This window comes from Algoriphagus sp. (assembly GCF_013373065.1).
Classification (GTDB): Bacteria; Bacteroidota; Bacteroidia; order Cytophagales; family Cyclobacteriaceae; genus Algoriphagus.
Genome location: NZ_JABXIN010000012.1, coordinates 1 through 57,671 on the forward strand (window position 1 = coordinate 1; position 57,671 = coordinate 57,671).

Genomic DNA, 57,671 nt, shown 5'->3' on the forward strand with positions numbered 1-57,671 from the left:
CTTTCCAGGCGTGCTCCTTCAACCACTCGGACACCTCTCTGTGTTGATTTTTGACTCACTTGCTGAATCGGAGTGCAAAGAAAAAAATTATTCTTTCCCTTTCCAAATTTCCAGCGAAAATCCCTCCCCTTTCTTAGGTAGTCATTTCCCCTGCAAGTGGGATCATCAGTCTTTTTCGGATTACATCCCTGTCAGGCGATTGCCCCAATAAAAACATCAACTTTGTAATGGCTGCCTCTGTGGTCATATCTGCACCACTCACGACTCCCACATTCAGCAATTCACGAGAAGTCTCATACCTTCCCTGAATGACCCGACCACCATTGCACTGGGAAACATTGAGGATGATCAATCCTTTTTTAATGGCACGCTCCAAAGACCGCATAAACCAGGCTTCACTGGGGCTATTTCCAGAACCATAGGTTTCCAAAACTACTCCACGCAATCCTGGAGTCGCAAAACAAGAGTCCATAATCTGGTCTGTGATTCCCGGAAAAAGCTTCAAAATCATGACCCTGTTATCCAGTTCATTCATCAACTGCAATTTTCGATTGGGTTCGTAGGGACGAATAGCCGCTGTATTGTAATCAATCACAATCCCCGACTCTGCCAAAGGTGGATAATTTTCCGACTCGAAAGCATCGAAATGAACACTTTGGACTTTCTTCGAACGATTCCCCCGAAGCAACAGGTGATTAAAGAAAATACCAACCTCTGGTACAAGGGGCTTCCCATCAATCTTTGCCGTGGCAATTTCCAAGCTTGTCATCAAATTTTCACGCGCATCTGACCGCAAGGCTGAGATGGGCAATTGGGCACCTGTAAAAATCACAGGCTTATTCAATCCATGCAACATAAAGCTCAACATGGACGCAGAATAAGCCATCGTATCGGTACCATGAAGCACCACAAAGCCATCGTAGCTATCGTAATTTTCATGGATGATGTAGGCCATATCCTTCCAATGCAACATGGACACATTGGAAGAATCAATAGGCGATGGAAATGATATTACCGTTATGGCTACATCCAAATTGGAAAGAATAGGTATTTTGTCCAGAATCTGCCCAAAATTAAAGGGGACCAAGGAACCGCTCTCATCGTAGGCCATCCCAAGCGTACCTCCTGTATAAATAATCAAAACCGAGGAGGTCTTACTCGTTTTTGCCTGTGTATTGAGTCGGACTATTTTATAATTCATAGTCAAATTTCTTTAAATAAAGCGAGTGCATTTTCCCGGGTTACTCGCGCAACCTCGGCAATGTTCATCTGCATTAAACCTCCTACTCGCTCTGCAATATAAGGCAAGTAGGCTGGAGTGTTTCGCTTACCTCGAAAGGGAACAGGAGCCAAGTATGGAGCATCTGTTTCCAATACTAGATTTTCAATTTTCAGAAAGGGCAACACCTGATCCAATCCCCCATTTTTATAGGTTACCACTCCTCCAATACCCAAAAGGAAGCCCAATTCGATAATCTGTTTTGCTTGGTCGAGATTCCCAGTAAAGCAATGAAAAATCCCCTTCAGATTTCCGTCCTGCATTTCTCGCACAATCTCGATAGTTTCATCCATGGAATCCCGACAATGTAGCACAATGGGTAAATCCAATGTTTTTGCCCAAGTAATTTGCTCCCGAAGTGCCTGTTTCTGCTCTTCGAAAAAGGTTTTATCCCAATACAAATCCAACCCAATTTCACCCACTGCTGCAAAAGGACGTTTCCAAAGCCAACCCTTCATCACCGCTAATTGTGCCTCAAAATCTTCCTTCACGTCACAAGGATGAAGCCCCATCATGGGAATGCAAATCCCGGGATAGTTTTTCTCCATCTCAAGCATTGGCTCAATAGAAGCCACATCAATATTTGGCATATAGACGCGTTCCACTCCGGCCTCTTGAATCCCTTGCATGACCATTTGTCGGTCGGATTCAAATTTGTGAGAATAAATATGTGCGTGTGTATCAATAAAATTCATGAGTAGCTTCTTGATTTCCACTTGGTAGCGGAAGGCCAAAAGTAATAAAGAATCGTCAGCAGGGTAATAGGCAATAAGTAAAAATCAAAGAGTAGGGTGGTAAAAAACGAAAGGGACCTCCCCGCTTTTCGAGCAAATTGAATTAAAAATATGGTCTGCAAAACCGATTTGGAAAACCAAACCCCTATGCCAATGGGGAAGTTTAAAAACAACAAAAGGATCAGAGCAGGGTAATAAAAAAACTGCAAAGCCAATAAAGCTTTCATGTAAATAGGTAAAGTCATCACTCCGCACATCCAACGTTTTCGCTGAATAAGTAAATCCTTCCAAGAAGCTTCTCCTTTGGTATAAATCAAAGCCTCTGGACTTACTTGATTTTGAATCAAAAACCCTTTTCGAAGAATAGATTTTGAAATCTCGAGGTCTTCGGTTAAGCTAAATCGTATATTTTCAAAGCCTCCACTCCTCTCATAAGCCTTTCTGGAAATGCACATATTATTCCCCAAACCTGTCGTCGGAACCCCCCAATCTGTAGCCACTTTAACCAGACTGAGCGTAAACCACCAATCCAACTCTTGGAATTTGTCCAGAATACGCCCTCCTTTCACTTGAGTGACACCGATAACCATACCGGTTTTTTCAGAAAAGCCAGCTAATAGGGACTCAATCCAAGTTGTTGGAACTTGACAATCTGCATCTGTAAAAAACAAGAATTCTCCTTGGCTTTTCCTTTCGACCAAGGAAAGAGCTTGGGCTTTTGGATTTTTGTTGCAATCAAACTGCTCTACTTTGACTACCTGTGCATTCTCCCGATTTTGACACCACTCACTCAAAATCGAGAAAGTAGCATCCTCGCTTTGATCATCCGCAAAAAGAAACTCGATTTTATCTGAGGGATAATTCAATTTTTCAAAGGAATCCAATAGCATAGGCAGGAAAAACTCCTCGTTTCGGGCTGCAACGAGAACTGAAACGAAGGGAAGTTTACCTGAATTTTTACTAGGAAAGGATTTCCAAAAGAAAGTATGGTGAAGAATCCCAAGAATAAATTGAACCAGGATAAAGGAAAGAATAAAATAGAATATCCACCCCATTACAAAACCCCAGTTTTCATTTCTTTTTGTTTTATGGCATCTAAAAATTCCGGTAAGAACTGAGGAAGAACATCCCTCGTTTTTTCCTGATCATGAAAAACTACAATGGACCCGATCTCAAGTTTTTCCAAACAAGTATTCAAAATCTTTTGGGGTTTAAGTTTGGGATCATAATCACCTGATAAGACATCCCACATGACAACCCTTTTTTCTTTTGCTACTTCCTTTGCCTGAGAAGGTGTCATCCAACCGTAAGGAGGACGAAAAAGAGAAGTTTGAATCCCCAAGACCTCTTCAAAAATCAAGTCGCATTTTCGGATATTCTCTAAATACTTTTCCTTACTTGAGCGTAATCCATGCAGATGATGAAAGGTATGATTACCGATAGAATGACCCGCTTGAATTACTTTCAGCGCAAGTTCCGGATGCTTGCGCACATTGTCGCCCACCATGAAAAAAGTAGCTTTCTGATCTCTTTGATTTAATTGATCGAGTACATAGTCCGTAACACCTGGAACAGGTCCATCATCAAAGGTCAGATATATGGATTGATCGTCCGCCCTTTTCTGCCAGATTCGCTGAGGGAATATTCGCTGAATCCAGCCTGGGGTTTTATGAACGGGGACCATAAAAGAAACGGAGGCTAAATAAAGTCAAATCGTCTCGAAGAGGTTCTTCCCCTCTGAAATCTTTTAATTTCTTCAAAAACTCATCGTGAAAAACCCGAGGCTCTACGCAAATATGACCGGAAACGAAATCCTGAAAACGAACTTCCCCAAATTCTTCATCTACTTCGTCCATGACCTCCGTCAAGCCATCTGTGTAAAGGTGGATCGTAAAATCTCCCGTAAGTTGCCGGCTCCCTAATTCCAAAAAAGGCAATTCATCGAAGGCTCCCAAAATAGTGGTGCCCGCTTCCAATAATTCGGTAGTAACTTGGTCTTCACGACAAAGGATGGGAGGATTATGCCCGGCATTCACAAAGTCTAACTTCCCTGTTCGGAAATCAAATTTCCCTAGAAAAAAGGTTATAAAGCGTTCCCCTTTTGTATTTTCAAAGAGGGTATAATTCAGCTGGCGAACCACCGTTTCAAGGGAGGCATTACTACGCAAAAGGGTCCGAAGGGCAGCTTGAAAATTCGACATCAGCATGGCAGCAGCCATCCCCTTCCCAGAAACATCAGCGACGCAGAAATAGGCTAAATCATCCGAATGCTGAATCAAATCATAATAATCTCCACCCACCATACTGTGAGGGATATAGGTGACTTTTGCATGAAGCCGGCCTTCTGTAGGTAGCTTATTGGGAAGCAACATCTGCTGAACCTGAGATGCAATTTCAATTTCCCGATTGAGTACTTCTTGTTGCAACTGTCGGCGGGCAAAGCGTTTATTTTCTAAGGCTACCACTAAAATATTTGCTAATGCCTGCGTAAAATCTAGATCAATTTCAGACTCAGTGTTTTTTCGCTTAAAAAATAAAATAGCCAGCATTTTATCCTTATGATAAACCGGCAAATAGGTTTCTAATTCTTCAAACGAAAAGCCCTCGGACAAATGCAGTTCCAAGCGCTGTTTGTCTTTGTATTCCTTGATTTGATCAAATGAAATGAGGGAAGGGACAGCTCCTTTAATTCCATGCGAGATTTTCTTTTCGAAGCCCTTATCGGATCGCACATAAAGAAGTAAGGAGCGGATATTCAAATGGACCAAACAGGTAAACTTGAAAATGTCAGCTAAGACCTGTTCAGGTTGATTTTCATTGATCGCCTGCGTGATCTCAAGAAGCGATTTCAATTCTAATTCCTTTCGCTGATATTTTTGATTTTCAGGTAACACGATCAAATAGCATTATGCGCCATCAGGCCTTTTTTTGTAGCAAGAAAAAATAGATTCTTCCCTTCTTCCAAAATATTTATTACTCCAAACAATTCATCATCCGGAGCGGTCAGACACTTGATAAATGATTTTTGATGAAGCCCCTGTAAGGTCACTAATAGCCGATCATCAGGCCAACCCAAGGTCTCTTTAAGGTAGGTATAGGGCTGGACAAAATAGAGCTCGTCCAAAAGGTCAAATTCGTCTTCGGTCATTTCCATTTACCCCAAAATTAACATTTCCTTGAATCCTACGTCCCTTCCAGGAATAATTTCCCAAAATAGCCCCAATCCCTACCCGGATAGAATAAAATGGATGCAACAAACTAGTCGAAATAAAGGCCCATCCAGGAACAGCATACCCATAAAAGGAAGCAATGGCACCCAAGGCAACCTTTTCGGAAATAGCCTTGATGCCCCAAACCAAAACAGCCCAAGCCCATCCCAAAGGAGTCAAAAAAATTAGTCCCAAAGAACCTATCCAAACCAATTGAACTCCAAAAACGGCAAAAGCGGAAAGGCCATGTCTAATCGATTGATGCGCTTTCCATTTTCCCGCCCATCGAATCCGTTGATTCAGTAAAGCCTTCAAAGTCTCCTCTCCTTTTGTATGGACAAGTACATCCTTTGAAGGGCAATAAAAAACGCTTTCTGGACCGAAACGCTCTACAATTTTTTTCAACAGAAACTCATCATCTCCCGAAAGCCAGTTTTCATTTCCACGATAGCCTTCTACTGTTTCAAATGCAGATCTTCGAAACGCTAAACTTGCTCCGCTACACATCAATGGGGATTTTTTTGCAAATGAAACCCCTGTCAGTAATTGAATACTTGCCCAATCCAACTGTTGAAAATAGGAAAGAAGAGAATTCATTTCTTGTATCATCACCGGGCCTGCTACCAATTGGACCATAGAATTAGAAAAAGGGCTTAGCAAAACTGAAAGCCAATTGGAATTGAAATCGCAGTCCGCATCTGTAGTTACAATGATGGACCCTTTGGCTTGAGAGATCCCTTTCTGCAGCGCAGCTTTTTTTCCTATCCCATCACTGGATAGCACTTTCCAAAAAGGCTTTTCTAGAATCAAATTTTCCAATAGGCTCTTGGATCCGTCACTACTTTGGTCATCAATAAAAATCACTTCCAAAAGCGAATATTCGATTTTCTCTAAATGCCGGACTAATTCAGGCAGATTTTCTGATTCATTTCTAATCGGAACCAAAAGACTGACTTTTTCCTCAAGGACTTTGATTGAATGAACTTGAAGAGCCTGCGTAAGCCAAACTCTTTTCAAATAGCCTAATAAAAGCAAATAGACTAGGGACCAGAGCAAATAAAAACTTAGCATCTTTTCGGCTATCTTGCAGGAGTGAGTAAAGAAGCTAAAAAACCCGCAAAGGAAAAAATCATTTTAGGCATTGATCCTGGTACCAATGTGATGGGGTATGGATTGATTCAAACAGAGGGCAAGCAGTATAAACTGCTCCAATATGGAGTCATTCATCTTAAAAAATACGGAAGCCATGAATTGAAACTCAAAAAAATTTTTGAGCGAATTACTGGAATACTTGAAGAGTTTATGCCGGATTCGGTGGCTTTGGAAGCGCCTTTTTATGGCGCCAATGTGCAGTCCATGTTGAAATTGGGGAGAGCTCAGGGAGTGGCAATGGCAGCTGCGTTGGCACGGGAAATCCCCATTACCGAATATTCTCCTAAAAAAGTGAAACAATCTGTCACTGGAAATGGAAACGCCTCCAAAGAGCAGGTCGCAGCTATGCTTCAGACACTTTTCAAATTGGAGGAATTACCTAAACTCTTGGATGCTACTGATGCCTTGGCAGTGGCCTTATGTCATCATTTTCATGAAGGACGTGTCCAAACACGAGGTCGCTCTGCAGGCTGGAAGGCATTTATTGAAGAAAACCCAAACCGAATAAAAAAATAAAGCCCGTTTCCGGGCTTCTTTTAGTATTTGCGATAAATATCGTATCCGATAGAAAGTTTCAGGACTCGATTTTTCACATCGGTATCAAAGTAATTGAGGCTTGTCAATCCGATATCATAACTCAATTGTAAATTGAGTTTATCGGATAAATATCCACTGATCCCCACTACTCCTCCAAAGTCATATCCCTTAACTGGATCGGTAGAAGTTTGGATATTCCCCGGTTCCTCACGCTTTCTTGAAACCAAAACTCCCACCTGAGGTCCAGCAAAAACATTCAATGCTGGAAGAAAATTTAAACGGACTAAAACCGGAAAATCCACATAATTCAGGGATTCCACGATGACATCGCCGTTTGTTGGGTTATTAGTCTCAAAGCCTTTCTGCGCAAATTGAATTCCGGGCTCTACCTCGATCATGGGCGTACCCAAGCGGTAATAGATTCCACCATGAATCCCTACATTTGCTTTGTAGTTTGTATCAGAAAAGTTGGCAGAAGACAAGCCTGCCCGAATTCCGAATTGGGCTTGGGCAGAAAAAACAACCGCAAAAAGGAAGAAAAGAGCTAAAATCTTTCGCATGTGTTCTAGAAGTTTTAAATTTCCAATAAAACTAGTGGATCACGAGAATTAAATAGAGATTACCCGGGATTTTTTATTCTTTGCCATGATAAAAACAGGTCTTTTTGAAAATATTGCAGAAGTCAGTGATGAAGCAAGAAATGCTTTTATCGGGTATTTAGAGGAAATAGAAGCTGAAAAAGGCTATAAACTGGAGAATGCCGGAGAAGTCAGCAATTATCTTTTTTATATAGCGCAAGGTTCTGCCAGAAGTTTTTACATCCGCGATAACCGGGACATTACGGTTTCCTTCTCACTTGAGGGAGAATTTGTCACAGCCATGCACTCCTTTATTACGAGAAGTCCGAGTTATGAAACAATAGAAACCCTTGAAAAATCATTGCTTTACAGAATCTCCTATGAAAATCTACAGCGATGTTTTCAGGAATTTCAGGATTTGGAGCGTGTCTATCGGATTATCTTAGAGAAATATTACATCGCTTTGGAGGAGCAGATGATTTTTTCAAAATTCAAATCTGCAAAAGAACGGTACTTGGAATTGATGGAAAAAAAGCCAAAAATCATTCAGCGGGCTTCCGTTGGACATATTGCCTCCTTTTTAGACATGACCATCGAGACACTCAGCAGGGTCCGTTCCAAGATCTGAGAATTTGATTTTTATCAAGGTAGGGTTCTGGGGAAAAACTTAGATTTGAATACTTATTTTCCCAAAATACCCGCTTACTATGAAAAAAATCCAAATCCTTTTCAAATCCTTACTTTTTATTCTGCTGCTTCAAGCATGTGGAGAAACCAGCCACGAGCAACTTTTTGATTCTAGCACCCTTGATAAACGAAGCCTTGAAGAAGTAGAGCAGGTAGTGGAAGATTTTATTTTAGCCGAAAACAATCAAACCATCGAAATAGGTGAAGGTTTCTTCGATTTGAAAACCCAATTAATACTTGACTCAAAGGAAAACATTATCATCAAAGGTGCAGGAATGACCAAGACGGTCCTTTCATTCCGAAACTTAAAAACAGGAGGAGAGGGAATGAAAATCGTCGGTAAAAACATCACAGTTCAAGACCTAACCATCGAAGATGCACCCGGTGATGGGATCAAAGTCCAACATACTGATGGACTAACCTTACGAAAGGTACATGTTACCTGGACCCATGGAAATAAATCAAAAAATGGAACCTACGCCCTTTATCCAGTCCAGTGCAAAAATGTCCTAATTGATGAATGCATTGCAGCTCATTCTCGCGACGCAGGCATTTATGTAGGTCAGTCTGAAAACATCATCGTTAAAAATTCTTTGGCCTATGGAAATGTCGCAGGGATAGAAATTGAAAATTGTGACAACGCAGAGGTTTTTGGCAATACTGCCCGGAATAATTCAGGTGGAATTTTAGTATTTAATCTTCCAGGACTTCCCAAATCCGATGGTCGAGGCACCAAAATCTACAACAATCAAATCATTGAAAACAACCATAAAAACTTTGCTACTCCTATGGGAGAAGGCCCGAATGGCAATACAGTTACCATGATCCCTCCAGGGTCAGGCGTAGTTCTATTGGCAGCAAAAGAAGTGGAAATCTTCGACAATGAAATCCTACGGAATAAAACTGTGGGGGTAGCTGTTGCAAGCTATCAGATCACAGGTTTCCCAACAGATGCTCCTAATTGGTCTCCCTATACAAGTGAGGTATACATTCATGATAATACCTATGATCGGAGTAAAGGAATGCCAGATTTGACACGTGAATTGGGTCAGCTGATCAGTTTATATAATGCGCATGGAAAGGCCAAAACCCAAGATATTGTCTATGATGGAATCGTGGATAAAAGTCGAGGAACCAATATTATAGACAACCCTATGAATATTTGTATTTCAGAACCTAAGATTCAGGATTTATTGTTTACGCGCTTTGATTTAAGCCAAGGGGAAGACAATATTCAGAGCTATCCGGAGGTAGCTCCATTCACAAATTGTAATGTACGTATTGAGACAGATGTCACTGGAATTGCAAGCAGATGATAAACAAGAAATTAGAAAGGGTATTCCTGATCTTCCTTAGCTCACTACTGGCTTTTTCATGTAAAACTGATTCTGAAAAAAGCACAAATCCCATTTTCGATCCCCAGAAGGTAGAGGAGATAGCCGATGGTGAATTTCCTTACCAATGGCTTTCGACCTATGGATTCTTTGAAGGGGATATCAAAGATCTTTCCCCAATCGACGGGCTGATTCCCTACGAGCCTGCCTCACCCCTCTTTACAGACTATGCACACAAGTCACGCTTTGTTTGGATTCCAGAAGGAGAAAAAGCTAAAATTTCAGGGGATGAACTGGACTTACCTATCGGGTCTGTTTTGATCAAAAACTTCTATTACCCAGCTGATTTCTCGAAACCAGCCGGAGAACGAAGAATCATTGAAACCCGACTTATGATTCATCAATCTAGTGGCTGGGAGGCATTTCCCTATATCTGGAATGACAGCCAAACCGACGCAATTCTAAAGGTTGTAGGCGGGGAAACAGAAGTAACCTACCGAGATGAAAATGGAAAAAACCAAATCATCAATTACCTGATTCCTAACAAAAACCAGTGCAAGACCTGTCATAACAAAAATGAAAAACTCGATCCTCTTGGGGTTGAGGTCAAGCATCTGAATTATCAAAAGGAAATCAATGGAAAATCAGTGAATCAATTGGCTTTTTGGACAGAACAAGGAAAGCTGGAGAGATTTTTAGGAGAGGATCAACATCCCAAAATGATCGATTATTCCAATGAAAGCCTTCCTTTGGCCGATAGAGCGAAAGCCTATTTGGATATCAATTGTGCCCATTGCCATCGAGAAGAAGGACCAGCTTCCACTTCCGGACTTTTCCTAGGCTATGAACAAACCGATCCGCTTAAATTAGGGATCAACAAAACCCCAGTAGCTGCAGGAAATGGTGCTGGAAATTTTCAGTTTGATATTGTTCCTGGAAAAGCAGAGGAATCCATTTTAATCCATCGCATGAATAGTACGGAAGTGGGAGTAGCTATGCCTGAAATTGGACGATCTACGATTCATCGAGAAGGCGTAGAGCTGATCAAAGCTTGGATAAACTCCATGGAATCCAACTAATCGATCACTTTTTTATCGACGTAATCGGAATTCAGGATTCCCAAGGCTCCCATATATTTTAAATCGAAGGTCAAAATATCCCCTACTTGATACTTATTTGGATTCTCTCCTAAATTCAAAATGATCATATCCGAACTTGCTCCCAACAGTTCTATCGAATCATCGGTGGGTTGTAAATATTTAGGATCTACATCCAGAAGCCCAATATCCACAATTGCACGGAAGGAAGTTTGTCCGTACAAACTTTCATCAATCTCCGCCACTTCCCCTTGAGGATTGGCCGCCAAATTTCCTACCGGAAGCATGGGCTTTTCCTGCATTTCGATGATTTCTGCATGCAATTCAAAAACATCCCCGTGCATCCCTTCAATCACCTTTTCTTCAAATAAATCAACCCCGAAAAACAAAGTTTCACCAACACGGAAATGATTAATGCCTTTTGGCAACTGATGCGTAAGCATGAGTGGAATGGTAACGGAAGTTCCTGCAGAAACCCAAGGGATTTTTTTATTGAATTTTAATTCAATGATCTGCTTGTACAGGGATAACTGAATGAGTTTATCCGTAGAAGGCATGACCCCATTCAGACAGTTCAAATTGGTACCTAAACCAATCACCTCTAAGTTAGGCAGATTGAAAACCTGTGAATAAAAATCAATCAATTGCTCTCCCATCACGCCTTCACGAAGATCCCCCGTCTCTACCATGATGATGATCTTATGATTTTTATTTTGCCTTACAGCCTCCTCACTGATCCAATGAATAGTCTCTAATTCACTGTTCAAGCTTACATCTGCAAACTCTACCATTTTCCCTACATTTCGCTTGGAAACTGGCTTTATATAGACTGTTTGAACATCCGGGTTTAGACGCTTTACCATGGCCAGGTTACTGATTCTACTATCATGGATTTCATCTACGCCCAGATTAATCAGTTCCTGAAGATAAAGTCGATTCCCACACAATAACTTTGATACTACACCCCACGCGACCCCATTTTCCTCAAAAATATTCTTCAGGAATTCATAGTTCTCTTTCAGTTTGGTTTTGTTGAGTGTTAGGTAAGCCATCTTATTTTTTCAGTCTCATTTCAAGATACTTATTCGTAAAGCCCAGCCGCTCATAAAGTCTTTTTGCAGGATTATCTGGCTCCACATGAAGTGCAATATCACCTTTTGCAAGATTCATGGCACGTTCCATAATTTTAGCTCCGATTCCTTTTCCTCTTTGAGCAGCATCCACAGCGATATATACCAAAATATTTTCGGGAATATACCCTGACATACCGGTATGATTCATAACTAGTGCACCTACAATTTTTCCGTTTTCACGGGCCAAAATCACAAAACCTCCAGCATGTAAACTATGATCCAGCGCATAATCCAAACACTTCATTACATGATCTTTGGGATCTCCATATTTCCCTAAATGCTTGACCAGAAAATCAGCTATTTCGTTTTTCTGTAGGTAAGTGGCGTTATCTATTGCAGAAAGAGTTTCAAATTTTAGCATATATCTGAGGTTTTGGTTGCGTATTAGAATCAATTTTTTCAATAATCAAAAATGATAGTAGGGATAGGATAAGCCCAAAAATATTGGGATCCAACCCGAGTGGCATTTCCCAGTTGAGAAAAGTCAAACTGGCTGTTAAGCCTCCTCCTAGTACCATGGAACTAATTGCGGCTTTGGCATTACTCTTTCCAAAAAAGAGTCCAAAAACCACAGGTACGAGGAGCCCTGAAACCATAAAGGCATATGAATACAACATCAGACTGAGCACTTCGTTCATTTGCCAAGCTAAAAGCAGTGCAAAAAGACCAATTAGAAGGGTAATAAACTGAGAAATCCGCATTTCAGCTTTATAGGACCATTTACTAGTGAACTTACCGAGCAAATCTGTTGTGAAGTTTCCAGAGGCTGCCATCAGGCAAGAATCAGCTGTAGAAAGCACAGCTGAAAAGTAAGCTGACATCATCAAGCCTAAAATTCCTGCGGGAAGAATTTGGCTCAACAAAATAGGTAAGCCCATTTCCGGATCCATACCTGTAGAGGCTCCTTCCAAAATTCCCTGTTCTACCGCCACACGAGCGAGCAAGCCCAGAGAAACTCCCATAAATGCCATAATGGGCCATTCAAAAAGCCCTGCGATAAACCAAGCTTTTTGAGCTGACTTCTTATCCTTGGCAGCAAAAATCCGCTGATAAAGGGTCATTCCCACAAACCAAATGGGAATAATGGTAATCCCCCAATTCACAAAATCCTGCCATTCTAAATTGGAAAATGAAAAGAACTCCGGTGGGAGGACAGCTTCTATTTCCTCCCAACCTCCTACATAGGTATAGGCCATGGGAATTCCTATGAGCATCAACCCAAGCATAAGAATGATCCATTGTACAGTATCCGTGTAAATAACTGCTTTTAGGCCTCCCATGACCGTGTATACAACAGCAATCACACCCATAATGAGTAAGGCAGTTGAAATATCCAAAGCTTCAAATGTACCGGAAGCCAATTTAGCTCCTGCCAATAGCTGAGAAGCTGTAAAACCAAGGTAACCCAAAAAACAAATGATAGCAGCTACCTTGGCTGTTTTCTCATTGTATAAATGACCGATGATTTGGGGAAAAGTAAAAAATTTCGAAAACGCAGGATCTGATTTTACTCGAGGGATTAATAAAACAGCGGCAATCCAAGCGCCCAACAACCCCGTAAATAACATCCAGGACCCTGACAGGCCTAAGGCAAACCCAAGCCCTCCTAATCCAATTGAAAATCCTCCTCCTACATCTGTTGCCACCACTGACAATCCAATATGCCAGGAGCCTATCCGTCTACCTCCTACATAATAATCTTCCTGACCGGTGTTTTTTCTCATAAAATGAAAGCCCACACCGAGCATGACCAGCATATAAACAACGAAGATCACCAGATCTATCCAATGCATTATGTAAAGGGATTTGTATCAATTTGATTTAGAATATAATTTTTTAAAGTTAATTAATTCATGTCAAAAATGAAATAAAATTGGGTTTTTTGAGAAAATTTGATACAATAATCCAATTTTAGATTAGAATAGTGAAAAATAAAAAAGCCGGATTTCTCCGGCTTTTCTACTGGTTTTTGAAAATATTACAAATTCTCGCTGCTCACTACCGCAGAGAAATATTCTCTATTCATTCGTGCAATATTGGACAAGGAAATACCCTTTGGACATTCAGCCGCACAAGCACCAGTATTAGTACAAGCGCCAAAACCCTCCGCGTCCATTTGTGCAATCATTTTTTCCGCACGCTCCTTACGTTCTACCTGACCTTGTGGCAACATTGCCAACTGAGAAATTTTTGCCGAGGTAAATAACATTGCGGAAGCATTTTTACAAGCAGCTACACAAGCTCCACAGCCGATACAAGTCGCTGCATCAAATGCCTCATCAGCAATCTTTTTAGGAATCGGGATTTCATTGGCATCAGGAACACCACCGGTATTCACGGATACATATCCACCCGCTTGAATGATTCTGTCAAAGGCAGAACGGTCAACCACCAAATCTTTTACCACTGGAAATGCTTTTGCTCTCCATGGCTCGATCGTGATGGTATCTCCGTCTTTGAAAGAGCGCATATGTAACTGGCAAGTAGTGGTCTGCTGTGGACCGTGCGGATTTCCATTGATGTAAAGCGAACACATGCCGCAGATCCCTTCTCGACAGTCGTGATCGAAGTGGATTGGATCCTCTCCTTTTTCGGTTAATTCTTCATTGAGCACATCCATCATTTCCAAGAAGGACATGTCAGTAGAAATTCCATCTATGGGATAGGTGACAAAACCGCCTTGATCAGTACTATTTTTTTGTCTCCAAACTTTTAATGTCAATTTCATATAGCTATGAATTTTTGTCTTAATTATTTGTATGAACGCTGGGTCAACTTCACGTTTTCGAACTCAAGAGGCTCTTTATGAAGTTCTTCCTCCGCTCCATCACCCATGTATTTCCAAGCGGCTACATAGGCAAAGTTTTCGTCATCTCGAAGCGCCTCACCTTCTGGAGTTTGATATTCCTCACGGAAATGGCCTCCACAAGATTCATTTCTGTTGTAAGCGTCATCAATCATCAATTCACCAAGCTCAAGGAAATCAGCCACTCGATGTGCTTTTTCAAGAGTTTGGTTAAGTTCTTCATTCTCACCCAACACTTTTACATCTTTCCAGAATTCAGCTCTTAATTCACGGATCTCTGCTTTAGCTTTTTGCAGGCCTTCAGCAGTACGAGCCATACCGCATTCATTCCACATGATCTTTCCTAGCTTTTTGTGGAAATAATCCACGGACTTGGTACCGTTGATGCTCAATAATTTTTGAATTCGGTCTTTAACCTCCTTCGCAGTTTTCTCAAATTCAGGATGATTGGCATCCACAGGCTTGGTACCAATTTGAGCCAAATAATCTCCAACAGTGTAAGGAATCACGAAATAACCATCTGCAAGTCCTTGCATCAAAGCGGAGGCACCCAATCGGTTTGCGCCATGATCAGAGAAGTTTGCCTCTCCCAAAGCATACAATCCTGGAATGGTAGTCATCAAGTTGTAATCTACCCAAAGTCCACCCATGGTGTAGTGAACTGCAGGATAAATCTTCATTGGAACTTGGTATGGGTTTTCTCCAGTGATCTGCTGATACATATCGAAGAGGTTTCCATACTTCGCACGGATAACATCTTCACCATCTCGCTTAATCGCATCTCGGAAATCCAGGAATACAGCTTCACCTGTTTCATTTACTCCTCGGCCCTCATCACAAACGTATTTGGCATTTCTGGATGCTACGTCTCGAGGTACAAGGTTACCGAATGAAGGGTATTTTCTTTCCAAATAATAATCCCGTTCATTTTCAGGGATATCGTTGGCTTTGATTTGTCCTTTTCGGAGCTTCTCTGCTATTTCAACTGTAGCAGGAACCCAAACGCGTCCATCGTTTCGAAGTGATTCAGACATCAAGGTCAACTTAGACTGATGATCACCAGAAACAGGAATACAAGTTGGGTGAATTTGTGTATAACAAGGGTTTGCAAAATATGCTCCGCGCTTGTGCGCTCTCCAAGCGGCAGTCACATTGGAACCCATCGCATTGGTAGAAAGGAAGAATACGTTGCCATAACCACCTGTACAAAGTAGCACAGCATGAGCTGCGTGAGTTTCAATAGCACCTGTAATCAAATTCCGTGTAACAATCCCTCTCGCATGTCCATCAATGATGACAACGTCCATCATTTCTGTACGAGGGTAAAGCTTCACTTTTCCATTTGCAACCTGACGGCTCAATGCGGAATAAGCACCCAAAAGCAATTGCTGTCCGGTTTGACCCCGAGCGTAGAATGTTCTGGATACCTGCGCTCCACCGAAGGATCGGTTAGCCAACAAACCTCCGTACTCTCGGGCAAAAGGCACACCTTGTGCCACACATTGGTCTATGATATTTACGGAGACTTCTGCAAGACGATAAACGTTTCCTTCTCTTGCGCGGTAATCACCCCCTTTGATAGTATCATAGAAAAGACGGAAAATGGAGTCTCCGTCATTTTGATAGTTTTTCGCAGCGTTGATACCTCCCTGAGCAGCGATAGAGTGTGCTCTGCGAGGGCTATCCTGAAAACAGAAGGCTTTGACATTGTACCCCAACTCAGCCAATGAAGCTGCAGCGGAAGCACCTGCCAGGCCAGTACCAACCACGATTACCTCGTACTTTCTTTTATTCGCCGGATTGACCAGCTTCATGTTGAACTTATGCTTGGTCCATTTTTCCGCCAAAGGACCGGCTGGTATTTTGGAATCTAGTATCATAAAAGATTATGGATTAGCTCGTGAAATAAATATAAAGTGGCATACTGGCGAATAATACCGGCACCAGGATGCAGTATATCTTTCCTATCAATTCAATTGCTGGGGAATACTTCACATGGTTCAAACCTAAGGTTTGAAATGCACTGGCAAAACCATGAGACAAGTGAAAGCTCAAGAAGCCCATGGCAATAACATAACCCGCTACCAAAATTTCATTCTGGAATGCAAACTGGACAATTTGATAGAGATCCTTATAAGTTTCTCCTTCATAGGTCACCATTGGCATGTCTCCCCAATGCATTTTGGCCCAAAAGCCCTGCATGTGAACCACCAAGAAAATAAGGATAATGGTGCCTAAAACTCCCATATTTCTGGAAGACCAGGCAGAATTTGTAGAAGCTTTTGACTCAGCATAGCCTACCGGTCTGGCAGTTTTGTTTTTGCGAGTAAGGAGAATGGAATAGATCACGTGGGCGATTACAGAAATATACGTCAAATAAGACAAGATCTTCACCGCCGGATTAGTGGTCATAAATTGGGCATATTTATTAAATGCCTCTCCACCGTCTCCTTTAAACAACAACATGTTACCAGATACATGGCCTGTCAAAAACAGGATAAGGAAGAGCCCTGTCAATGCCATGATCAGCTTTCTTCCTAAAGTGCTACTTAAGGTTTTTGTAACCCAGCTCATAGAATTTTTCTTTTGTTAAAACGAATGTCTTATTTCTATACCGGGACCAAATTTACGCCTCCGACAGCTAGTAAACAATCCATTCATAAAGCCCAACCTTATTTTAAAAGGTTCTAAATAATTTCCTGAAATTCTACCTGAATTCCCTTAAATTGACGAAAAATCAACCGCCTGTTTAATTTTATTGTTTGAATTTGCGCAGATTTTCTACTTACTTCTATTTATTTCGTATAGAGCTAAGAAAAGCTGTCTATTAGCACCTTCAACTTTCTGGAATGAAAGGTGTTTGATATAAAGGTGAAACTGAAAAACTATGAAGTTGAAATATTCCGTAGCATTTTTTTTCTTTCTGCTAGGGGCTCTTACAGAGGCCTTGGCCACACACATCCGAGCAGGTGAGATTATCGCAGAACGGATCTCCGTACAAACCTTAACTTACCGAATCACGGTAGTTGGCTACACTGATACACGTTCCAATGTAGTTTTTGGCCCGGGAGTGATCAATTTTGGAGATGGTCGGGAAGAGCAATTGAATACGGAAAGTGATTTTTCCTTGGTTGAACTTGTAGCTCCTCAGGTAGAAAAAAACACTTTTGTCATTACACATACATTCCAAGGACCTGGTACTTACACCATCCGTTTTCAGGAGTTCAACCGAAATGATTTGACCTTGAACATGGATAATTCCGTGGACACCCCTTTTTATGTAGAGACTCAAATCACAATTGATCCTTTTATTGGGGTCAATAATTCCCCCGTTCTTACGATTCCACCTGTGGATAATGGCGCAGTAAACGTTCGATTTATTCACAATCCAGGAGCTTATGACCCTGATGGAGATAGCTTAGCTTATGAATTGGATATTCCAAAACAAGCTTTCCAGAGACCAGTAAATAATTACAGAGACCCAAATGTCACTGAATTTTCTACAAATCAAGAATCAGGTGCCACTCCTGCTTTATTTTCAATTGATGAAATTTTCGGTGATTTAATTTGGGATGCCCCAGGTACAGCGGGACAGTTTAACGTTGCTTTCCGAATCAAAGAATTTAGAAAACTTGATGGTGTCTGGACTCAGATCGGATATGTAGTTCGGGACATGCAGATCATAATCGAAAACTCCAATAACCGCCGACCGGAATTAATTCTTCCACCCGATCTCTGTGTGGAAGCAGGAACCTTGATCGAAGAAATAATTCAAGGACAGGATCCGGACGGTGACCCCATCAAAATCGAGGTTTTTGGAGAACCAATGGAAATTACCACTTCCCCTGCTTCTTATAGTCCGGAACCAACTTTCCAAGATTCACCGGGAATCGTTGATTTCACCTGGCAAACAGTCTGCAACCATGTCCGGGCTCGGGAATACGATGTGCGCGTGCGAATCACGGACCAACCTCAATCAGGACCTTCCTTAGTGGACATTCGTACTTGGCGAATTAAGGTAATTGGACCGCCTCCTGTTTGGGATGATTTAGAGCAACAAACAGGAAGAACCGTAGAACTCAATTGGGATCCGTATGTCTGTGGAAATTCTGCAAGTGAAATGCAGGTTTGGAGACGAATAAATTCAGATCCATACGTACCAGATAGCTGTGAAACAGGAATCCGGGCAGGATATGAATTAATTGGAATCACAGATATGGAGACTTTCAGCTTCACCGATTTGAATGGAGGGGAAGGATTAGCTCCAGGAAACACCTACTGTTACCGCTTAGTAGCAGCATTCCCTGAGCCAAGATTGGGAGAAAGTATCGTTTCCGAAGAAATCTGTATTACCATCGATGTAGATGTTCCAATCATCACCAATGTAAGCATTGAGGCAACTAATGAACAGGATGGGGAAATATTTGTGAAATGGACTCCACCCTATGACATAGATTCCATTCAGTTTCCAGGCCCCTATTCCTATGAGCTCATCCGCCAAGAAGGTTTCACGGGATCTACAAATCGAATTAGTTTGGGTGTAACGAGCGATACGCTTTTTACAGATACAGGCTTGAATACAGAAGACCTTGTCTACAATTACAAAGTTATCCTTCTGGATAATGGAACGAAAATAGACACTTCCTCAACGGCCTCTTCTGTTAGGCTTGAACCAACGATTATCAACCAAGCCATTGAGTTGAATTGGAGGTTTGAAGTTCCTTGGAACAATTCTATTGGAGAATATAAGCATGAGGTCTACCGAAATAGAACTGATGCCAATGCCCAAGATGCCGACACTTTTGAGTTGATCGCAGAAGTGGATGTCACCCAGAATGGGTTCACCTTCTTAGATGATGGAAGTTTCAATGGAATTCCTCTTGAAAGAGAAATTGAATACTGTTACTATGTAATCACAAAAGGAGCTTACAATGTGGCAGGACTTGAATATCCATTGGAAAACAAGTCACAAATTGTTTGTGCAAAACCAGATGACAATCGACTTCCTTGTCCTCCGGTTCTGACTTTTGATGGGCCTGTTTGTTCTGAATATTTAGCAGAACAGCCTTGTAATACCAATACATATTTCCACGATTTAAGCTGGCAACCTAACTTCTCCGGGGATTGTGATGATGAACTTTCTGGTTATCGTTTGTATTACACCCCTGATGGAGAGGAAGGTCAGTTTGAGCTTATTGCCGAACTCAGTTCTTTGGAACTGTCTACACGGATTTCAAATCTAACCACCTTCCGAGGCTGCTATTACATTACTGCAATTGATCGATCTGGAAATGAAAGTGAACCAAGCAATATCGTATGCGTGGACAACTGTCCATTCTACGAACTTCCGAATGCCTTTACGCCAAATGGAGATGGCTTAAATGATACCTTTATTGCGTTTGACAATCCATTCTCCCAATGCCCACGCTTTGTTTTAGGCGTGGAAATATTCATTGTCAACCGTTGGGGTGCAGAAGTATTCAGCTACAATAGCTTGGAATCCTCAGAAAATGACGTGTTCATCCGTTGGGATGGAAGAGACAAAAACGGAAATGATCTTCCAGCAGGAACCTACTTCTACTCGGGTAAGGTAACCTTTGATGTGCTGGACCCGAGCCAAAAAGAGCAAGAGCTAAAAGGGACCATTCAAATTCTTCGATGAATGAATCCAAATCAGTAATATTCTTCGATGGAGTCTGTAATCTTTGCAACCGCTCCATCGATTTCATTCTGCAACGGGATAAAAAAAACCAGTTTCTTGTGGGTGCTTTGCAAGATGAGTTTTCCAAGAAAGTCCTTTCAAATTATTCGGTCAAACCGGATTATCTAGACTCATTGGTTTTGCTTGAAAAAGGCAAGATTTTTTACCGGAGTACTGCAGCCTTAAAAATAGCCAAACAACTGAGCGGACTTTGGCCACTATTTTATGGGTTCGTTGTTTTACCAAGCTGGCTAAGAGATCCTATTTATGATTGGATTGGACGAAATCGATATCGCTGGTTTGGAAAAAAATCTACCTGTAGAATCCCCACTCCAGAGGAAAGAGCTAAGTTCTTATCTCCTCAGACTTTTTCTCAAAAAGCCTGAATAATCATCCAATAAATCGGCATCCCCAAGGTAATATTGAATGGGAAGGTGATGGCTAAGGCCATTGGAATATAGAGCCCCTCATCTGCTTTAGGATTAGCGAGTTTCATCGCAGCAGGTACGGCAATGTAGGACGCACTCGCCGCCAAAATGGCAAAAATAAAGCGATCTCCTACTGCTGGGACTATCCAATAACTCAACACTGATACAATACTACCATTAATCAACGGGACCAAAATAGCAAAGACCGTTGAGAAGTACCCGTTTTTGAAAAATGCCTTTAACTTCCTCCCACTTCTTATCCCCATATCTAAAAGGAAAACAGCAAGAAAGCCTTTGAAAATATCCGTAACAAAAGGCTTGATACCTTCTGCCTGTTTCTCATCTGCTATCAATCCGATCACCAAACTACCCAAAATCAATAACACAGAACCGTTGGTAAAGGCATGTTTGACAATTCCTTTAACCCCACCTGGCGTTTTGTTATCAGAATATTTCCGAAGTAATATCACTCCGGAAATAATTGCCGGAGCTTCCATCAATGCCATTACGGCAACCATGTGTCCTCCAAATGTTTCTCCCTGGGTATCTAAAAATGAAGCAGCTGCAACAAAAGTCACCGCTGAAATCGAACCATAGGCAGCAGAAATAGCAGCAGCATTGGCTGTTCCCAAACGTGGGCGCAAAATAAAGAAGGTATAAAAGGGAACAGCAGCCGACAGAACCAATCCAAACACTAGGGCCCAGATGATATACATTTCAAATTGGCTATGGGAAAGCTCTTGACCACCTTTGAAGCCAATGGAAAGCATCAAGTAAAGAGCAATAAACTTGGCTGAGGTTGGAGGAATCTCCAAGTCACTTTTGAACTTAACCGCCAAGATTCCTAATACGAAGAAAAGAAGACTGGGATTGGTTAAGTTATTGATTAGAATTTCAAAATTCATGGCACAAAGATTTGTCAGAAAAAATTGTAATAAAATAAAAACATAATTTTTTTTTATCGTATTATATTTTTGTATCAGATTTAATTATGAATATTTCTTTTAATCAACTCCGTGCTTTACACGCTGTATCCAAATACCAAAGTATAACGAAAGCAGCAAAGTCCCTAGACATGACCCAGCCAGCTGTATCCATGCAGCTAAAAAATCTTCAGGATCAATTTGATGTTCCTTTGACTGAAGTGATAGGTAAAAAGGTTCATATCACTGAATTTGGGCAAGAATTAGTAGAGATTACTGAAAAGATTTTTGAGGAATTGGGGCAAATCGAGCAACGAATGCTTGAATTAAAAGGCTTATTAGCTGGAAAAATTCGCATTTCTTCAGTCTCCACCGGAAAATACATCATCCCTTATTTGATGGCGGAATTCATGAAACTTCACCCCCACGTAGAAATAAGTTTGGAAGTTTCTAACCGTTACAAAGTTCTAGCCCACTTGGAGGAAAATAGTACTGATTTAGCCTTGGTAACCCTTTCACCGGAGGACATGGATCTGGAGACATTGACCCTAGCCGAAAACAAATGGTTCCTCGTGTCTTCTCCTGAGCATGCTGAACATTATCAGAAATTAATCCAGGAAAATGAATGGCAAAAAATCCCTTTTATACTGCGGGAGAAAGGTTCTGGAACTCGGGTAATGATGGAGAAATTCTTTGAAGAACGGGATATCACTATTCAAAGTAAAATGGAACTTTCGACTAATGAAGCGGTCAAACAGGCTGTAATGGCTGGATTGGGAGCGACAATTTTATCTCAATACTCCATGCGAAAAGAGATCCCGGAAAAAAGAATCAAAATTCTGGAAGTAGAAGGCCTTCCATTAGAAGCTGATTGGAAGCTGGTATGGCTTCGTCAAAAAAAACATTCACCCGCTGTCATTGCCTTCATCCGCTGGATTTCTGAAAATCATCAGGAGGTCTTTGGTCGCCTTTTAGCCTAATCTCTTCTCCTCTGCCTTTGGGAAAAGCCCTATATTTGTGCCAATCAAACAACAGCGCATAATACGAGAACGGATCGCTGCATTCAGGAATGGTAGCATCTTTCTTTTTTAACCTCTTTATCATTAAAAGAAAATTATAAACATATGAAAGCATTTGTTTTTCCAGGGCAGGGAGCCCAATTCCCAGGGATGGGCAAGGAACTGTACGAAACCAATTCGGCAGCAAAGGAACTATTCGAGCAAGCCAATGAGATTCTTGGCTTCCGAATCACCGATGTGATGTTTGAAGGAACTACCGAAGAACTCAAACAAACACAAGTGACCCAGCCGGCTATTTTTCTTCATTCCGTGGTTTTGGCCAAAACAACTCCTGATTTCAACCCGGATATGGTCGCGGGACATTCCTTGGGAGAGTTTTCGGCTTTGGTGGCAAATGGTGTATTGGCTTTTGAAGATGGATTGAAACTTGTCTACCAGCGAGCAATGGCGATGCAGGAAGCATGCGAGATCAATCCCTCTGCGATGGCTGCCATTTTGGGTTTGGCGGATGAAAAAGTAGAAGGGATTTGCGCCAGCATTAAAGATGAAGTTGTGGTTCCGGCAAATTACAACTGTCCGGGTCAATTGGTTATTTCCGGGTCCAATCAGGGAATTGCTATTGCGTGTGAGAAAATGAAGGAAGCGGGAGCTAAACGTGCATTGCCACTTCCTGTTGGAGGAGCTTTCCATTCTCCTTTGATGGAGCCGGCACGCGAAAAACTTCAGAAAGCAATTGAAAACACCGTTTTCAATGAGGGAACTTGCCCAATATACCAGAATGTCAGCACCACTGCTGTAAGCGATGTCAACGAGATCAAAGCGAATTTGATAGCCCAGCTCACCGCACCGGTTAAATGGACCCAATCCGTCCAAAATATGGTTCAGGACGGCGCAACCGAATTTGTGGAATGCGGTCCGGGAAAAGTCCTCCAAGGATTAGTCAAAAAAATTCATCCGGAGGCCATCGTCTCTGGATTATAAAAACGGAGGACCTGCAAAAATGCAGGTCTTTTTTTAGCTACTCATCCAAAAGGACACCCAAAACAAAATAAAGCGGTAAATAATAAAACCAGGAATCACCCATAGGCCCAATACCAAACTCTTCCAGAGGGATTCCCATTTTGAAATAGTGAAAGCTCTTTTCATTTGAAAAAACCCATAAATCCAGATGGCGACTAAGAAAAATATGCTGAGAGAAGTCTCATTAAAAAACCACCCAAATCGAAAATCTAGTTGATTCTGAAGAAGAACAAATAAACCAGGCACCGCAACCAAAAAAATCAATATATAAAAACCATAGAAATAAGCTGCTTCCGCAAGAAAATCTAAGAAGTACAAATCTCTCCTCTTCCGAAACAGCACACGCAGTACCACTCCCTGCATAATCACCAAAATGATAAGCAGTAGTTTTGCTATGGATTCTGAATTCCGCTCGAATACTTCGGTGAATTCTTCCATTTTTAGTCCTTCATCCTGAACTTTTTGCTCCACTAATGGTCGCACAATTGCGCTGTAGGGCAAGCCGTTCATTTGGATATAAAGCGAGGTATTGAAAGTTGAAATGACAGGAAAAATGAAATAGATAAGGTTAGCAAAAAAGAACATTTGAAACGGAGATAGGTATTTTTTCCTAACACCCAAAATAAATGAGTGGGTCAACGCTCCCGGTTTGGAAATGAGAAGTTTGATTGTCCTGAAGAATTTTCCATCTGCCACGAAAACAGATGCTACCAATTCTTCTAAAAAATGACGAAGCTTTTTATCCTCAGGACTAATTCTTTTTTCTCCACATTCATGGCAAAAGGAACCCTGAAACAAGGTGTCACAAGCGGGACAACGTTCTCTTTGAGTATCCATATCAGAAAATTACCGTGGTATAAGTTGGGTAAAAAAAATGCTTTATTCAAAAAGCGTAAATCAACTCACCACCTTCACCCTTCTTGCCAAAGGAATACAAAGCAAGCTAAATGCAATAGCCAAATACCCAACAATATTATAATTGGTTAATTGCCCTGCAGCATTTTCTCCAATTATCATCCCAGCAATCAAAGAAGCCACACCAGTTGCTAATTGCTGAATAGCTGAGTTGAAACTCAGAAAACTCCCTCGATTTTCTGGCTTGGCAGTACCTGTAATGATAGCGGCAGCTGGAACATAGCGCCCATTCGAAGTCACAAAAAACATGGTAGAAACCATTAAAACAAAAGGAATGGGTGTAACCCCCAAATGCGTAATGATCGCAATCGGGATTACATTCAACGTCATGAAAATGGTGAAAATTCGAAGCTTCCCATATTTATCGGACATTTTTCCTACCCAGGGAGAAGTGAAGATAGTGAAAGCACCACCCGCCATATAAATGTAGGTCAATTGTAATTCAGTGAATCCCACATTGGCTACCGTGTAAGGGCTTAAAAAAGGAATGATCATAAACTGGCCAAACATCATCATCACCGATAGCGTGATGGCCCGCATTTGATTGGGATTACTTGTCACTCGACGAACCACGACCATAGGATGAGGACGTTGGAGTTCTTGTTCCAAATGACCTGAGATACTTGGAATGAATTTGAAAATCATCCCCAAACTGATAAAAGAAAGCGCTGTCAGAATAAAAAATGGGGTATGCCAATCCGAAAGACCCGCCAAAAACAAACCTAATGGAACCCCTAAAACAGAAGCAACCGAAAAAGCAGCCATGACCAAGCCCATCGCTCTTCCCCTTCGTACATCAGGAATTACATCGCCTATGATTGCTAAAATCAGGGCAGAAGTCAAGCCTCCAAAAAGCCCCGATAAGATTCGTGCCATTAATAAAATAAAATAGCTGGGGGAAAGAGCGCATCCAAGTGTCGCTATAGTAAAGCCAACATAGACCCATAAGAGAATTTGCTTTCGATCAAATCGATCCAAAAAGAAGGCTCCAAAGAAACTCGAAACCCCAGCACTAAATGTATAAGAAGAAACCAAAAGGCCAAACTCGCTTGGAGAAATCTCAAAAATCCGCATCAACTGCGGACCAAGCGGCATCAGAATCATAAAATCCACGATATGGATAAAATTGATTGCCGCTAATGTCCAAAGCAGTAACTTTTCCTTGTTCATAAAAATACTTTAGCCCAGAACCCAGTTTTCATTCCGATAGTTTTCCTCAGTTCCCTTTTATTTTTTGAATTGATCTTTTCAATTATTCAATTCCTAATACACCATATGTTTCGGGAATCTTCTCAATAATATCTGAGGCTATTGTTCCACGTTTATTCATTTCTCCCGCCAACTCTCCTGCTAAACCATGATGAAATACTCCACAAATAGCCGCATTCTCGGGTGAATATCCCATTCCCAGAAAAGCAGTAAGCATCCCTGTCAGGGTATCTCCTGCCCCTCCTGTTGCCATAAAGGGAGACCCTGTACTATTAAACATTTGTCTTCCATCTGGAAAAGAAATAAGTGTATTTGCGCCTTTAAGGACCAGAATCACCTGGTATTTCTTTGAAAAGTTCTTTGCCAACTCAATCCGCTCAAGCGAACTTTCAGTTTTCCCTACCAACCTCTCAAATTCACCCACATGTGGGGTGAGAATAGATTTAGGAGGGATTTTATCAATAAGGTCAGGATTTCTTGCCAGGAGGTTTAATGCATCTGCATCCAAGACTACCGGATTTTTAAAGTTTTTAAATAGTGATTCCAGTAGAATTTTTCGTTGCTCTATACCCCAACCTGGTCCAACTCCTATTGCATCATAATATTCCGGATTAGGAATTAAACCCCAAGAGACCATTGCCTCAGGTACGGCAGTTTGCACGATTATCCTCTCCGATTCTTCGATATGCACGCTCACCAAGCCAGCACCAGTACGGAGGGCGCTTTTGGCGGCCAAAACCATTGCCCCGATTTTACCAGGGCTCCCTCCTACCAAAAGTATTTTTCCAAAATCTCCTTTGTGTGAGAATCGATGGAATTTGCGATGTAAACTTGGGATATCTTTGGATTGAATGTAGAAAAAAGAAGAATCAAACTCTTCATAAATAGCGTCTCCAATTCCAATGTCAACCAGCCCTAATTCTCCTACTGCCATCGCATTTTCAGGAAGTAGAAGGGCTAATTTTGGAAAGGCAAAAGTTACTGTATAAGCTGCTGCTACTACATTCTGACCCGCAATTCCTTCAGAACTCAACCCACTTGGAATATCAACAGCTATTTTTATACCGCTTAAGTCATTGATCTTTTGAACCACTTCCTCGGCGGTATTTCGCAATTCACCTTTTAATCCAACCCCCAGGAACGCATCCAAAAAAATTGAATCAGCTTCAGGAGATACCTCTCTCCAATTTGTAAATTCAATCTCCTTGGGAAGACGGTCCAGATTTTTCTGGGCATCGGGACTAAGTTCGGCATCTTCATCAAAGCAAGCTGCAACAATTACTTCCCAACCCTTTTCATACAATATCCGAGCGATAGCCAACCCGTCCCCTCCATTATTTCCAGCACCAACAAAAACGTAGATACTTTTCTCCTTAGTAAAGTCCTTTCGGATAAACCAATGACAAAATCCTTGTGCTGCACGCTCCATCAAATCATAACTGGGTAGCGCATTCCAATCGCAATAAAGCTTGTCCAATTTTTTAACCGATCCTCCTTGTAAAATGCGAATCATAAGCTTAACCTGCTTTTACTGATAATTCTTTTTTAGGAATAGATACTAAAAGAAGAAACCCTAAACCTACAATGAAGAAAATTCCCAAGGATAAGGCTGAATTACGCATGCTACCCGTCAACTGCTCAATGATTCCATAAGAAAAGGTCCCTAATACGATTGCAATTTTCTCAGTCACATCATAGAAGCTAAAAAAACTAGCATGGTCTGTCGTGCTTTCTGGAATCAACTTGGAAAAGGTGGAGCGAGAAAGGGATTGAATTCCTCCCATTACTAAGCCGACTACAAATGCCAAAGCGAAAAACTCATAAACATTGTATACATAATAGGCTGCACCACAGATCAAGGTCCAAATCAAAACCATGATCACAAGGCTGATTTTGTTTCCATAGCGCTTGGAAATAAAGGCAAAAAGGTAACTCCCTATGATAGCCACAAATTGAATAATCAATATGGTCATGATCAATTGAGCTCCCGGAAGACCAAGTTCTTTATCTCCAAAAGTGGCAGCTAGATACATTACCGTTTGTACTCCCATAGAGTAGAAGAAAAAGGAAGCCAAAAATTTATTCATAACGGGCATGGTTCTAATTTGGCCAAGCACTTTTCGGATCTCCTGATAGCCATGAAAAAATAGCTCCCGTTTCAATTTCTTATTGTAGGGATTACTGGGTAATACTCGGAAGGGAATTTGTGAAAATCCAGCCCACCAAATCCCAGTAATCAAAAATGAAAGCCTTGCCGCCATCCCTCCTTCAGGAATTCCAAACACTCCAGGCATTTGAATCATGGCGAGGTTTAAAACCAAAAGGATTACACTTCCTATATAACCTAAGGCAAAGCCTTTGGCGCTCAACAAATCATATTCACTTTCTTTGGAAATTTCAGGTAGGAAGGCATTGTAAAACACAATACTTCCCGCATATCCAACACTAGCTGTTACACTACAAAGAATTCCCCATTCAAGATTATCACCGTCAAAAAAATAAAGTCCAATACAAGCCACGGAGCCCAAATAGGCAAAAAACTTCATGAACTCTAATTTTTTACCACTTGAATCAGCTATCCCAGAAAGAAGGGGAGATATCAAAGCAATTATTAAAAAGGAAAAAGAAATGGAATAGGAATAGAGAACGGTATTGATAATCTCAAACCCAAAAAAAGAGACGATTTCGGATCCATCAATTCCCTTCGTAACGGAATTGTAATAGACTGGAAATATCGTAGAAGTAATTACCAAGCTATACACCGAATTAGCCCAGTCATACATAGCCCAAGCATTTTGGACTTTCTTTCTGTTAGTAACGAGTAGAGACATATGGAAATAAAAAAAGCTACTTCAAAAGAAGTAGCTTTCAATATAAAGATTATTAATAATTAATTACGCACTACCTTTCCAACGGAAGCATAAAGAACTCGGCGAGCATCTGCTTCTCTAAGTTCAGTTTGAACGTCGGAGATAGGACCCATTTTCACGTCTTTATCCACTTTCATGGAAATAGTGATCATTCCTCTATCAGCTTCAGGAAGCGCATCGCGCTCTCTGTTTACCCACTGAATAATATCTGTGGTATTCATCAACGCATCATTTGCCTGAACCCGTGGTTCAGATCCATACAATGCAGTGTTCTTGGGCTTACCGATATAGATGTAAGAAATGAGAGTCTTCTTTTGCAGCTTCTGAAGCTGGGTAGCTTGCGGAATTTTCTGCTCTACCAAGATTTCCTGTTCTCTCAATACTGTTGTCACCATGAAGAAGAACAAAAGCATGAAGATAATATCAGGAAGCGCCGAGGTAGGGATACTTTCCGAGGTTTTCGTCTTTTTCTTAAACTTTGCCATATCAACTACCGATTTTATCAGGTTCTGCAATAGAAATCGCCATAGGGATTCCTTCTTTTCCTTTATCGATCAAAGCATCTTCTGCTTCATCTTTTCCAGTTAAGGTTCGGTATTCGTCTGTATCCAAATTTACGCGCTCCGCATAGATATCGAAATACGCTTTTTTCGCTAAGTCAAATACCTCTAAGTATTTTTCATAGGAAGTACCACGGTTGGTTTTAATGGATATAACTGCCTCACCAGGATGGTCAGATGATTCAGGATCTCTTTTGGCTTGCGCTCTAAGAGAAGCAGGAAGTGAGTTGAACAAGGCTTGTGCATCTTCATCAGGCGCACCGAAATTCAAAACAAAAGCTTTGATTTCCTCATCCAAACCCTCTGCATTTTCACGATACTCACCCTCTACCAGAAGATCATCATTTGCATTGACGAGGATCGTAAAGATATTACGCTCGTTTTTGTCGATTTCTGGTGGTGGATTATTCGGATCCAACTTCGGAGGAAGGACGTTCAAAATCCCTTTATCCGAAGCGATCGTTGTCGTCACGAGAAAGAAAATCAACAACAGGAAGGCGATATCCGCCATGGACCCTGCATTGACCTCCTGACTCATTCTGCTTTTACTTTTAGCCATAATTACTTAATAGCTTTATTGAATTCTGTAAATACAATACCTACAAGAGCTACAATTGCTAAAATGTAGGTTGTAATCAACATACCTCCTACAAACTGTGAACCCGTAGGAGTCAAGTTAAAGGGCTCTGCTTCGAATTTTGGAAGTACTTCGTTGCTAGACACAGAGTAAGCAATGAAGAACAACACAGCGATGGCCACGATCCCCACGACGGTCTTCAGCAAGGATTTCGGATTGTCTAATGACTTGATTAAAGGCATGACAATCGCGAAGAAAGCACCGAAGATCACTAGACCATATCCAACGTATAGGAAAATGTCATAAGTATCCATAATTGTTTCTTCTTTGGTGTTTGACTAATTAAATAAATTGGTACGAAATCAACCTGGAAATTACTTTCCAGTCAATTTGTGCTTCACAAGGATGTCTACCAAAGTGATAGAAGCATCTTCCATGTCGTTTACCAAAGAATCAATTTTAGCCACACAGTAGTTGTAGAACAACTGAAGGATGATCGCAACAATCAAACCTGCAACGGTTGTCAAGAGGGCGATCTTAATACCACCTGCTACAAGGGATGGAGAGATATCACCAGCTGCTTCGATAGAGTCGAATGCACCGATCATACCAATTACCGTACCCATGAACCCAAGCATTGGAGCAAGTGAAATGAATAGGGAGATCCAAACAAGACCTTTTTCCAATCGACCCATTTCTACGGATCCGTATGCGATGATAGATTTCTCTACCATTTCAATGCCTTCTGAGTATCTCATCAGACCTTGAGTAAAGATAGAAGCAACAGGTCCTTTAGTGCTTTTTGTAACGTCTTTAGCAGCTTCAACACCACCAGAAGACAAAGCATCTTCTACTTTAGAAAGAAGCTTCTTGGTATTAGTTGTTGAAAGGTTCAAGGTGATAATTCTTTCTAGAGCTACGGCAAGACCTAGAATCAAACAGATCAATACCGGAGTCATGAAGACAGGGTCACCTTCAATGAACTTCTCTTTTACCACCTGATGGAAACTTTGCTCCTCTGCTACAATTTCGTCATCGACGATCATAGGAGATGCAGCAGGCTCCTCTGCTACTGGTGTTGTTTCTTCTTGAGCCGCACTATCGGCTTCTGCTTCTTGTGCGTTAGCGAAAACAGGTGCAAACAAGATACCTGCCAGCATGAACAAAGCGATTAACTTTCTCATAATGTGAATTTTAAATAGACTTTTGATAAAGGTTAAATGGTTTCTAAAGTAAAATCGAGTTTTAAAGTTATCATTTTTTGGCTTCAAAAAACAATGAGTCCTTTTAGATTTTTTTGAAAAATTCAGCATTTAAGCACTGAATCGGCCAATTTTTACATGAACGGAAACTTTTTCGTCCATCTAAAAGAACCTACCCCCTTAATAACTCGCCCCTAAGGTTTGGATTTTTTTCGGAAATCAAAAAGAATTTTCTTCAAGATTACCCATCTCAGGAATTATTAGATTCTTTTTTTTAACTATTTAAATCAAATCCTTGGGATTTAGATAAAATTTCCGCCAATCCTCTGATTTGGTGAATCGGCCAAAAGCTTAATACCGCAAACTTTTTAAATAAGCAATGCTCTTCGGTAAGGCTTCCAATTCGTTTTCGCTCTCATCTTCAATAAACATATGCTTGATCCCAATTCGATTTGCTTCCTTCAATATCGAAACAAAATCCAGCTCACCTTCTCCGAGGGGAACATCATTCTCGGGACCTGTCAAGCCAGTTAAATTTTTGGGCGCTCCTTTTCTAAAGTCTTTCAGATGTAGGGATACCCAGCGATCCCCGTATTTCCGGAGAAGTTCTGCAGGGTTTCCACCTCCGAAGTATGTCCACATTACATCCATTTGCAATTTGACATATTCTGAATCTGTTTTTTCAATCAAATACTCTAACAAAGTAGCATCTCCATAAGGCTGGAATTCATAACCATGCACGTGATATTTAAATGTAATTCCGTTTTCCTTCAGCACTTTACCAGCCTGATTAAAAACTTGGATAGCCCGATCTGCATCGGCTTTCGAAAATCCCCCTACCTTGTGGGGAATCCAGGCACACATCACATAGTCAGCCCCCAAGGCTTTCACTCGATCTGCTACTGCCTGAGGATCTTTTTCCAATTGCTCAAAGCCAGTCCCCGTCGATGGAATCGAAATACCTCGTTCGGCACACATTTGCTTAAAATCTTCTGGACTAACACCCGCTGGAGCTCCCCCTTCAAATTCGGTAAACCCTAAGCTTTGAATAATATCAAGTGTCTCTTCTACTCCATTTTCCCAATGGTTTCGGAATGTATAAGAGGCTATTCCAAGCGGAACTTGAAATATAGGGTCTCCTTTTTTCTGAGCATTTGTGTGGAAAGTTTGAAAGAAAAAGAGGAAAAGGACTGGGATAAGCATCCAGGAATTCTTCATAGGTAAGGTTATTTTAGTTTTAGCAACTTTTTATAAGTTCATCTTTTTTAATTCCTCGACTGCAAAATTTGCCGCCCTAGCGGTTAAAGTCATAAACATCAAGGTGGGATTTTGAGTACTGGTACTAGTCATACAAGCGCCATCTGTCACAAATACATTGGGACATGCATGCAATTGATTATGCTTATTTAATAGTGAAGTCTTTGGATCTTTACCCATACGGACGCCTCCCATTTCATGAATATCTGATCCCGGAGGTGCTCCCGAATCGCTCACATCAATATTGGTGAATCCCATCCGTTCGTACATTTCATATTGTTGCTGAAGGAAATCCGCTGTCATTTTATCGTCATTTTCAGTCCATTCTACAGACATGATGATTTTTGGAATCCCGTATTTATCGGTTTCAGTCTCACTTAAACGCATATGATTGGATTCAATAGGGATTACTTCACCTTGCATCCAAGCTGCCATTCCCCAAACACCATATTTTCTGTTGAGGATATTATCTCTTAGCTGATGGCCAATTCCTGAAGTATCAGAATCTATTCTTCTACTGCCAGACATTCCTATAGCATATCCCCTTAGGAAATCAGTCTCTTGTTTGTAGACATTTCTAAAGCGTGGCACATATGCATGACCAGGATGCCTTCCCTCAGTTGCTTGGTCAAAAAAGCCTTCGAAAGTTGCATAGCCTTTTCCCCTATAGTTATGACAAGCCATAAATTTTCCCATCAAACCATTATCATTTCCGAGACCGTTTGGAAAACGTGAGGATTTAGAGTTTAGTAGGATGGCATTGGTGTTAATCGTTGAAGCATTGACAAAAATGACTTTCGCATAAAACTCCATCGCTTCCTTGGTGTGCCGATCGATAATTCGGACCCCAATTGCTTTCCCTTTTTCTTCATCATATAAAATGGACTCCACGACAGAATCCGGACGAACAGTAAGATTTCCCGTTTTTTCGGCCCATGGAAGCGTCGCTGCATTAGCAGAAAAATAGCCACCATAGATACAACCTCTGTTGCACATATTTTGATGCTGACATTTGTTTCTCCCCTGCTGTTTATGGATTTCCTGAGGATCAGTCAAATGCGCACATCTTCCTTGGATCAAATAGCGGTCTCCATATATCTTTTTGAGCTGCTCGCTGTAGTACTTTTCTACGCAGCTTAATTCAAAGCCGGGTTGGACAATCTGATCAGGCAATACATCCAACCCGTCCTTCGATCCACAAAACCCAACAAAGGTTTCTACATGTTTATACCAAGGCTCCAAGTCTTTGTACCGAATAGGCCAATCAACAGCATAGCCATCACGAGCTGGACCTTCGAGATCAAAATCAGACCATCGCTGAGTCCCCCTGGCCCACAGCAAGGATTTCCCACCAACATGGTAGCCTCTAAACCAACGAAAAGGTTTTTCTTCAATGTACGGCTGTTCATCTTCCGCTAAAGCCCAATGCATAGTCTCTTCTCGACCCCATCGAGCTGCTCCGATTCCAGAACGCTTTTCGATGGGAACCGTTCCTCTAAACTCAAATTCCCAAGGGGCTTTGGATGCGGTCGGATAATCTTCAATGTGCCGCACCATGCGTCCTCTTTCAAGAACTAAGGTTTTTAGTCCGTTTTCACAAAGTTCTTTTGCAGCCCAACCTCCACTCGCTCCCGATCCTATTACAATGGCATCATATGTGTTTTGGGCTTGGGCTTTCAGATTGAGATTTGACATTTTCTAAATTGTTGGAATGAAATATGGGAAAAGCAAAATAAAACCTGGTAAATATTCCAGTGAAATGAATATAAATGGTTGAAATATTCTTTAAATCAAAATATCCATTCTAAAGCTCTAAAAACAAAAACGGGAAGCAACCTTTCGATTACTTCCCGTTCCACAACCTAACAACCGTAATTGTTAAATCGCGCCAAGCTACAGTTCGTGGCTCCATCTGTTGACCAGTAGGAAGCCTTTAATCTGAAGCTACTCCGAAGAGTATTCCCAACTGAACCACCATGTCGTGTTTCTGCAGTTGCCTGTCTCAACCTTACTCCGAAAAGCAAGGCCCTTCACACCTGATGCCCAGGAAAACCTTTGACAGCTTTCGAATGGGTGGATCTGATGACACTTCTGCGGCTTACCCGTTTCAAACTATCCTTTGCAGGATAGTTCCTTCGTGCCTGATGACATTGAAGCCGAAGCCTCTCTGTTCGTTGATTCATATGCCTTGCTTACCTAGTTATAAACCGAAGTCTACAACAAGCCCAACTGAATTATCAGTCAGTGGCAGCGACAGATTACTTGAATTAGTCCGAAGACTTCCCCAAGCTCAACACATCTTGACAGCACTTCTGCGGTTACCCATTTCAGAAATTCACTCGAAGTGAATTCCCCTTTGTGCCTGATCCCAAACTTTCAAACCAAGACCCGGAACGTTTTCCGACCATTTATCTCTCACTTGGTAATATCAAATTTGAGCAAGATTTCATAAGAATACAAGTTTTTAAAATTTTATTTTCCCACAATTTATCACGACAAAATTTATGGTATTTCAACAGATTATTAACAAAATCCAGTCACTTATCCACAAATGAGAAAATTAGATGATTTCCATCAGAAAAATTTAAGAAAAACCACTGATTAGCTCCATTGGTTACCGGGTTTTGAATAGAAAAAATCCTACTTAACTGGCTAAAAACTTTTGGATTATTTAACTCGAAAGAAGAATCAAAGACTTTTTTCAAGTAATGGCTTAAAAAAATTTAAATAAAACTCTAAAACACACTCCTTTTTATACTTTTGAGCGGATACCGATTCGATTTCCTTCCGAATCTGAAAAAACACCCATAAATCCCATTTCAGGATTTATTTGACGTTTGGGAATTAAAACCTTCCCTCCTGCTTTTTCCACTCGACTCAATTCCTGTGCACAATCCTCCGTAAAAAAATAAATCAGAATTCCGGAATGTGAACTTGGCGCGTAAAAATCTCGATGAAAGACCAAACTGCCTGAAGCACCATCCCTTCCCTCTTCAGATGGAAACAACGCCATTTGAAAATCGCCCAAATCCTGATGATTCAACTGACAATCAAATACCTCCTCATAAAATTTGATGGCCCGTCTCATATCTGTAACAGGAATTTCAAACCAACTAATTCTAACTGACTTCATGACTTAAGATCAAAAGTGTAAAAATTAAACTTAAACCCGAATCAGCTTGATCGGGTAAGTTTTACCGGCATTCCATTGACAGACATAAATATTATCATCTTGATCTATGCACACATCATGACAATGCTTAAATACGGGGTCGGATTGCACCATCAGTTGCAATTCCCCATTTCTATATTCAGGAGCTGTTCCTCCTGGGTTTGAAACTACCTGATTATTCTTATCAAGAATGGTAACAAACCCAGAATTATCCATCTGCTCCAAATATTTTAATCTGGACCAACATACGCCGGCATAGAGATTTTCCCCGTGGATTACCGGACGACAAACGAAAGCCCCAGGAAGAAAAATCGTCTCCAAATACTTTCCATCCATGGAAAACCTTTTGAAAGAATTATGTCCTCTTGAGGTACAAATCAAAGTAGGCTCCTTACCACCGCGCTGATCTACAGTGATCCCATGGGCAGTTTTGAATTCAGCATCACCATGACCATCTCCACCAAATTTTCGGATAAAATTCCCTTTTGAATCATAGTGTAAGAAAAATTGAGATCCATAGCCGTCGGCAATGTATAAATCCCCGTTTGGCGCAACGGCTGTCTCAGTAGGCGTCCAGCGCATCCCCTCCTCATAGATTCCTGCTTTTATCGGATTAGTCACTTCTGACACGACTGTTCCCTTCAAGGTGGTTTTTACCACACGTCCTCCATTATCTACAATCCACAAGTATTCAGCGTCACCTTCATCCACTAGCGTGAGTCCATGTGCCGCCTTCAATCCCAGTGTCCAAGTCCCCAATAACTTCCCGGACTGATCATAAATAATCACATTATTTCTAGGTTCATCTGTCAATAAGATCATTCTTCCTTTTCGATCCATGACCATTTCATGACAGTTCACAACCGGGAATTTTTCGGGATCTAAATTTCCCCACTTCATATCTACTTTATATCGGAAGTCTCCGTGACCCAAAATTTTATCTTGAGCTGCAAAAAGTGAAAAATCGGGTTTAAGGCTCATAGCAAGTCCAATCAGTGAGGTCTTTTGAATAAAATTCCTACGTGAATTCATAGCATAGTTTCTTTCAAGTTAAGTGAAATGAATTTCAAATGGAAACTGGTGAAAAAAGTTTCTGGGTGAAAAAATACCCCATTCTCAATTTTAGAGAAGGCTGTTGACCTATTTCAATTTATCGTCAACTAGAAAGAGCTACTTTTTTGAATTACCAAGAATCAATATCTTAAAAGAAAAAAATAGCCATGAATCTCAAGCACTTCACCTTAACGCCAGTCCTTTACTTATTTTTCCATCTAGCATTTGCTCAGGAAATTGCCATTCAAACCTACTCCCTTCGAAATCAACTTCCCGAAGATCCAGTTAAATACTACAAGATGATTGCTGATTGGGGAATCTATGCCATTGAGGGAGGTGGGCAATATGGGCTTTCGGATGCCGAATATGAGCAGCTTTTTGCAGATAAGAGACTCCGAATCGTCGGAGTAGGTGCCGATTACAATCAATTACTGCGGGACCCGACCCCGATTATCGCTGAGGCCAAAAAACAAGGTGTCAAATACGCAACCTGCTATTGGATTCCTCATCAGGAAGGACCGATTTCTTTGGATGAAATCAAAGTGGCAACAGCACTTTTCAATGAGGTTGGAAAAGACTTTCAGGAGGAAGGAATCACCTTATTGTATCATCCCCATGGTTATGAGTTTGCTCCTGCTGGAAAAGGCGTTGTTATGGATTGGATGTTAGAAAATGCAGAAAATTTTGCCTTTAATATGGATGTTTATTGGGTAAAAATGGGCGGAGGGGATCCTTTGAAAATTATGAAAAAGCACAAAGGAAAATTCCCTATGCTTCATTTGAAAGACCGGAAAATAGGCACTCCAAATTCCGAGGATGGACATGGAGACGTTGAGACTAATGTAGTATTGGGAACAGGAGATGTAGGAATTGAAAAAATAATAAAGGAAGCCCAAAAGCAGGGTACCGCCTTTTTGGTTATCGAAGATGAAAGCAGCCGATCTGTAGAGCAAATTCCCCAATCAGTCGCATTCATCAAACAAGTAATAGGCTCTAACTAAAACAAAAAGAGGACGAATCGAAAAGTCCTCTTTTTTTATCTACACCCCAAAGAGGCTAGGAAGCCAAAGACTGATTTGCGGAAATAGCATTATTAAAATCAAGGCTAAAATCATCGCAAAAAAGAAGGGAAGCAATGGTTTAAGTACTTTTTGAATACTCGTTTGTGCCACTCCCACACCTATAAAAAGTATTGAGCCTACAGGTGGAGTACAAAGGCCGATACACAAATTCAAAACCATCATAATCCCAAAATGAACAGGATCCACGCCAAGTTTTGTAACTATAGGGAGAAAAATCGGAGTGAAAATCAAAACAGCTGGAGTCATATCCATAAACACTCCAACAAATAGGAGAATCAAATTAATCATGATCAAAATGACCACAATATTATCACTCAAAGAAAGTAGCGAATTTGCTATTTGTTGAGGAATTTCTTCGGCGGACATTACCCAAGACATCGCCATTGAGGTTGCAATCAGCAACATCACCACAGCCGTAGTTTCTGCAGACTTCAGCAAAACTGATGGAAGTTGAGAAACTTTCAGTTCCTTGTAAATCAGAGAAAGCCCCAAGGCATACAAAACAGCAATTGCTGAAGCCTCTGTGGCTGTAAAAACTCCAGCCACAATTCCTCCGATCACCACGATTAGTAAAAACAAACTAGGAATAGCTTTCCAAAAGGTGGAAAGCAAATGCTTAAAGGAAGAAGATTCACCGGAAGGCAGTTTTTTGATTTTCACCAAAATAGCTGCTGTAATCATTAGCATCAATCCCACCAAGAGCCCTGGAATATAGCCCGCCACAAATAAAGCAGCCACTGAAACCCCTCCAGAAGCTAAAGAATAGACAATGAGCACATTAGAAGGCGGAATGACCAACCCAGTTGTGGAGGAAGTGATGTTTACAGCTGCCCCAAGTTCTTTTGGATATCCTTCCTTCTCCATTCTTTTACCCAAAATTCCTCCCATGGAAGAAGCCGCGGCCACTGCCGAACCTGCTATGGCCCCCATCAGCATCGCAGCAATCACATTGACATGTAAAAGCCCTCCTGGTAACCTTCCAGTCAAAGCTTTCGCAAATTCAATTAATCGGTTTGCAATCCCTCCCCTGTTCATCAACTCGCCTGCAAGTATAAAAAATGGAATTGCCAATAAGGAAAAGCTGTCTAGGCCTGTTCCCATTCGTTGAGCGATGGTAGTAGCTGCAGGCAAAGCAGAAACAGTTACTAAAAGTGTAAGCAAGCTAGACAGACCCAAACTCCAAGCTACAGGCACGCCGATTCCCAGAAAGAATAAAAAAGAAATAACTAAAACCAGAACACTTAACGTCTCCATATCAAAAAGTCTTTTTGGGGTTTTTCAATTGATAAATCGCCAAAATTTGGTAATAAATCACTAAAAGTCCACTAAGGGGAATAATGGCATACACATAGGCTAATGGGATTTTTAATGCTGCAGAAGTTTGTCCTAATGTAAAGGTGATAAATACCAAATTACTCCCTCCTATCACCATGGCGGCCAGCGCAAAAAGAAGTACAAAAAGGTGGATCAAAATTTTGGTTTTGAGGATTTGAGAATTAGTCATTTTACTCAAAACAATATCTATGGCTAGATGCTGATCCTTTCCAGCCACATAGGCTGCCCCCAGCATTCCAACCCAAATCAACATGTATCGGGCAAGTTCGTCTGTAAAAGAACTGGGATTTTGAAAAACATATCTGGACACCACCTGCCAAGTCACATTAATCACCATTAAGGCCATCAATCCCACCAATGCGGAAGCAATGAGTCGATCAATTTGACTTTTCCATTTTAAAGAAAACAGCTCACTCATTCGATGTCCTGGATTTCTTGTATGATTTCATAAATTTCCGGTTCCTCAGTCTTTAAAGATTCATAAACTGAGCTGACTGCCTTTCGAAAGGGTTCCTTATTGGGATAGGAAATTACAACTCCCGCTTTTTCCAATTCCTCGAGTGATTTTTGAGTCGAAGCAGCCCAAAGTTTATATTGATATTCAGCTGACTCATCGGCTGCTTCTTGCAACCAAACCTGTTCTTCCGGACTCAAGCTTTCCCAAACTTTTGTACTTACAATTACCACATCCGGCAAAGCGGTATGCTCATCCAGGGAATAATAACTACAAACTTCATAATGCTTGGAAGTATAAAGACTTGGTGGATTGTTTTCAGCTCCGTCTACAATTCCCTGCTGAAGTGCTGTATACAATTCACCATAGGCAACAGGAGTAGGTGAACCACCCATCGCTCGAACCATATTGGTCGCCATATTAGACTCCATCACACGAACTTTCAAACCCTTCAAATCCTCAGGACTCTCAATTGGCTTATCTTTAGAATAAAAGCTTCGCTTGCCGGCATCATAGTAACACAGTCCTCTCAACCAATATTTTTGACCATCTAAGAGTAATTTTTTTCCGATTTCCCCTTTCAGCACCTTGTTTAAGTGCTCATCGTCACGAAACAAAAATGGCACACCCAACACTTGCATCATGGGAGCAAAGCCTTCCAAAGCAGCTGAGGATACTTTTGTCATACCCAAACTTCCAATTTGAAGCAGTTCTACCAGTTCTCGTTCTGTTCCTAATTGTTGGTTGGGATAAACTTTTATTTTCAATCTCCCACCTGATTTTTCCTCCACTCTTTCCGCTAAAAAAAGCATCGCTTCATGAACGGGGTGAGACGTCACCAAGGCATGCCCCATTTTAATCACCCGGACATTGGAAGGGCCAGAACAGGAAACCCCTATAAAAAACGAAAACAGAAGAACCCAAAACGCTTTTCTAGCTAGCATCATTAAAATTTAACTCACTAAACAATAATACACTTTTTAGAAGATTATTGGCAGAAGAATTACGGAATCGGCTTTGAAAGCCTATCCAGGTCCCACAGGATAGGATTTATTTTACCAATAAAAGGAGATCAGCTTGAGCTTTCCTTACTTAACCTTTATTTTTCTCAAAAGCCTTCTATCTTGCTTTTTCATTTTAGCCCAAGAATCTCCACCATGAAAAACAGAAGTTTAAAGATAGATCCCAGTGATAATGTTGGAGTAGCTCTTCAGGATTTACCAAAGGGTGAGCCGATTGAAATGGGTGAAACAAATCTCCTGCTTCAAGATGAGGTTCCGGCAAAACACAAGTTTGCATTGGAAGACCTAGCAACGGGAGACTCGGTTATCATGTATGGGGTTATAGTGGGAAAAGTGACAAACCCTATCCCAAAAGGAGGGCTATTGAGTACGGAAAACATCAAGCATGATAGTGCTCAATTCGGTAGAAAAAAAATTAACTATACCTGGAATTCGCCTTCCTTGGATCGATTTAAAAACAGAACCTTTGACGGTTTCCATCGATCCGATGGGCAGGTGGGAACGGCTAATTATTGGTTAGTCATTCCTTTGGTTTTTTGTGAAAACAGAAATGTTGAAGTAATTCGAAATGCTTTTTTGGAAGAATTGGGTTACGCCAAACCAAATCCATATAAAGGCCTGGTCAAAGGACTTGTAGAAGAATATCAAAGTGGAAAAAAAGAATCGGATTTTACTTTTGAGGCTTTTTCCAATCCAAAAAGTCAGCAACTATTTCCACAAGTTGATGGCATCAAATTCTTAACTCATCAGGGAGGATGTGGAGGCACTCGTCAAGATGCGGAGGCTTTGTGTGCCTTGCTTGCCGGGTATATTCATAATCCCAATGTGGCAGGAGCCACTGTCTTGAGTTTGGGTTGCCAACATGCCCAGGCAGCTATTTTGAAAGAAAAACTTCAGTTAATTAATCCGGGTTTTGATAAACTCCTGTTTGTCTTTGAACAGCAAAAGGAAGGAACTGAAGCAGAATTATTAGCAAAAGCTATTGAAAAAACCTTTTGGGGTTTGGTCGCTGCCAATAAATTGGAAAGAAAGCCAGCTCCGCTGAGCAAATTATCTATTGGACTGGAATGCGGGGGATCAGATGGATTTTCAGGTATTTCGGCCAATCCTGTTCTCGGCCATGTTTCGGACCTGGTGGTCGGCTTGGGCGGAAAAGCGGTATTATCTGAGTTCCCGGAACTATGTGGAGTAGAGCAAAATCTAATCGATCGCTGTGTCGATGATCAAATAGCCTCCCGTTTCACAGAATTAATGCGCGCTTATGCAAATGCCGCAGAAAAAGTAGGTTCGGGTTTTGATATGAATCCTTCTCCGGGAAATATCAAGGATGGATTAATCACCGACGCCATTAAATCCTGTGGGGCCGCCAAAAAAGGTGGAACTTCTCCTGTGGCAGATGTTTTGGATTATGGAGAGTATTTAAAAAAGCCAGGACTTTCACTCCTATGTACACCGGGAAATGATGTTGAAAGTACCACGGCAATGGCTGGTTCAGGATGCAATATTATCCTTTTCACAACCGGATTGGGAACCCCCACTGGCAATCCCATTACCCCAGTCATCAAAGTTTCAACCAATCAGCAATTAGCCCATCGTATGCCCGATATCATTGATTTTGATGCCGGCCCCATTATCTCAGGAGAGAAAACCATTGAGGAAATGGGGGAAGAATTACTTGAGGAAATAATTTTGGTTGCTAGTGGAAAAAAATCCACAAAAGCCATGGATTTGGACCAAAATGACTTTATTCCTTGGAAACGTGGAGTTTCTCTTTAATTGAGCCATGCAGTCCGAAAACCCTATACAAATCCTCCAGATTGGAAACGGTAATTTCCTCCGAGGCTTCCTCGACTGGATGATCGATATTGCACATGAAAAAGACGTTTTCAATGGAAAAATCCATACTATTCAAATTCATTCGAAGGAAGAAGACCCTCGAATGCAAAGGCAAAAGAATCGGTTTCATGTTTGGGAAGCAGGCATAGCAAACGGAAAGAAAGTCGATCAATTAAAAGAAATTACCTGCGTTTCGGATTATTCCTGTGTGTATAAAAGCTTTGAGGCTTTTCTTCAACTTGCTGAAAACCCAGACCTCCAGTTTGTAATTTCTAATACTACAGAAGCTGGGATTGAGACAAATGAAGAGGATCAAACTTTTGATTCAATTCCAATAACGTTTCCAGGAAAACTCACCCAATTCCTTTTGCATCGCTTTCATCATTTTAACGGTGATTCCAAAAGGGGGCTGATTTTTTTGCCCTGTGAACTCATCGAAAAAAATGGTCAAAGCTTAAAAAGCAGTATTCTTTGGTATGCTGATTTATGGGGATTGGAAGCGGGATTTTCAAACTGGATTAATCAGGCCTGTACGTTCTGTGATACTTTAGTGGATCGAATAGTACCGGGATTCCCAAAGGCGAATTATGCCGAAATTGCTCCGAGACTTGATTTCGAAGATGAATTACTCGTAATGGCTGAGCCTTTTCATTTTTGGGCAATCAAAGGTCCGGAATGGCTACCACAGGTTTTTCCTTTAGATCAGGCTGGATTGAATGTCAAATTCGTCAAAGACCTCGGCCCTTTCCAAACTCGAAAAGTTCGGATTTTAAACGGAGCCCATACAGCCTTAGTGCCTTTCGCATACCTGCAAGGATTTAGAACAGTCCGGGAATGTGTGGAAAATGCAGAAATTGAGAATTGGCTAAAAGCGCTGCTTTTCCAAGAAATCATTCCAAGTCTCGATGGAAGAAAAGATGAACTGGAAAGCTATTCAGAAGATATCTTGGAGCGATTTGCCAACCCTTTTATCAGACATGAGCTTCAATCCATTGCACTCAATAGCATTTCAAAATTTAAGGTTCGAGTTCTTCCATCTATGCTCGATTTCCATCAAAAATTTGGCAAATGGCCAGTGAGATTACTCGAAGCGTTTGCTGCTATTATACTTTTTTACAAAGGGAATTTCAAAAGAACTACGCTACCAGTAAAAGATCTCCCATCAGTAACTTCATTTTTTCAAAATACTTGGAAAAATCCAGATCCAAATAAACTCATTCACGAAGTATTGGGGAATAAGGACTTATGGGGTGAAGACTTAAACTCGTATCATGGGCTAACCCTAGAATTAACTCAAGCCTTGGAAGGGTTAAAATTGAAATTAGGCAGACTTTAGGGTAATTGGATCCTGTCGGAGCAAGCGAACTAAGGCTCTATATAATTCAGGTTTACGTTCTCTGAATAATTCTGGCCTCTCAAAAAAGTTTTCCAAAACAACCGCGAAAAATTCATGGGAATCCTCCCCGCCCCTTTCGCGAAAAAAATCATCAGTTCGAGATTTGATAAACTCCTTTTCTTGTTGTGCCAATTCTTGGTATTCCTCCCAAATAACAGGATGGAAAAAATCACTCTCTCCATTGTATCGAATCTGATTTTCCAATTTCAAGGCATGCGCGACTTCATGAATTCCTAAATTCACTCCATCCTCATAGTCTGCCAATCCCCTTGCAAAACAAGACCAGGAAAGAACAATAATTCCTAATCGTGGATTTACTTCCCCACGGTGATAGGCTTTAGAAATATTGGAAAAATAGGTATCAGAATAAACCAAGATTTTCTTGAAATGGCTGAGCTGAACATCTGGAAGCCCAAAAGTGACCTGTACCATTGTAGCTCCAATCAAAACGCTCATTTCAGGACTAACATCTCGTAGGTTCCCCCGGGCAATAAATTTCTTTTCAGTCAAAAGAAACTCCAAACGTCCCCTGAATTCTTTCTGATGAATAGGGCGAAGTTGGGAATAGTAAGGAAAATACGAATTGAGAATCTCCAATTCTTTTTTAGACAAACGATGGTGAAAAATTGCTCTCCAAGCCCTCCAAATCCCTTCAGAGACCAAGTTTAATAGCTCTATTAAAAACATAAACAAAGGAAAAAAAGGTAGCTGAAAATTCAACTACCTTTCTAATTAATTTTATCGAGCGTAATTCACAGCTCGCATTTCCCGAATCACGGTGATTTTTATCTGACCCGGATACTGCATTTCTTTTTCAATCTTTTGGGAAATATCAAAGGAAAGCTTGCTTGCCGTTTGATCGTCTACATTTTCTGCATCTACCAAAACCCGCAATTCACGACCGGCTTGCATCGCGAAGCATTTATTGACCCCATCAAAGCTCAAGGCTAATTCTTCAAGCTCTTTAAGTCGCTTGATATAGCTATCCATGATTTCGCGACGAGCACCTGGTCTAGAACCTGAAATCGCATCAGAAGCCTGAACAATCGGTGAAATCATGGAAGTCATTTCGATTTCATCATGGTGAGCTCCAATTGCGTTGCAAACCTCAGGGTGTTCTTTATAGCGCTTGGCTAATTCCATCCCAAGGATTGCATGTGGGAGTTCTTGCTCCTCATGCCATACCTTTCCGATATCATGCAGCAAGCCTGCACGCTTGGCAAGTTTCGCATTCAAGCCCATCTCGGCTGCCATGATCGCCGCCAACTTCGCAGTCTCTTTGGAATGCTGAAGTAAGTTCTGACCATAAGAGGATCTGAATCTCATTCGACCAACCATCTTGATCAACTCAGGATGCAATCCGTGAACTCCCAGATCAATACAAGTTCGTTCTCCAATTTCTACAATCTCCTCATCTATATTTTTCTCGGTTTTGGCCACTACTTCTTCAATTCGGGCAGGGTGGATTCGACCATCCTGAACCAAACGATGAAGTGACAATCGAGCGATTTCTCTTCGTACTGGGTCAAAGCCAGAAATAATGATTGCCTCAGGTGTATCGTCTACGATGATTTCTACTCCGGTAGCAGCTTCCAAAGCCCGGATATTTCGACCTTCTCGACCGATGATTTTTCCTTTTATATCGTCACTTTCAATATTGAAAACAGATACGCAGTTTTCAATGGCATGCTCCGTAGCAGTCCGCTGAATGGTATCCAAAACAATCTTCTTTGCCTGCTTCGTTGCAGAAAGTTTCGCTTCATCCAAGATGTCTTTAATTCTGGATGATGCTTTACTTTGAGCCTCATCTGTCAGCATCTGCACCAATTGATCCCGAGCTTCTTCGCGGGTTAATCCAGCGATTTTTTCCAAGTCAGCGATTCGCTGGTTGGTTACCCGATCCAACTCATCTTTCTTAACTTTCACAGCGTGCAATTGCGCATCCAAGTTTTCTTTTTTGCTATCAAGCTCTGCTTCTTTGCGTTTCACTTGCTCCAGCTCTTTGGATAGCTGCTGCTCACGCTGTTTAAGCTTGTTCTCATTGGTAATGAGGATGTTTTTCTTGTGAGAAACCTCCTCATCAAATTCGGACTTAAGTTTCAGGTACTTTTCTTTCGCTTCTAGAATTCGGTCTTTCTTCAAAGACTCAGCAGAAATCTCTGCCTCCCGCAACATGGACTTGACCTTTTCTTTGGTCTCTTCCTCTAATTTTTGATGCTTATTTTTTATCAGAACGCTCGCAAGCGCGGCACCTGCGCCAAGACCCACCAGGCCAGCCAGGATGATATATAAAACTTCTCCCATAGGTATTTTGGTATTTATATGACCTGTAGGGAATCCTAAAAATTCGGAAAATCAGTGGGAATTCAACAATTATAATGCATTGGAAAGCAAGGAATTGATTTGAGCTAAACTTGCACGAATGTGCTCACTATCCTCAGTATTTACCTCATTGGTTTCCAAAGACTCCACCATGCAGTCAAAGGCTACCATTGCCAGTAAATCTTGATTATCATCTAGTCCAAATTCCGATTTATATTTCCTAAGCTTCTCATTTATCAGCTTGCCTGCATGCCGAATTTTGGCTTCGTCTTCCGCTTTTACCCGCATGGGATATTCACGGTCACCGATTTTGATGCGTATAGCAAGTGTCTCCATTTATTCAGATAAATAGGTGATCAGTTGATCAATCTGTTGTATATAATTATTGATTAGTTCACTCATTTCGGCCGAATCCTCTGGATTCACCGTTCGGTTATCCACAATGTTACTAATTTTAATCTTATTTTTAAAATCCTCTACGAGCTGCTCTTTCCGGTCTAAATCAGCCTCTATTTGAGCCAACTTTTCTTTCAACTGACTGTTTTCCGCAGACATTTCTGCAAGTTTTAGACTTGCCTGTCTAGCCAGTTTTTCCAGTTTTTGCAGTTCCTCGTGAATCATTATTTAACTTCTAATGACAGCCCCTACTTCATTTTGAAAAGCCTCCATCAATTTATGCATTGTTTTGTCAATTACCTTGTCGGTCAGGGTTTTTTCCTGATCCTGCAAGTGGAAGCTCAAAGCATAGGCTTTTTTACCTGTCTCAATTTTATCTCCTTGATAAACATCAAACACACCAATGCGCTGAAGAAGTTTCCCTCCTGCTTTTATTGCTACTTGTTTTACTTGATCATAACTCACAGCTTTGTCAAGCACCAAGGAAAGATCTCGGCGAACTTCCGGAAACTTGGAGATTTCCTGATACTTTTTCAATCCGGAAGCTTTTTTGCACATCAAGTCCCAATCCAAGTCCGCATACCAAACTTCTTGACGAACTTCCGTCAGTTTCAAAATGGAATCATCCACTAATCCGACAATCCCCAATTCTTTTTGACCGAGCATCAAACGAAGTCCATAAGTAAACGGAGAAGCTTCCCGCATTTGTACTTCACTCGCCTCCAAGTTTAGCTTTTCCAACACCTTTTCTACCGTAGCATACAAATCCGCAAAGCCAAATGGTTTGGAAGGTTCAATCCAGCTTTCTGCAGCACGATTGCCTGAATGGAAAATTGCCAATCGACGACCCTCTTGGTAACCTTCTTCAGTTTTTTGATAAACCGTTCCAAACTCAAATAATTTCAAATCAGTCTGTCGTCGGTTTATGTTATGAGCCAAAACTTCCAAGCCACTGAAAAGTAGGCTTTGACGCATCACACCTAAGTCTTCGCTAAGTTTATTAAAAATCTCAACATTCAATGATGAGTCCAAGAACCCGGATTTCTCAGCATAAAGAGGCTTTGTCAAACTATTAGTGATAATCTCGTGATAGCCTTGTGCACCGAGACTTTCCGAAAGTCGGTATTGCAATTTGTTCAGATCCTTCACCGGATGCTCGGCCAGGTAATCCGTTTTTAGATTTTCTGAAAGAGCTACCTGCTGGAAACCAAATATTCGAAGAACTTCCTCAATGATATCTGCCTCACGGGTAACGTCCACTCGGTAAGGTTTCACAATCGCTGTAAATCCTTCAGAAGTTTCGTCTTTTAATTGGATATCCAATCCTTCCAAAATTGACCTAACCTGAGCTGGCTCGATTGTCTTGCCTATCAACCGATTGATGTGCCCATAAGTCACCTCTACTTCAAAGTCTGCGATAGGATTCGGGTATTGATCAATAATCTCAGAACAAACCTTCCCTCCTGCAATCTCCTGAAGTAATTTTACTGCCTGCTTTAAGGCATAAACCGGCATATTGGGATCTGTCCCTCGCTCAAACCGGAAGGATGCATCCGTTTTCAAGCCATGGGTTTGCGCCCCTTTTCGAATTACATCCGGAGAGAAGTAAGCAGATTCCAAGAAAATGGAAGTTGTCTGATCCGTCACTCCAGATCCAATCCCTCCAAATATTCCTCCGATACACATCCCCCCCTGCTCATCGCAAATCATCAATTCTTCACCGGAAAGTTTTCTCTCCTTTTCATCCAAGGTGGTAAATTTGGTGTCTTTGGGGAGTTTTTTGACAATGACTTTACCTCCAGAAATCTTATCCGCATCGAAGGCATGCAAGGGCTGCCCTAAATCATGGAGGATAAAATTGGTAATGTCCACTACATTATTAATAGGCTCCATGTCCAAGGCCCGCAAGAAATCCTGAAGCCATTTGGGAGATGGACCCACTTTCAAATCAGTAATCGTAATTCCAGCATATCGGGGGCAATCCTCCGAATCTTCAACCTTGACTGAGATCGCGGGACCGGATGTTTCAATCTTAATTTCAGGTTCTTGATCCAAACACAACTCCCTGCCCAATAAAGCCTTCAAATCCCGAGCAACTCCCAAATGAGAAGCTGCATCGGCTCGGTTGGGTGTAAGCCCAATTTCCAACACATGATCCTTTGTAACTGGGAATAGTTCTGAAGCTGGAGTTCCATTCGGCAAATCCGTATCTAAGACCATAATTCCATCGTGACTACTTCCCAACCCCAACTCGTCCTCGGCACAGATCATTCCTTCAGATACCTGACCTCTAATTTTTGCTTTCTTGATGGTAAACGGATCCCCTTCTGAAGGATACAAGGTTGAACCTACGGTAGCTACCAACACTTTCAGCCCTGCTGTCACATTGGGAGCACCACAAACGATATGAGAAGGGGTATCTGACCCAATATCCACCGTGGTAACACTTAGCTTATCTGCATCCGGGTGTTTTTCACAAGTCAATACCTCCCCGATGACAATTCCTTCCAATCCTCCGGGGATGGAGATAAACTCCTCAATCCCTTCCACTTCCAATCCAGATTGGGTAAGTAGACTGGCTATTTCCTCAGGTGATTCAGTTAGCGCAATGTATTTTTTTAATCGATTGATTGAAATTTTCATAGAATCTGAAATTCAGTGCATATCGCACGGGTCTCAATAAAGAAAAAGGGTTCTAAAACCCTGATTTTTCATGTAAATGACCACAAATTTAAAGGATTTAAACTAGGCCGAAACTGATTACTTGTAATTTTTCTCTCCCGCTTCAATTGGGATTTTCAAAATATTTTCCCGGGGGGGAATAGGACAAGCATAATCCGGATTGTAAGCACAGTATGGATTATAGGCCAAATTAAAATCAATAGTGATACTAGTTTTACCATCTTGACGAACATTGATGTAGCGTCCGCCTCCGTAGGTTTCTCGACTACTCGTCTCATCCGCAAAAGCCAAAAAGAAATTGCGCATATCCGTCTCATCGATGGATTGTAAAAGCAACAGGCGATTTGTCTGCCCCCCTAACTCAAATTCAGCAAAGGAATGTTCGATGTATCGTTCCTTGGACCCATCCGTTAGCGGGACTTCACGAACTCGTTTATCTTCGTTGGGAATCAAACGAGCCTTCACTTTGTAAGCAGGATCAATGGGATAAAAGGTCAATTCTTTAAAGTCCCGCTTTTGTTCTTCAGTCAAAGGGGATTCGATATTATAGCGGATAAATTTGTATTGACGCTCCCGCTCAGCTTCGATTTTTTCAATATAGGTTTCAGGATCTTCAGCGCTGGTAAGTGTATAAATTACTGCTGCGAGTACTACTACAGACACGAAGATGATTAGAATATGGTTTGTTTTCATGATTTACAGAATCCCTTCATCGGCGAAGCTAAAATAGCCCATATCTGTAAAAATCACATGATCCAATACTGGCAAATCCATCGCCCGACCTATTTCAGTCAATCGCTTGGTCAATCGTTTATCCTGTTCGGATGGACTGAGGGTTCCACTGGGGTGATTGTGAACTAGAATCAAGGATTGGGCATGATGATCCAAAGCTGCTTTAAAAACCAATTTTGCATCAACGACTGTTCCAGCGGTTCCACCCTGAGAAATTCGTTCCTTTCGAATCACATGATTGGATCGAGTCAGCAATAAAAGATAAAAATGCTCTACTATCTCATCAAAGAGTTCGGGCTTCATAAGATCATAAACATCCCGAGAACTTGAGATTTTGGCCCGTTTCCGAGGCTCCAATTCCTTTCGTCGACGACCCAGTTCGAGTGCACTTACAATGCTTATAGCTTTGGCTTCTCCAATTCCCTTGAATTTTTTCAAATCCTGAATAGTCATCCGTGCCAAAGCCGCCAAATCATGATTAACCGAGGCCAAAATATGTCTAGAAAGATCCACCGCACTGAGAGAAGGCGTTCCTGAGCCAATGAGAATGGCAATTAACTCGGCATCTGTCAATGCAGTTTTACCTTTTAAGAGTAATTTCTCACGAGGCCGGTCCGCTTCTGCTAATTGAGAAATTTTGATTGAGGTAGATGAATCCATACTTAAAAAAATTTTTACAACTAAAAATACAGATTTAAAAGAAATAAAAAAACCCCGGCAAGCGGGGTTTCTAATTAGTTTATTAACGATTAACCAAGAGCATTGACAAACTTAGCCAGCTTTGATTTCTTGTTGCTCGCGTTATTCTTGTGAATGATATTTTTCTTAGCCAATTTGTCAAGCATAGAGGACACTTTTTGGAAAAGCTCCTGTGCCTCAGCCTTGTCTGTAGCAGCTTTCAATCTCTTGATGAAAGTTCTGGTAGTTTTGGCTTGATATCTGTTTCTCAAACGCTTCGCTTCGTTGGCACGAATTCTTTTTAGAGCGGATTTGTGATTTGCCATATCTTAATTTTAATGAATTTCTTTACGATCCCCTAACCGAATTGGAGTGCAAATTTAGGGTAAATAATTATTTCTGCCAAAGGAAATTATTATTTAACTCTTTAGAATTGCAACTTAAGAAATCGAAAATTTTAAGTGCTAGATTAATTTCCGACAAATATAAAGGCTTTTTGAGGTTTTTATGCTGGTAAATTCTGTTTATTTTTAAAAATGAAATTTTTTATGATATTCATTTTTTCACTCTTTTTAGGTAGAGGATCCACTACAAATTGGGGATTTTTTGCTCATCAATTGATTAATCGAGTGGCTGTTTATTCTCTTCCACCTGAACTAATCAGCTTCTACAAACCTCACATTCAATTTATTACAGAGAAGGCTGTCAATCCAGATCGAAGAAGATATGCGGTCTTGGGAGAAGCTGAAAAACATTACATCGATTTGGACTTTTACGGGGATTCCGCTCTTTCTATTCTTCCAACTTTTTGGAATGAAGCAGTGGAAAAATTCGGAGAGGATAGCCTTCGAGCACACGGAATTGGTCCTTGGGCGGCCTATTTGACTTTTCTCAACTTGACCCAAGCATTTGAAAAAAAGAATTCAGCTGCAATTCTTCGGTTGTCAGCTGACTTAGGCCATTATTTAGGGGATTTGAATGTACCTCTTCATACCACACAAAATTATAACGGGCAACTTACTGATCAAGAGGGAATTCATGGATTTTGGGAAAGTCGAATCCCTGAATTGCTTTCTAATAGCTATAATCTTTGGGTTGGAAAAGCTGAATACATAAAACACCCTCAACAAAAAATCTGGGAAATTATTGCAGCAGCCCACAGCCAAGTGGATAGTGTACTTCGATTTGAAAAGGAATTATCACTCCAATTTCCAACAGATCTCAAATACAGTTTTGAAGAAAGAAACGGGATTACAGTTCGGGTATACTCCAAAGAATTTACGGAGGCCTATTCAAAAGCTTTATACGGCATGGTCGAGCGACAAATGCGAAGATCCATTAAACTTATCGCTGATTTTTGGTATACGGCTTGGATCAATGCCGGACAGCCTGAATTGGTTAATTTGGACGATATCACTATTCCAGAAGAGGAAGTAACACCCATCCCCAACCTTCTTATTCGGGAACATAATTAAAGAAGCACTTCCGTTACGACTGAAGATAGCTTGTAATTGCCTTACCTAAGCGTTCAAATGTATCCCGAAATGTGGATTCTTCTTCCTCGAGCAAGGTCACTCGAAATCCTCTCAAATCAGAGCAGAAAGAAGAAATAGGAACCACACAGATCTGCTCCGAGGCCAATAAATAATAAACAAAGCGCTTGTCCAATGGCATATCCATATTCGAAACCCAGCCTTCCACTAACGTTTTCAATCGAGGATCGGCAATGGGTAGTTGTTGATGAGGAGTTAAAACCCCTTCATCGAAAACAATTGTATTGTAAAAAGCTCCTTGGGTGGGATTAAATTTAATTCCCGGAATTTCCCCTAATATCTCAGCCATCCAACGACTTCGCTTACCGATTTCCTCATTTGCATTTTCCCGATAACGAATATACTCAGGGTGCTTCATGATCAAAGGAATTGCTAATTGAGGCAAAATGGTAGAACAAACCTCAATCATCTTGGCATTTTCCAAGGTTTGACAAAGTTTGGAAAATTCGATTGACCTATCCCTGTTGTAAAACTCCATCCAGCCACATCGAGCTCCGGGCCAAGGAAACTCCTTGGAAATTCCTTTCAAAGAAATTGCAGGCCTATCTCCAATCACTTCTGCTAATGCAACGGCCTTTATTCCGTTATAGGTTATGTTTTGATAAATCTCATCTGCAATGAGGAGTAAATTGAATTCCTCTGCAATCTTTACAAAGCCCTCCAACACCTCCTTCGGATAAACCATTCCTGTAGGATTATCCGGATTAATAATCAAAATCCCAACAATCGAGGGATTGTATTTTACTTTTAGATATAGGTCCTCCAAATCCGGCAACCACTGATTATCGGGGTCCAGTTTGTAGGTGATAGGAGCAGTATTCGCATGGGCTGCCTCTGCCGAACTATGAGTTGAATAGGCTGGAGAGGGCCCGATAATCCGAGCCGTAGGTATCAAAAACTGATACAATTTAGCGATGGCATCACCCAAACCGTTGAAAAACAAAATATCCTCCGGACTAATCTGGGCGCCGCCTTTTTCATTGGTTAAGTCTGCTAAAAACTGCCGTGTTTCAAAAACTCCTTTGGAATCAGCATAGCCGTAGCTTTTATCCTCACTGACCAATCCTGAAACGATTTCCTTCATCCAACCAGGCACCTGATTATGTTTCTGTATAGGATCACCTATATTCTCCCAGGTCATGGGGTAGTCGAGTGATTCAATTTGTCGGGCTTTTTTGACGATTCCTCGAATCTCATAGGATAGTTCTTCCGCTCCAGGTCTTAAAAGTAGCTGTCTCATAGTGCAATTGGGTGATTGGAAAATGATCCAATACAAAGAAAGTGAAAAGTCACAGGAAAAGGATTGATTTGACATTCATTATCTGAAAACAAATAAAACCCATAAAATTTCGATATTCAGGATAGGTTTTGTCTTAATTATGAATCTTCCCAATCCACAAGTAGACGTATTTTTAGTAGAAGGCTGCATGCGCTGTTCGAAAGGTGCTACACCTGCATGTAAGGTTCACCAATGGAAAGGTGTTTTAGAAAGGCTGAGGCAAATGCTTCTTGAAAGCGAGCTGACCGAAGAAAGAAAATGGGGCGTTCCAACCTATACCCTAAATAGCAAAAACGTGATTATGCTCGGGGTTTTCAAAGAATCTTGTGTGATCAGTTTCCTGAAAGGAAGTCTGATCAAAGACCCAGAAGGGATTTTGGAACTTCCTGGTCCAAATTCAAGAGATGGGAGATTAATACGATTTACTAAAGAAGAGCAGGTAACCGAATTAGAATACACAATTCGAGCATTTATCAAAGAGGCTATTGAAATAGAAAAATCGGGTAAAAAACCAGAAAGAACAGCCCTTGATACAGTTGAAATTCCTGAAGAACTCTTACAAAAATTTGAGGAAGTTAAGGGACTGGAAAAAGCTTTTTATTCCCTCACTCCTGGGAGACAACGAGGATATTTAATTCATTTTCTCGGCTCAATGAAAAGCCAAACCCGAATTAATCGAATTGTAAAATTCATCCCCAAAATCATGGAGGAAAAAGGAATGATGGATTAGAACCATACTTTCTTTAAAAATTGCTCACTTTTCCTTCTCAGCCTCCACCATGTTTTTAATTCCCTTTAGGAGGGCATCTGGATTAAAAGATATACTATCAATCCCCGCTTTTATCAAGAACTGAGCGAATTCTGGCTTATCACTTGGAGCCTGACCACATAATCCAATCTTCTTCCCTTTTTTATTGGCGACCCGGATGACTTCTCCAATCATCCAACGAACTGCAGAGTTATTCTCATCGAATAAATCACTCAAAATTTCCGAGTCCCGATCTACTCCGAGAGTAAGCTGGGTTAAATCATTTGAACCGATTGAGAATCCATCAAAAACCGCTGCAAATTCATCTGCTAAAATTACATTGGACGGTATTTCTGCCATCACATATACTTCAAGCCCTTTTACTCCCTGTTTAAGCCCATATTTTCCCATCAATTTCAACACCTTTTTCCCCTCCTCCGGAGTCCTACAGAATGGAATCATCACCTTAAGATTTTCCAAACCCATGTCCTCCCGAACTCGCTTGACTGCCTCACATTCGAGCCGAAAGCCTTCCCGATACCGTTCATGATCATAGCGAGAGGCTCCTCGAAAACCCAGCATGGGATTTTCTTCTGAATTCTCAAACTGATTCCCTCCTAAAAGATTGGCGTATTCATTTGATTTGAAATCACTCATTCTCAGAATTACATCTTTTGGATAAAAAGCCGCTGTGATCGTTCCAATTGCCTGAGAAAGTTTGTCTACAAAGTATTCCTTCTTGTCTTGATAACCCTGGCATAGGGCCTCAATCTGAGCTTTTTCTTCCTTATCCTCAAGTTGATCAAAATGAACCAAAGCCATGGGATGAACCCGAATGCTATTATTAACTACAAACTCCATCCGCATTAAACCCACACCTTGATTTGGGAAAAAGGAAAGATTAAAGGCTTTTTCAGGATCGGCTAGAATGAACATCGGCTTGGTTTTGGGCAGCTCCATTCCTTTAAAATTATGCTGAGCAGTTTTCCACTTGAGTTTTCCAGCATACACCTTTCCCAGCTTTCCGGATGCATTATCTATGGTGATTTCATCCCCATTCTTAAAAATTTCTAAGGCATCTTCTGCTCCCACGATCGCCAAAGCTCCCATCTCCCGTGCTACGATGGCCGCATGACTGGTTCTCCCACCTTTGGCAGTGATGATCGCGGCCGCCTTTTTCATGATGGGATCCCAATCCGGGTTGGTAATTTCAGTTACAAGAATTTCACCTTCTTTCAGCAAATCAGCCTCTTCCGGAGAATGAAGAATTTTCACCTTTCCCGAGGTTATACCATTTCCAATGGCGTAACCCGAAGTCAACAGTTTACCCTTTTCCAGCAAGGTATATTCATCCAAAGTATAGGGGGCTTTCTCAGCCTGAACTGTTTCCGGTCGAGCTTGGACAATGTAAAGTTTCCCGGTCGTACCATCTTTCGCCCACTCGATATCCATGGGCATCCCATAATGCTTTTCAATGTCAATAGCCCATTTACCTAGGAGCTGAATCTCCTCATCCTTCAATACAAACTCCTGCTGCTTTTCAACCGATGTATCCAAATTGACGACCCCTTCTCCTTTCGCATAGACCATGGTTTTAGTCTTCGATCCCAACTTTTTAGATAGGATGGCTTTTTTTTCTTTTTCCAGGGAAGGTTTAAATACAAAAAACTCATCGGGAATGACTGCACCTTGAACAATATTTTCTCCCAAGCCCCAACAACCTGTGATCAAAACAGCATTGGAAAATCCCGACTCTGGATCTATGGAAAAAGTAACCCCACTACAAGCCAAATCAGCTCGAACCATCATCTGCACCCCAACCGATAAGGCTATCTCATGCTTATCAAAACCCTTATCGTGTCGGTATTTAATTGCTCGCGCATTGTATAATGAGGCGAAGCAATCTTTCACAGCCTTGAGCAGGGCTTTTTCTCCCCGAATATTCAAAAAAGAAGTGTGTAATCCCGCAAAACTCGCCCCGGGCAAATCTTCCGCAGTGGCACTGCTTCGAACCGCCACATCCAATTCTCGTCCTTCGGCTTGGTTTAACTTTTCATAAAATCCTTTTACTTTTTCACTTAGTTCCGTGGGTAATTTTCCTTTTAAAATCTTAGATTTAATTGTCTCCGAAACTTTGCGGAGATTGGAGAAGTTTTTGGTATCCAAGGAAGAGAGCGTTTTCTCAATGAATTGCTCTAGTTGGTTTTCCTGAATAAAAAGTCGATATGCAGTAGCTGTCACCGCAAAACCATCCGGAACATGTATTCCATAGCGCTTAAGTTTTTGGAACATTTCACCTAAAGAGGCATTCTTCCCCCCTACTTTGGCTACATCATTAATCCCAATCTTTTCAAAAGGTAAAACAAGAGCATCCATGGGTAGATCAGTTTTAGTGAATCACTTCGAAAGCTATAACTTCAAAAATGACTCTCCTATGACCTTTACCCAGTGATTTTCTGATAATTATCAGTATTTCGCCAAAAAACTATTTCCCAACTTGAATGACAAATCGTTGATAACGAGTCATAGGATGGACACTTTGGTCCTTCACTTCTGCAATGACATGGAGCGCTCCTGTAGCAGAAGAATCCAAAGAGACGGTTACTCGATTCCCCGAAGCTGATAAAGTTGCGTCACCATCATAAGTTCCTACTTCCTCATATATCCAGAATTTGGTTTCTAGTTCGTATCCATCTGGATCTGTGGTTTCTATTTCCAATGTCAGTGTTTCTCCTGGTTGAGCAGTGGGTCTGACAGAACCTAAGGCTTTTACTATTGGAGGATGATTTGCATCACTAAAATCACTGATACACCACTGCAAAATCCTCCTGAATGGCTTCGATCCAACGAATTTGCGGGTAGGTTGCATCCAAGGTATCTGTAAATGGGTTGTAGTCGAGGACATTGGCACCATCCTCCCAACGATTGGGTTGCTCTTCTGACTGAACAAGACGCCCTCCCCAGCCTCCCCATTCGGGATGATTGAGATTATCCAACCCAACATCAATCAAGTGCAGATAGGCAGGAGAATCCCCTTCGGAGATGAAGTCATAAATCCCAAAAGTTCCCCACTGTGCATTTTCTAGTTTGGTAGGATCGCCGTGAATATGCTCATCATCCCCTTCTTGCTTTTGTCTATCTCCGTAACTGTAGTATTGCTTTAGCAAAGGGCCATGGTTGTTGATAATTTCATTCCCCATGAATTCACCTTCGAATAAATAATGCTGTGACTCTGGAACCGCCTGCTTCCAAGGATAGGCAAAGCACCAAAACTGGTTGGAATTATAAAAAATCTTAAGATCAGGCCAATTCGGAGCAATGTATTCCCGATAGGTGGCATCCTGGTCTAGGATTGCATAAATAATGGTTTTAGCTATTACTTTCTGGTAAATACCTTCCCATTCCGGTGTGGCCTTGTAGTCATCCTCTATGGATTTTAGCGCTCTGGCGATGGTATTGGTTCCACCCCAAACCTGCAGGTAGATCGGCTCCATCTCATCATCAAGTAGTTTGGCTTTAATAAAATCAGATCCTTCTGTGTCTTTTTCCATTTCTCCTTCAAAGTCAATATTTCCAACCCGGACAACCGAACGTAAGTAATCCGCTGTAGGGAAACCCTCAGCATGTTGGCTCAACTTAGGATAGACCTCTTCATAGGCATCCAACAAGGGGTTCATCCACTCAGTCCCTGGCCAACGCAGATC

The 57,671-nt window shown here is 41.2% G+C and carries 55 protein-coding genes (1 of these 55 running past the window's edge); 13 read left to right on the forward strand and 42 right to left on the reverse strand.

The window, feature by feature from the left end; genetic code table 11:
* Positions 1-133: 133 nt before the first annotated feature.
* The 7 genes from HWE15_RS08065 to HWE15_RS08095 are packed head-to-tail and all read right to left on the reverse strand — an operon-like array spanning position 134 to position 6,293.
* The gene (locus HWE15_RS08065) at positions 134-1,201 is read right to left on the reverse strand and encodes an asparaginase (RefSeq protein ID WP_290507011.1); all 1,068 of its coding nucleotides are present in this window, start codon (positions 1,199-1,201) and stop codon (positions 134-136) included.
* A gap of 2 nt (positions 1,202-1,203) precedes the next feature.
* The gene (locus HWE15_RS08070) at positions 1,204-1,974 is read right to left on the reverse strand and encodes a TatD family hydrolase (protein ID WP_290507012.1); all 771 of its coding nucleotides are present in this window, start codon (positions 1,972-1,974) and stop codon (positions 1,204-1,206) included.
* Positions 1,971-3,068 (reverse strand): glycosyltransferase, encoded by a 1,098-nt coding sequence (locus tag HWE15_RS08075; protein WP_290507013.1) that lies wholly within the window; start codon positions 3,066-3,068, stop codon positions 1,971-1,973. Before HWE15_RS08075 ends, HWE15_RS08070 begins: the two co-directional genes overlap by 4 nt.
* Positions 3,068-3,697, reverse strand: a complete 630-nt coding sequence (locus HWE15_RS08080; protein ID WP_290507014.1) for a polysaccharide deacetylase family protein — start codon at positions 3,695-3,697, stop codon at positions 3,068-3,070. The genes HWE15_RS08075 and HWE15_RS08080 overlap by 1 nt, the downstream gene beginning before the upstream one ends.
* Positions 3,681-4,865: a PP2C family protein-serine/threonine phosphatase gene (locus HWE15_RS08085; protein ID WP_290507015.1), complete on the reverse strand. Its 1,185-nt coding sequence runs from the start codon at positions 4,863-4,865 to the stop codon at positions 3,681-3,683. The genes HWE15_RS08080 and HWE15_RS08085 overlap by 17 nt, the downstream gene beginning before the upstream one ends.
* Positions 4,866-4,909: 44 nt before the next feature.
* Positions 4,910-5,167, reverse strand: a complete 258-nt coding sequence (locus HWE15_RS08090) for a hypothetical protein (RefSeq protein ID WP_367203865.1) — start codon at positions 5,165-5,167, stop codon at positions 4,910-4,912.
* Positions 5,142-6,293, reverse strand: coding sequence for a glycosyltransferase (locus tag HWE15_RS08095; protein ID WP_290507016.1), 1,152 nt, complete (start codon positions 6,291-6,293; stop codon positions 5,142-5,144). The genes HWE15_RS08090 and HWE15_RS08095 overlap by 26 nt, the downstream gene beginning before the upstream one ends.
* Before the next feature lie 21 nt (positions 6,294-6,314).
* Here HWE15_RS08095 and ruvC point away from each other — a divergent pair, with 21 nt between their 5' ends.
* Positions 6,315-6,890 carry a crossover junction endodeoxyribonuclease RuvC gene (gene ruvC, locus HWE15_RS08100; protein WP_290507017.1) on the forward strand — a complete coding sequence of 192 codons (576 nt, stop codon included), beginning with the start codon at positions 6,315-6,317 and terminating at the stop codon, positions 6,888-6,890.
* A gap of 20 nt (positions 6,891-6,910) precedes the next feature.
* Here ruvC and HWE15_RS08105 read toward each other — a convergent pair whose 3' ends face one another.
* Positions 6,911-7,471: a porin family protein gene (locus HWE15_RS08105; protein ID WP_290507018.1), complete on the reverse strand. Its 561-nt coding sequence runs from the start codon at positions 7,469-7,471 to the stop codon at positions 6,911-6,913.
* An 85-nt stretch (positions 7,472-7,556) separates the two neighbouring features.
* Here HWE15_RS08105 and HWE15_RS08110 point away from each other — a divergent pair, with 85 nt between their 5' ends.
* From HWE15_RS08110 to HWE15_RS08120, 3 genes are all read left to right on the forward strand, one after another.
* Positions 7,557-8,117, forward strand: coding sequence for a Crp/Fnr family transcriptional regulator (locus tag HWE15_RS08110; protein WP_290507019.1), 561 nt, complete (start codon positions 7,557-7,559; stop codon positions 8,115-8,117).
* 79 nt (positions 8,118-8,196) lie between these two features.
* Positions 8,197-9,492, forward strand: a complete 1,296-nt coding sequence (locus tag HWE15_RS08115) for a parallel beta-helix domain-containing protein (RefSeq protein WP_290507020.1) — start codon at positions 8,197-8,199, stop codon at positions 9,490-9,492.
* A complete protein-coding gene (locus HWE15_RS08120; protein ID WP_290507021.1) occupies positions 9,489-10,589 on the forward strand; it encodes an SO2930 family diheme c-type cytochrome in 1,101 nt (366 codons plus the stop codon). The genes HWE15_RS08115 and HWE15_RS08120 overlap by 4 nt, the downstream gene beginning before the upstream one ends.
* Here HWE15_RS08120 and HWE15_RS08125 read toward each other — a convergent pair.
* From HWE15_RS08125 to HWE15_RS08150, 6 genes are all read right to left on the reverse strand, one after another.
* Positions 10,586-11,659, reverse strand: coding sequence for an alanine/ornithine racemase family PLP-dependent enzyme (locus HWE15_RS08125; protein WP_290507022.1), 1,074 nt, complete (start codon positions 11,657-11,659; stop codon positions 10,586-10,588). The genes HWE15_RS08120 and HWE15_RS08125 overlap by 4 nt on opposite strands.
* A gap of 1 nt (position 11,660) precedes the next feature.
* Positions 11,661-12,101: a GNAT family N-acetyltransferase gene (locus HWE15_RS08130; RefSeq protein ID WP_290507023.1), complete on the reverse strand. Its 441-nt coding sequence runs from the start codon at positions 12,099-12,101 to the stop codon at positions 11,661-11,663.
* On the reverse strand, positions 12,088-13,533 hold the full coding sequence (locus HWE15_RS08135; RefSeq protein WP_290507024.1) for a sodium:solute symporter: 1,446 nt from the start codon (positions 13,531-13,533) through the stop codon (positions 12,088-12,090). Before HWE15_RS08135 ends, HWE15_RS08130 begins: the two co-directional genes overlap by 14 nt.
* Before the next feature lie 185 nt (positions 13,534-13,718).
* The gene (locus tag HWE15_RS08140) at positions 13,719-14,468 is read right to left on the reverse strand and encodes a succinate dehydrogenase/fumarate reductase iron-sulfur subunit (RefSeq protein ID WP_290507025.1); all 750 of its coding nucleotides are present in this window, start codon (positions 14,466-14,468) and stop codon (positions 13,719-13,721) included.
* A gap of 23 nt (positions 14,469-14,491) precedes the next feature.
* Positions 14,492-16,426 (reverse strand): fumarate reductase/succinate dehydrogenase flavoprotein subunit, encoded by a 1,935-nt coding sequence (locus HWE15_RS08145; protein WP_290507026.1) that lies wholly within the window; start codon positions 16,424-16,426, stop codon positions 14,492-14,494.
* Between the two features lie 13 nt (positions 16,427-16,439).
* Positions 16,440-17,120, reverse strand: a complete 681-nt coding sequence (locus tag HWE15_RS08150; protein ID WP_290507027.1) for a succinate dehydrogenase cytochrome b subunit — start codon at positions 17,118-17,120, stop codon at positions 16,440-16,442.
* Positions 17,121-17,433: 313 nt separating this feature from the next.
* Between HWE15_RS08150 and HWE15_RS08155 the strand changes: the two genes are divergently transcribed.
* Together HWE15_RS08155 and HWE15_RS08160 are read left to right on the forward strand one after the other, a co-directional pair.
* The gene (locus HWE15_RS08155) at positions 17,434-20,208 is read left to right on the forward strand and encodes a gliding motility-associated C-terminal domain-containing protein (RefSeq protein ID WP_290507028.1); all 2,775 of its coding nucleotides are present in this window, start codon (positions 17,434-17,436) and stop codon (positions 20,206-20,208) included.
* Positions 20,205-20,633: a thiol-disulfide oxidoreductase DCC family protein gene (locus tag HWE15_RS08160; protein ID WP_290507029.1), complete on the forward strand. Its 429-nt coding sequence runs from the start codon at positions 20,205-20,207 to the stop codon at positions 20,631-20,633. Before HWE15_RS08155 ends, HWE15_RS08160 begins: the two co-directional genes overlap by 4 nt.
* Here the strand turns inward: HWE15_RS08160 and HWE15_RS08165 are convergent.
* Positions 20,621-21,580: a sodium-dependent bicarbonate transport family permease gene (locus HWE15_RS08165; RefSeq protein ID WP_290507030.1), complete on the reverse strand. Its 960-nt coding sequence runs from the start codon at positions 21,578-21,580 to the stop codon at positions 20,621-20,623. The genes HWE15_RS08160 and HWE15_RS08165 overlap by 13 nt on opposite strands.
* 86 nt (positions 21,581-21,666) lie before the next feature.
* Between HWE15_RS08165 and HWE15_RS08170 the strand changes: the two genes are divergently transcribed.
* Together HWE15_RS08170 and fabD are read left to right on the forward strand one after the other, a co-directional pair.
* On the forward strand, positions 21,667-22,578 hold the full coding sequence (locus HWE15_RS08170) for a LysR family transcriptional regulator (RefSeq protein WP_290507031.1): 912 nt from the start codon (positions 21,667-21,669) through the stop codon (positions 22,576-22,578).
* A gap of 144 nt (positions 22,579-22,722) precedes the next feature.
* Complete coding sequence (gene fabD, locus HWE15_RS08175) at positions 22,723-23,598, forward strand: ACP S-malonyltransferase (RefSeq protein WP_290507032.1); 876 nt, start codon at positions 22,723-22,725, stop codon at positions 23,596-23,598.
* A gap of 33 nt (positions 23,599-23,631) precedes the next feature.
* On the opposite strand, the gene HWE15_RS08180 is transcribed toward fabD, so the two are convergent.
* The 12 genes from HWE15_RS08180 to HWE15_RS08235 all read right to left on the reverse strand — a co-directional run bounded on the left by HWE15_RS08180 (position 23,632) and on the right by HWE15_RS08235 (position 36,380).
* Complete coding sequence (locus HWE15_RS08180; protein ID WP_290507033.1) at positions 23,632-24,474, reverse strand: DUF3667 domain-containing protein; 843 nt, start codon at positions 24,472-24,474, stop codon at positions 23,632-23,634.
* A gap of 60 nt (positions 24,475-24,534) precedes the next feature.
* Positions 24,535-25,722 carry an MFS transporter gene (locus HWE15_RS08185; RefSeq protein ID WP_290507034.1) on the reverse strand — a complete coding sequence of 396 codons (1,188 nt, stop codon included), beginning with the start codon at positions 25,720-25,722 and terminating at the stop codon, positions 24,535-24,537.
* Positions 25,723-25,804: 82 nt separating this feature from the next.
* A complete protein-coding gene (locus tag HWE15_RS08190) occupies positions 25,805-27,274 on the reverse strand; it encodes an NAD(P)H-hydrate dehydratase (protein ID WP_290507035.1) in 1,470 nt (489 codons plus the stop codon).
* Positions 27,275-27,278: 4 nt separating this feature from the next.
* The gene (locus HWE15_RS08195) at positions 27,279-28,592 is read right to left on the reverse strand and encodes an MFS transporter (protein WP_290507036.1); all 1,314 of its coding nucleotides are present in this window, start codon (positions 28,590-28,592) and stop codon (positions 27,279-27,281) included.
* Between the two features lie 59 nt (positions 28,593-28,651).
* The gene (locus HWE15_RS08200) at positions 28,652-29,116 is read right to left on the reverse strand and encodes a biopolymer transporter ExbD (RefSeq protein ID WP_290507037.1); all 465 of its coding nucleotides are present in this window, start codon (positions 29,114-29,116) and stop codon (positions 28,652-28,654) included.
* A 1-nt stretch (position 29,117) separates the two neighbouring features.
* Entirely contained in the window at positions 29,118-29,750 is a 633-nt protein-coding gene (locus tag HWE15_RS08205) for a biopolymer transporter ExbD (protein WP_290507038.1), read from the reverse strand.
* Between the two features lie 2 nt (positions 29,751-29,752).
* On the reverse strand, positions 29,753-30,082 hold the full coding sequence (locus HWE15_RS08210; protein WP_290507039.1) for a hypothetical protein: 330 nt from the start codon (positions 30,080-30,082) through the stop codon (positions 29,753-29,755).
* A gap of 60 nt (positions 30,083-30,142) precedes the next feature.
* Positions 30,143-30,952: a MotA/TolQ/ExbB proton channel family protein gene (locus tag HWE15_RS08215; protein WP_290507040.1), complete on the reverse strand. Its 810-nt coding sequence runs from the start codon at positions 30,950-30,952 to the stop codon at positions 30,143-30,145.
* A gap of 369 nt (positions 30,953-31,321) precedes the next feature.
* On the reverse strand, positions 31,322-32,188 hold the full coding sequence (locus tag HWE15_RS08220; protein WP_290507041.1) for a sugar phosphate isomerase/epimerase: 867 nt from the start codon (positions 32,186-32,188) through the stop codon (positions 31,322-31,324).
* 30 nt (positions 32,189-32,218) lie between these two features.
* Positions 32,219-33,922, reverse strand: coding sequence for a GMC oxidoreductase (locus tag HWE15_RS08225; protein ID WP_290507042.1), 1,704 nt, complete (start codon positions 33,920-33,922; stop codon positions 32,219-32,221).
* Between the two features lie 1,057 nt (positions 33,923-34,979).
* A complete protein-coding gene (locus HWE15_RS08230) occupies positions 34,980-35,360 on the reverse strand; it encodes a VOC family protein (RefSeq protein WP_290507043.1) in 381 nt (126 codons plus the stop codon).
* Positions 35,361-35,390: 30 nt separating this feature from the next.
* Positions 35,391-36,380, reverse strand: coding sequence for a 6-bladed beta-propeller (locus tag HWE15_RS08235; protein WP_290507044.1), 990 nt, complete (start codon positions 36,378-36,380; stop codon positions 35,391-35,393).
* 239 nt (positions 36,381-36,619) lie between these two features.
* Between HWE15_RS08235 and HWE15_RS08240 the strand changes: the two genes are divergently transcribed.
* Positions 36,620-37,453, forward strand: coding sequence for a sugar phosphate isomerase/epimerase (locus HWE15_RS08240; RefSeq protein WP_290507045.1), 834 nt, complete (start codon positions 36,620-36,622; stop codon positions 37,451-37,453).
* Positions 37,454-37,492: 39 nt separating this feature from the next.
* Here the strand turns inward: HWE15_RS08240 and HWE15_RS08245 are convergent, their stop codons facing one another.
* The 3 genes from HWE15_RS08245 to HWE15_RS08255 are packed head-to-tail and all read right to left on the reverse strand — an operon-like array spanning position 37,493 to position 40,270.
* Entirely contained in the window at positions 37,493-38,788 is a 1,296-nt protein-coding gene (locus HWE15_RS08245; RefSeq protein WP_290507046.1) for a TRAP transporter large permease, read from the reverse strand.
* A gap of 1 nt (position 38,789) precedes the next feature.
* Complete coding sequence (locus HWE15_RS08250) at positions 38,790-39,287, reverse strand: TRAP transporter small permease (RefSeq protein WP_290507047.1); 498 nt, start codon at positions 39,285-39,287, stop codon at positions 38,790-38,792.
* On the reverse strand, positions 39,284-40,270 hold the full coding sequence (locus tag HWE15_RS08255) for a TRAP transporter substrate-binding protein (protein WP_290507048.1): 987 nt from the start codon (positions 40,268-40,270) through the stop codon (positions 39,284-39,286). Before HWE15_RS08255 ends, HWE15_RS08250 begins: the two co-directional genes overlap by 4 nt.
* 210 nt (positions 40,271-40,480) lie before the next feature.
* Here HWE15_RS08255 and HWE15_RS08260 point away from each other — a divergent pair, with 210 nt between their 5' ends.
* Complete coding sequence (locus tag HWE15_RS08260; protein ID WP_290507049.1) at positions 40,481-42,121, forward strand: UxaA family hydrolase; 1,641 nt, start codon at positions 40,481-40,483, stop codon at positions 42,119-42,121.
* A 7-nt stretch (positions 42,122-42,128) separates the two neighbouring features.
* Positions 42,129-43,517, forward strand: a complete 1,389-nt coding sequence (locus tag HWE15_RS08265; protein ID WP_290507050.1) for a tagaturonate reductase — start codon at positions 42,129-42,131, stop codon at positions 43,515-43,517.
* Here HWE15_RS08265 and HWE15_RS08270 read toward each other — a convergent pair.
* The 8 genes from HWE15_RS08270 to rpsT all read right to left on the reverse strand — a co-directional run bounded on the left by HWE15_RS08270 (position 43,503) and on the right by rpsT (position 50,713).
* The gene (locus HWE15_RS08270) at positions 43,503-44,264 is read right to left on the reverse strand and encodes a zinc-dependent peptidase (RefSeq protein WP_290507051.1); all 762 of its coding nucleotides are present in this window, start codon (positions 44,262-44,264) and stop codon (positions 43,503-43,505) included. The two genes, HWE15_RS08265 and HWE15_RS08270, sit on opposite strands and share 15 nt — an antisense overlap.
* A 51-nt stretch (positions 44,265-44,315) precedes the next feature.
* A complete protein-coding gene (gene rny, locus HWE15_RS08275) occupies positions 44,316-45,881 on the reverse strand; it encodes a ribonuclease Y (RefSeq protein ID WP_290507052.1) in 1,566 nt (521 codons plus the stop codon).
* A gap of 69 nt (positions 45,882-45,950) precedes the next feature.
* The gene (locus HWE15_RS08280; protein WP_290507053.1) at positions 45,951-46,235 is read right to left on the reverse strand and encodes a cell division protein ZapA; all 285 of its coding nucleotides are present in this window, start codon (positions 46,233-46,235) and stop codon (positions 45,951-45,953) included.
* Positions 46,236-46,520, reverse strand: a complete 285-nt coding sequence (locus HWE15_RS08285; RefSeq protein ID WP_290507054.1) for a hypothetical protein — start codon at positions 46,518-46,520, stop codon at positions 46,236-46,238.
* Between the two features lie 3 nt (positions 46,521-46,523).
* Positions 46,524-48,938: a phenylalanine--tRNA ligase subunit beta gene (pheT, locus tag HWE15_RS08290; protein WP_290507055.1), complete on the reverse strand. Its 2,415-nt coding sequence runs from the start codon at positions 48,936-48,938 to the stop codon at positions 46,524-46,526.
* 117 nt (positions 48,939-49,055) lie between these two features.
* Positions 49,056-49,670 (reverse strand): DUF1684 domain-containing protein, encoded by a 615-nt coding sequence (locus HWE15_RS08295; protein WP_290507056.1) that lies wholly within the window; start codon positions 49,668-49,670, stop codon positions 49,056-49,058.
* Positions 49,671-49,673: 3 nt separating this feature from the next.
* A complete protein-coding gene (radC, locus tag HWE15_RS08300; protein ID WP_290507057.1) occupies positions 49,674-50,369 on the reverse strand; it encodes a DNA repair protein RadC in 696 nt (231 codons plus the stop codon).
* Between the two features lie 89 nt (positions 50,370-50,458).
* Positions 50,459-50,713: a 30S ribosomal protein S20 gene (gene rpsT, locus HWE15_RS08305; protein WP_290507058.1), complete on the reverse strand. Its 255-nt coding sequence runs from the start codon at positions 50,711-50,713 to the stop codon at positions 50,459-50,461.
* Between the two features lie 222 nt (positions 50,714-50,935).
* Between rpsT and HWE15_RS08310 the strand changes: the two genes are divergently transcribed.
* The gene (locus tag HWE15_RS08310) at positions 50,936-51,862 is read left to right on the forward strand and encodes a zinc dependent phospholipase C family protein (protein WP_367203870.1); all 927 of its coding nucleotides are present in this window, start codon (positions 50,936-50,938) and stop codon (positions 51,860-51,862) included.
* 13 nt (positions 51,863-51,875) lie between these two features.
* On the opposite strand, the gene HWE15_RS08315 is transcribed toward HWE15_RS08310, so the two are convergent.
* Entirely contained in the window at positions 51,876-53,180 is a 1,305-nt protein-coding gene (locus HWE15_RS08315; RefSeq protein ID WP_290507060.1) for a pyridoxal phosphate-dependent aminotransferase, read from the reverse strand.
* A 139-nt stretch (positions 53,181-53,319) separates the two neighbouring features.
* On the opposite strand from HWE15_RS08315, the gene HWE15_RS08320 reads away from it, so the two are divergent.
* The gene (locus HWE15_RS08320; RefSeq protein ID WP_290507061.1) at positions 53,320-53,949 is read left to right on the forward strand and encodes a DUF1801 domain-containing protein; all 630 of its coding nucleotides are present in this window, start codon (positions 53,320-53,322) and stop codon (positions 53,947-53,949) included.
* Between the two features lie 24 nt (positions 53,950-53,973).
* Here the strand turns inward: HWE15_RS08320 and ppsA are convergent, their stop codons facing one another.
* From ppsA to HWE15_RS08335, 3 genes are all read right to left on the reverse strand, one after another.
* On the reverse strand, positions 53,974-56,343 hold the full coding sequence (ppsA, locus tag HWE15_RS08325) for a phosphoenolpyruvate synthase (protein ID WP_290507062.1): 2,370 nt from the start codon (positions 56,341-56,343) through the stop codon (positions 53,974-53,976).
* Positions 56,344-56,452: 109 nt separating this feature from the next.
* On the reverse strand, positions 56,453-56,788 hold the full coding sequence (locus HWE15_RS08330; protein WP_290507063.1) for a hypothetical protein: 336 nt from the start codon (positions 56,786-56,788) through the stop codon (positions 56,453-56,455).
* Positions 56,769-57,671: the 3' portion of a DUF1593 domain-containing protein gene (locus HWE15_RS08335; protein WP_290507064.1), read on the reverse strand. It continues 306 nt past the right edge of the window; the window shows 903 of its 1,209 coding nt (coding positions 307-1,209); its start codon lies off the right edge, out of view; the stop codon is at positions 56,769-56,771. Before HWE15_RS08335 ends, HWE15_RS08330 begins: the two co-directional genes overlap by 20 nt.

What these genes read in the sequence shown, in the direction of transcription:
- HWE15_RS08065 (WP_290507011.1), bottom strand. Translation starts at nt 1,201, where the DNA reads ATGAATTATAAAATAGTCCGACTCAATACACAGGCAAAAACGAGTAAG.
- HWE15_RS08070 (WP_290507012.1), bottom strand. Translation starts at nt 1,974, where the DNA reads ATGAATTTTATTGATACACACGCACATATTTATTCTCACAAATTTGAA.
- HWE15_RS08075 (WP_290507013.1), bottom strand. Translation starts at nt 3,068, where the DNA reads ATGGGGTGGATATTCTATTTTATTCTTTCCTTTATCCTGGTTCAATTT.
- HWE15_RS08080 (WP_290507014.1), bottom strand. Translation starts at nt 3,697, where the DNA reads ATGGTCCCCGTTCATAAAACCCCAGGCTGGATTCAGCGAATATTCCCT.
- HWE15_RS08090 (WP_367203865.1), bottom strand. Translation starts at nt 5,167, where the DNA reads ATGGAAATGACCGAAGACGAATTTGACCTTTTGGACGAGCTCTATTTT.
- HWE15_RS08095 (WP_290507016.1), bottom strand. Translation starts at nt 6,293, where the DNA reads ATGCTAAGTTTTTATTTGCTCTGGTCCCTAGTCTATTTGCTTTTATTA.
- HWE15_RS08105 (WP_290507018.1), bottom strand. Translation starts at nt 7,471, where the DNA reads ATGCGAAAGATTTTAGCTCTTTTCTTCCTTTTTGCGGTTGTTTTTTCT.
- HWE15_RS08110 (WP_290507019.1), top strand. Translation starts at nt 7,557, where the DNA reads ATGATAAAAACAGGTCTTTTTGAAAATATTGCAGAAGTCAGTGATGAA.
- HWE15_RS08115 (WP_290507020.1), top strand. Translation starts at nt 8,197, where the DNA reads ATGAAAAAAATCCAAATCCTTTTCAAATCCTTACTTTTTATTCTGCTG.
- HWE15_RS08120 (WP_290507021.1), top strand. Translation starts at nt 9,489, where the DNA reads ATGATAAACAAGAAATTAGAAAGGGTATTCCTGATCTTCCTTAGCTCA.
- HWE15_RS08125 (WP_290507022.1), bottom strand. Translation starts at nt 11,659, where the DNA reads ATGGCTTACCTAACACTCAACAAAACCAAACTGAAAGAGAACTATGAA.
- HWE15_RS08130 (WP_290507023.1), bottom strand. Translation starts at nt 12,101, where the DNA reads ATGCTAAAATTTGAAACTCTTTCTGCAATAGATAACGCCACTTACCTA.
- HWE15_RS08135 (WP_290507024.1), bottom strand. Translation starts at nt 13,533, where the DNA reads ATGCATTGGATAGATCTGGTGATCTTCGTTGTTTATATGCTGGTCATG.
- HWE15_RS08140 (WP_290507025.1), bottom strand. Translation starts at nt 14,468, where the DNA reads ATGAAATTGACATTAAAAGTTTGGAGACAAAAAAATAGTACTGATCAA.
- HWE15_RS08145 (WP_290507026.1), bottom strand. Translation starts at nt 16,426, where the DNA reads ATGATACTAGATTCCAAAATACCAGCCGGTCCTTTGGCGGAAAAATGG.
- HWE15_RS08150 (WP_290507027.1), bottom strand. Translation starts at nt 17,120, where the DNA reads ATGAGCTGGGTTACAAAAACCTTAAGTAGCACTTTAGGAAGAAAGCTG.
- HWE15_RS08155 (WP_290507028.1), top strand. Translation starts at nt 17,434, where the DNA reads ATGAAGTTGAAATATTCCGTAGCATTTTTTTTCTTTCTGCTAGGGGCT.
- HWE15_RS08160 (WP_290507029.1), top strand. Translation starts at nt 20,205, where the DNA reads ATGAATGAATCCAAATCAGTAATATTCTTCGATGGAGTCTGTAATCTT.
- HWE15_RS08165 (WP_290507030.1), bottom strand. Translation starts at nt 21,580, where the DNA reads ATGAATTTTGAAATTCTAATCAATAACTTAACCAATCCCAGTCTTCTT.
- HWE15_RS08170 (WP_290507031.1), top strand. Translation starts at nt 21,667, where the DNA reads ATGAATATTTCTTTTAATCAACTCCGTGCTTTACACGCTGTATCCAAA.
- fabD (WP_290507032.1), top strand. Translation starts at nt 22,723, where the DNA reads ATGAAAGCATTTGTTTTTCCAGGGCAGGGAGCCCAATTCCCAGGGATG.
- HWE15_RS08180 (WP_290507033.1), bottom strand. Translation starts at nt 24,474, where the DNA reads ATGGATACTCAAAGAGAACGTTGTCCCGCTTGTGACACCTTGTTTCAG.
- HWE15_RS08185 (WP_290507034.1), bottom strand. Translation starts at nt 25,722, where the DNA reads ATGAACAAGGAAAAGTTACTGCTTTGGACATTAGCGGCAATCAATTTT.
- HWE15_RS08190 (WP_290507035.1), bottom strand. Translation starts at nt 27,274, where the DNA reads ATGATTCGCATTTTACAAGGAGGATCGGTTAAAAAATTGGACAAGCTT.
- HWE15_RS08195 (WP_290507036.1), bottom strand. Translation starts at nt 28,592, where the DNA reads ATGTCTCTACTCGTTACTAACAGAAAGAAAGTCCAAAATGCTTGGGCT.
- HWE15_RS08200 (WP_290507037.1), bottom strand. Translation starts at nt 29,116, where the DNA reads ATGGCAAAGTTTAAGAAAAAGACGAAAACCTCGGAAAGTATCCCTACC.
- HWE15_RS08205 (WP_290507038.1), bottom strand. Translation starts at nt 29,750, where the DNA reads ATGGCTAAAAGTAAAAGCAGAATGAGTCAGGAGGTCAATGCAGGGTCC.
- HWE15_RS08210 (WP_290507039.1), bottom strand. Translation starts at nt 30,082, where the DNA reads ATGGATACTTATGACATTTTCCTATACGTTGGATATGGTCTAGTGATC.
- HWE15_RS08215 (WP_290507040.1), bottom strand. Translation starts at nt 30,952, where the DNA reads ATGAGAAAGTTAATCGCTTTGTTCATGCTGGCAGGTATCTTGTTTGCA.
- HWE15_RS08220 (WP_290507041.1), bottom strand. Translation starts at nt 32,188, where the DNA reads ATGAAGAATTCCTGGATGCTTATCCCAGTCCTTTTCCTCTTTTTCTTT.
- HWE15_RS08225 (WP_290507042.1), bottom strand. Translation starts at nt 33,922, where the DNA reads ATGTCAAATCTCAATCTGAAAGCCCAAGCCCAAAACACATATGATGCC.
- HWE15_RS08230 (WP_290507043.1), bottom strand. Translation starts at nt 35,360, where the DNA reads ATGAAGTCAGTTAGAATTAGTTGGTTTGAAATTCCTGTTACAGATATG.
- HWE15_RS08235 (WP_290507044.1), bottom strand. Translation starts at nt 36,380, where the DNA reads ATGAGCCTTAAACCCGATTTTTCACTTTTTGCAGCTCAAGATAAAATT.
- HWE15_RS08240 (WP_290507045.1), top strand. Translation starts at nt 36,620, where the DNA reads ATGAATCTCAAGCACTTCACCTTAACGCCAGTCCTTTACTTATTTTTC.
- HWE15_RS08245 (WP_290507046.1), bottom strand. Translation starts at nt 38,788, where the DNA reads ATGGAGACGTTAAGTGTTCTGGTTTTAGTTATTTCTTTTTTATTCTTT.
- HWE15_RS08250 (WP_290507047.1), bottom strand. Translation starts at nt 39,287, where the DNA reads ATGAGTGAGCTGTTTTCTTTAAAATGGAAAAGTCAAATTGATCGACTC.
- HWE15_RS08255 (WP_290507048.1), bottom strand. Translation starts at nt 40,270, where the DNA reads ATGATGCTAGCTAGAAAAGCGTTTTGGGTTCTTCTGTTTTCGTTTTTT.
- HWE15_RS08260 (WP_290507049.1), top strand. Translation starts at nt 40,481, where the DNA reads ATGAAAAACAGAAGTTTAAAGATAGATCCCAGTGATAATGTTGGAGTA.
- HWE15_RS08265 (WP_290507050.1), top strand. Translation starts at nt 42,129, where the DNA reads ATGCAGTCCGAAAACCCTATACAAATCCTCCAGATTGGAAACGGTAAT.
- HWE15_RS08270 (WP_290507051.1), bottom strand. Translation starts at nt 44,264, where the DNA reads ATGTTTTTAATAGAGCTATTAAACTTGGTCTCTGAAGGGATTTGGAGG.
- rny (WP_290507052.1), bottom strand. Translation starts at nt 45,881, where the DNA reads ATGGGAGAAGTTTTATATATCATCCTGGCTGGCCTGGTGGGTCTTGGC.
- HWE15_RS08280 (WP_290507053.1), bottom strand. Translation starts at nt 46,235, where the DNA reads ATGGAGACACTTGCTATACGCATCAAAATCGGTGACCGTGAATATCCC.
- HWE15_RS08285 (WP_290507054.1), bottom strand. Translation starts at nt 46,520, where the DNA reads ATGATTCACGAGGAACTGCAAAAACTGGAAAAACTGGCTAGACAGGCA.
- pheT (WP_290507055.1), bottom strand. Translation starts at nt 48,938, where the DNA reads ATGAAAATTTCAATCAATCGATTAAAAAAATACATTGCGCTAACTGAA.
- HWE15_RS08295 (WP_290507056.1), bottom strand. Translation starts at nt 49,670, where the DNA reads ATGAAAACAAACCATATTCTAATCATCTTCGTGTCTGTAGTAGTACTC.
- radC (WP_290507057.1), bottom strand. Translation starts at nt 50,369, where the DNA reads ATGGATTCATCTACCTCAATCAAAATTTCTCAATTAGCAGAAGCGGAC.
- rpsT (WP_290507058.1), bottom strand. Translation starts at nt 50,713, where the DNA reads ATGGCAAATCACAAATCCGCTCTAAAAAGAATTCGTGCCAACGAAGCG.
- HWE15_RS08310 (WP_367203870.1), top strand. Translation starts at nt 50,936, where the DNA reads ATGATATTCATTTTTTCACTCTTTTTAGGTAGAGGATCCACTACAAAT.
- HWE15_RS08315 (WP_290507060.1), bottom strand. Translation starts at nt 53,180, where the DNA reads ATGAGACAGCTACTTTTAAGACCTGGAGCGGAAGAACTATCCTATGAG.
- HWE15_RS08320 (WP_290507061.1), top strand. Translation starts at nt 53,320, where the DNA reads ATGAATCTTCCCAATCCACAAGTAGACGTATTTTTAGTAGAAGGCTGC.
- ppsA (WP_290507062.1), bottom strand. Translation starts at nt 56,343, where the DNA reads ATGGATGCTCTTGTTTTACCTTTTGAAAAGATTGGGATTAATGATGTA.